This window comes from Streptomyces sp. NPDC057694 (genome assembly GCF_042799415.1).
Lineage (GTDB): Bacteria > Actinomycetota > Actinomycetes > Streptomycetales > Streptomycetaceae > Streptomyces.
This window is the reverse complement of record NZ_JBHVIX010000001.1, coordinates 724003-781673: the sequence shown is the minus strand read 5'-3', so window position 1 is coordinate 781673 and position 57671 is coordinate 724003. Positions and strand designations below refer to the sequence as shown.

40 protein-coding genes (1 of these 40 running past the window's edge) are annotated in these 57671 nt (G+C 71.9%); 25 read left to right on the top strand and 15 right to left on the bottom strand.

All coding sequences use genetic code 11. From position 1 onward, the window contains the following. The 4 genes from ACFVDP_RS03660 to ACFVDP_RS03645 form a co-directional block, all read left to right on the top strand. Positions 1 to 997 carry the 3' portion of a FecCD family ABC transporter permease gene (locus ACFVDP_RS03660; protein ID WP_383484308.1) on the top strand. Its footprint begins 41 nt before the window's first position, so the window shows 997 of its 1038 coding nt (coding positions 42-1038); the start codon falls outside the window, past its left edge; its stop codon occupies positions 995 to 997. Continuing rightward, complete coding sequence (locus ACFVDP_RS03655) at positions 991 to 2058, top strand: FecCD family ABC transporter permease (protein WP_383484305.1); 1068 nt, start codon at positions 991 to 993, stop codon at positions 2056 to 2058. The genes ACFVDP_RS03660 and ACFVDP_RS03655 overlap by 7 nt, the downstream gene beginning before the upstream one ends. A gap of 219 nt (positions 2059 to 2277) precedes the next feature. After that, positions 2278 to 3618 (top strand): multicopper oxidase family protein, encoded by a 1341-nt coding sequence (locus ACFVDP_RS03650; protein WP_383482598.1) that lies wholly within the window; start codon positions 2278 to 2280, stop codon positions 3616 to 3618. Positions 3619 to 3645: 27 nt separating this feature from the next. After that, the gene (locus tag ACFVDP_RS03645; protein WP_383482595.1) at positions 3646 to 4461 is read left to right on the top strand and encodes a phosphotransferase; all 816 of its coding nucleotides are present in this window, start codon (positions 3646 to 3648) and stop codon (positions 4459 to 4461) included. Between the two features lie 19 nt (positions 4462 to 4480). On the opposite strand, the gene ACFVDP_RS03640 is transcribed toward ACFVDP_RS03645, so the two are convergent. Continuing rightward, a complete protein-coding gene (locus ACFVDP_RS03640; protein ID WP_383482592.1) occupies positions 4481 to 5680 on the bottom strand; it encodes a PucR family transcriptional regulator in 1200 nt (399 codons plus the stop codon). Between the two features lie 183 nt (positions 5681 to 5863). Here ACFVDP_RS03640 and ACFVDP_RS03635 point away from each other — a divergent pair, with 183 nt between their 5' ends. Both ACFVDP_RS03635 and ACFVDP_RS03630 read left to right on the top strand, forming a co-directional pair. After that, on the top strand, positions 5864 to 7231 hold the full coding sequence (locus ACFVDP_RS03635; protein ID WP_383482589.1) for an MFS transporter: 1368 nt from the start codon (positions 5864 to 5866) through the stop codon (positions 7229 to 7231). A gap of 162 nt (positions 7232 to 7393) precedes the next feature. Further along, positions 7394 to 8515: a DUF1214 domain-containing protein gene (locus ACFVDP_RS03630; RefSeq protein ID WP_383482586.1), complete on the top strand. Its 1122-nt coding sequence runs from the start codon at positions 7394 to 7396 to the stop codon at positions 8513 to 8515. 207 nt (positions 8516 to 8722) lie between these two features. Here ACFVDP_RS03630 and ACFVDP_RS03625 read toward each other — a convergent pair whose 3' ends face one another. Both ACFVDP_RS03625 and ACFVDP_RS03620 read right to left on the bottom strand, forming a co-directional pair. Continuing rightward, complete coding sequence (locus ACFVDP_RS03625) at positions 8723 to 10642, bottom strand: alkyl/aryl-sulfatase (protein ID WP_383482583.1); 1920 nt, start codon at positions 10640 to 10642, stop codon at positions 8723 to 8725. A gap of 150 nt (positions 10643 to 10792) precedes the next feature. Beyond that, on the bottom strand, positions 10793 to 11731 hold the full coding sequence (locus ACFVDP_RS03620; protein ID WP_383482580.1) for an SDR family oxidoreductase: 939 nt from the start codon (positions 11729 to 11731) through the stop codon (positions 10793 to 10795). 172 nt (positions 11732 to 11903) lie between these two features. On the opposite strand from ACFVDP_RS03620, the gene ACFVDP_RS03615 reads away from it, so the two are divergent. Further along, positions 11904 to 12743: a helix-turn-helix transcriptional regulator gene (locus tag ACFVDP_RS03615; RefSeq protein ID WP_383482577.1), complete on the top strand. Its 840-nt coding sequence runs from the start codon at positions 11904 to 11906 to the stop codon at positions 12741 to 12743. Between the two features lie 29 nt (positions 12744 to 12772). On the opposite strand, the gene ACFVDP_RS03610 is transcribed toward ACFVDP_RS03615, so the two are convergent. Further along, a complete protein-coding gene (locus ACFVDP_RS03610; protein ID WP_383482574.1) occupies positions 12773 to 14107 on the bottom strand; it encodes an MFS transporter in 1335 nt (444 codons plus the stop codon). Position 14108: 1 nt separating this feature from the next. Next, a complete protein-coding gene (locus ACFVDP_RS03605; RefSeq protein WP_383482572.1) occupies positions 14109 to 14768 on the bottom strand; it encodes a winged helix-turn-helix domain-containing protein in 660 nt (219 codons plus the stop codon). A gap of 168 nt (positions 14769 to 14936) precedes the next feature. On the opposite strand from ACFVDP_RS03605, the gene ACFVDP_RS03600 reads away from it, so the two are divergent. The 13 genes from ACFVDP_RS03600 (at position 14937) to ACFVDP_RS03540 (ending at position 40149) form a co-directional block, all read left to right on the top strand. Then, positions 14937 to 16871: an amino acid adenylation domain-containing protein gene (locus ACFVDP_RS03600; RefSeq protein WP_383482569.1), complete on the top strand. Its 1935-nt coding sequence runs from the start codon at positions 14937 to 14939 to the stop codon at positions 16869 to 16871. A 44-nt stretch (positions 16872 to 16915) separates the two neighbouring features. Continuing rightward, positions 16916 to 17326 (top strand): nuclear transport factor 2 family protein, encoded by a 411-nt coding sequence (locus ACFVDP_RS03595; RefSeq protein ID WP_383482567.1) that lies wholly within the window; start codon positions 16916 to 16918, stop codon positions 17324 to 17326. Positions 17327 to 17354: 28 nt separating this feature from the next. Next, positions 17355 to 18461 carry a branched-chain amino acid aminotransferase gene (locus ACFVDP_RS03590; protein ID WP_383482564.1) on the top strand — a complete coding sequence of 369 codons (1107 nt, stop codon included), beginning with the start codon at positions 17355 to 17357 and terminating at the stop codon, positions 18459 to 18461. A gap of 29 nt (positions 18462 to 18490) precedes the next feature. Then, positions 18491 to 21700, top strand: a complete 3210-nt coding sequence (locus tag ACFVDP_RS03585; RefSeq protein ID WP_383482561.1) for an amino acid adenylation domain-containing protein — start codon at positions 18491 to 18493, stop codon at positions 21698 to 21700. Between the two features lie 298 nt (positions 21701 to 21998). Further along, positions 21999 to 24869 carry a BTAD domain-containing putative transcriptional regulator gene (locus ACFVDP_RS03580; protein ID WP_383482558.1) on the top strand — a complete coding sequence of 957 codons (2871 nt, stop codon included), beginning with the start codon at positions 21999 to 22001 and terminating at the stop codon, positions 24867 to 24869. 479 nt (positions 24870 to 25348) lie between these two features. After that, positions 25349 to 25942, top strand: a complete 594-nt coding sequence (locus ACFVDP_RS03575) for a TIGR00730 family Rossman fold protein (protein ID WP_383482556.1) — start codon at positions 25349 to 25351, stop codon at positions 25940 to 25942. 58 nt (positions 25943 to 26000) lie between these two features. Further along, complete coding sequence (locus ACFVDP_RS03570; RefSeq protein WP_383482553.1) at positions 26001 to 27281, top strand: Zn-dependent hydrolase; 1281 nt, start codon at positions 26001 to 26003, stop codon at positions 27279 to 27281. Then, positions 27278 to 28021: a thioesterase II family protein gene (locus ACFVDP_RS03565; protein WP_383482550.1), complete on the top strand. Its 744-nt coding sequence runs from the start codon at positions 27278 to 27280 to the stop codon at positions 28019 to 28021. The genes ACFVDP_RS03570 and ACFVDP_RS03565 overlap by 4 nt, the downstream gene beginning before the upstream one ends. Before the next feature lie 84 nt (positions 28022 to 28105). Further along, positions 28106 to 33112 carry an amino acid adenylation domain-containing protein gene (locus tag ACFVDP_RS03560; RefSeq protein WP_383482547.1) on the top strand — a complete coding sequence of 1669 codons (5007 nt, stop codon included), beginning with the start codon at positions 28106 to 28108 and terminating at the stop codon, positions 33110 to 33112. Between the two features lie 219 nt (positions 33113 to 33331). After that, a complete protein-coding gene (locus ACFVDP_RS03555) occupies positions 33332 to 33535 on the top strand; it encodes an MbtH family protein (protein WP_383482544.1) in 204 nt (67 codons plus the stop codon). A 1-nt stretch (position 33536) separates the two neighbouring features. After that, positions 33537 to 34748, top strand: a complete 1212-nt coding sequence (locus ACFVDP_RS03550) for a cytochrome P450 (RefSeq protein WP_383482541.1) — start codon at positions 33537 to 33539, stop codon at positions 34746 to 34748. Then, positions 34745 to 39400, top strand: a complete 4656-nt coding sequence (locus ACFVDP_RS03545) for an amino acid adenylation domain-containing protein (RefSeq protein ID WP_383482538.1) — start codon at positions 34745 to 34747, stop codon at positions 39398 to 39400. The genes ACFVDP_RS03550 and ACFVDP_RS03545 overlap by 4 nt, the downstream gene beginning before the upstream one ends. Further along, positions 39397 to 40149: a hypothetical protein gene (locus tag ACFVDP_RS03540; RefSeq protein WP_383482535.1), complete on the top strand. Its 753-nt coding sequence runs from the start codon at positions 39397 to 39399 to the stop codon at positions 40147 to 40149. The genes ACFVDP_RS03545 and ACFVDP_RS03540 overlap by 4 nt, the downstream gene beginning before the upstream one ends. 63 nt (positions 40150 to 40212) lie before the next feature. Here the strand turns inward: ACFVDP_RS03540 and ACFVDP_RS03535 are convergent, their stop codons facing one another. The 5 genes from ACFVDP_RS03535 to ACFVDP_RS03515 form a co-directional block, all read right to left on the bottom strand. After that, positions 40213 to 42114 carry an amino acid adenylation domain-containing protein gene (locus ACFVDP_RS03535; protein ID WP_383482532.1) on the bottom strand — a complete coding sequence of 634 codons (1902 nt, stop codon included), beginning with the start codon at positions 42112 to 42114 and terminating at the stop codon, positions 40213 to 40215. Beyond that, complete coding sequence (gene vioD, locus ACFVDP_RS03530) at positions 42111 to 43277, bottom strand: capreomycidine synthase (RefSeq protein ID WP_383482529.1); 1167 nt, start codon at positions 43275 to 43277, stop codon at positions 42111 to 42113. The genes ACFVDP_RS03535 and vioD overlap by 4 nt, the downstream gene beginning before the upstream one ends. Before the next feature lie 3 nt (positions 43278 to 43280). Further along, the gene (locus tag ACFVDP_RS03525) at positions 43281 to 44330 is read right to left on the bottom strand and encodes a TauD/TfdA family dioxygenase (protein WP_383482526.1); all 1050 of its coding nucleotides are present in this window, start codon (positions 44328 to 44330) and stop codon (positions 43281 to 43283) included. Between the two features lie 282 nt (positions 44331 to 44612). After that, positions 44613 to 45119 carry a DUF6069 family protein gene (locus ACFVDP_RS03520; RefSeq protein ID WP_383482523.1) on the bottom strand — a complete coding sequence of 169 codons (507 nt, stop codon included), beginning with the start codon at positions 45117 to 45119 and terminating at the stop codon, positions 44613 to 44615. 54 nt (positions 45120 to 45173) lie between these two features. Then, positions 45174 to 45572, bottom strand: a complete 399-nt coding sequence (locus tag ACFVDP_RS03515) for an SHOCT domain-containing protein (RefSeq protein WP_383482520.1) — start codon at positions 45570 to 45572, stop codon at positions 45174 to 45176. 225 nt (positions 45573 to 45797) lie between these two features. Here ACFVDP_RS03515 and ACFVDP_RS03510 point away from each other — a divergent pair, with 225 nt between their 5' ends. From ACFVDP_RS03510 to ACFVDP_RS03495, 4 genes are all read left to right on the top strand, one after another. Continuing rightward, on the top strand, positions 45798 to 46400 hold the full coding sequence (locus tag ACFVDP_RS03510; RefSeq protein ID WP_383482518.1) for a TetR/AcrR family transcriptional regulator: 603 nt from the start codon (positions 45798 to 45800) through the stop codon (positions 46398 to 46400). Between the two features lie 188 nt (positions 46401 to 46588). Next, positions 46589 to 47524, top strand: coding sequence for a TauD/TfdA dioxygenase family protein (locus ACFVDP_RS03505; protein ID WP_383482515.1), 936 nt, complete (start codon positions 46589 to 46591; stop codon positions 47522 to 47524). After that, a complete protein-coding gene (locus ACFVDP_RS03500; protein ID WP_383482512.1) occupies positions 47521 to 48801 on the top strand; it encodes an MFS transporter in 1281 nt (426 codons plus the stop codon). Before ACFVDP_RS03505 ends, ACFVDP_RS03500 begins: the two co-directional genes overlap by 4 nt. Before the next feature lie 29 nt (positions 48802 to 48830). Continuing rightward, positions 48831 to 50546: an aldehyde dehydrogenase family protein gene (locus ACFVDP_RS03495; protein ID WP_383482509.1), complete on the top strand. Its 1716-nt coding sequence runs from the start codon at positions 48831 to 48833 to the stop codon at positions 50544 to 50546. Between the two features lie 129 nt (positions 50547 to 50675). Here the strand turns inward: ACFVDP_RS03495 and ACFVDP_RS03490 are convergent, their stop codons facing one another. The 5 genes from ACFVDP_RS03490 to ACFVDP_RS03470 all read right to left on the bottom strand — a co-directional run bounded on the left by ACFVDP_RS03490 (position 50676) and on the right by ACFVDP_RS03470 (position 56158). Then, positions 50676 to 51641: an ABC transporter substrate-binding protein gene (locus ACFVDP_RS03490; RefSeq protein WP_383482506.1), complete on the bottom strand. Its 966-nt coding sequence runs from the start codon at positions 51639 to 51641 to the stop codon at positions 50676 to 50678. Between the two features lie 46 nt (positions 51642 to 51687). Then, positions 51688 to 52452: an amino acid ABC transporter ATP-binding protein gene (locus ACFVDP_RS03485; protein WP_383482503.1), complete on the bottom strand. Its 765-nt coding sequence runs from the start codon at positions 52450 to 52452 to the stop codon at positions 51688 to 51690. Continuing rightward, positions 52449 to 53510 carry an amino acid ABC transporter permease gene (locus ACFVDP_RS03480; protein WP_383482500.1) on the bottom strand — a complete coding sequence of 354 codons (1062 nt, stop codon included), beginning with the start codon at positions 53508 to 53510 and terminating at the stop codon, positions 52449 to 52451. Before ACFVDP_RS03480 ends, ACFVDP_RS03485 begins: the two co-directional genes overlap by 4 nt. A 139-nt stretch (positions 53511 to 53649) precedes the next feature. Further along, positions 53650 to 54873: an MFS transporter gene (locus tag ACFVDP_RS03475; RefSeq protein WP_383482497.1), complete on the bottom strand. Its 1224-nt coding sequence runs from the start codon at positions 54871 to 54873 to the stop codon at positions 53650 to 53652. A 4-nt stretch (positions 54874 to 54877) separates the two neighbouring features. Continuing rightward, a complete protein-coding gene (locus tag ACFVDP_RS03470) occupies positions 54878 to 56158 on the bottom strand; it encodes an ATP-grasp domain-containing protein (protein ID WP_383482494.1) in 1281 nt (426 codons plus the stop codon). Between the two features lie 768 nt (positions 56159 to 56926). Between ACFVDP_RS03470 and ACFVDP_RS03465 the strand changes: the two genes are divergently transcribed. Continuing rightward, the gene (locus tag ACFVDP_RS03465) at positions 56927 to 57475 is read left to right on the top strand and encodes a LuxR C-terminal-related transcriptional regulator (RefSeq protein ID WP_383482491.1); all 549 of its coding nucleotides are present in this window, start codon (positions 56927 to 56929) and stop codon (positions 57473 to 57475) included. The last annotated feature ends 196 nt before the right edge of the window (positions 57476 to 57671 follow it).

The following is a 57671-nucleotide window of genomic DNA, read 5'->3' as shown; positions in this document are numbered from 1 at the left end:
CCGCGGAACGGGGCCGGTTCCCCTCACGGTGATGGTGATCGTCCTCGCGGCCGTCCTGGTCGTGGCCGCTTTCGCGAGTGTCGCGATCGGGAGCAAGACCCTGCCGGTCGGCGCGGTCTGGAACGCCCTGACGGGCAGCGGGGACGGCTACGCGACCACCGTCGTGGAGAGCCGCTACCCCCGCACGGTCCTCGGGATCCTGGTCGGCTGCGGTCTCGCGGTGTCGGGCACCCTCATGCAGGCCGTGACCCGCAATCCGCTGGCCGAGCCCGGCCTGCTCGGCATCAACACCGGCGCCGCGGCGGGCGTCGTCGCCGCCACCGCCTACTTCGGCGCGAGCGGACAGCTGCAGATCCTGCTGTGGTCGCTGCCGGGCGCCCTGCTCGCCGGAGTCTTCGTGTACCTCGCGGGGATCGTCGGCGGACGGGTCAGCCCGGTACGGCTCGTCCTCGGCGGGGCCGTCCTGACCGCGGTGCTCAGCGCGTTCATCCAGGCCGTCACCCTCAGCAAGCCGGCGACCTTCGACAACTACCGCTACTGGGTCGTCGGCGCGCTGACGGGCCGCACCTGGACCGCCGTGTGGACCGTGGTGCCGCTGGTCGTCATCGGTCTCGTCGTCGCCGTCGTCCTCGCCCGCGGCCTGAACGTCGTGGCGCTCGGCGAGGACACGGCAGCGGCTCTCGGCGCCCAGCCGATGCGGGTGAAGGCGACGGGACTGCTCACCGCGACGCTGCTGGCCGCGGCGGCGACCGCGGCGGCCGGGCCGATCGCCTTCGTGGGCCTGGCCGTTCCGCACCTGACGCGCGCCCTGGTCGGCGTCGACATGCGGCGCCAACTCCTGTGCGGCGCCCTCATCGGCCCCGTCCTGCTGCTGTTCGCGGACGTGGTGGGCCGGGTCGTGGTCAGGCCCCAGGAACTCATGGTGGGAGTCGTGACCGCGTTCGCCGGGGCCCCGGCCCTCCTCGTCGCCGTCCGCCGAATGAGGTCCGCATCGTGACAACCCACCTTTCCGCGCGGCCCGGTTCGGGACCCCGCCGCTACCGGATGAGGATCGGCCCCACGGTCCACATCCGCGTACAGGCACGTGCTCTGTGGGCCGGGCTCGCTCTCCTCGCCCTGGTCGCGGTGGCCTGCGTCGCCTCCCTGACCGTCGGCCGCCTCGGCATCCCCCTCGCCAACCTCCCCTCGACGCTGGGCGGGCAGGGCGCGAGCATCGACGCCTTCGTCCTGGAACGGCTGCGGGGACCGCGCCTCGTCGTCGCCCTCGCCGCCGGAGCCTCGTTCGGACTCTCCGGCGCGCTGTTCCAGGCGGTGACGCGCAACCCGCTCGGCAGCCCCGACGTGATCGGCATCGCCCCCGGCGCGGGCGCGGGCGCCGCACTGGTCGCGCTGCTCCTGCCGTCGTTCCCCGTCGCCGCGGGCGCCGCGGGCGGAGCCGTCCTGGCCATGGCCGTCGTCCACGTCTCCACAGGCACCGGATTCCGCAACCCCACCCGGCTCGTGGTCGCCGGAGTCGCGGTCACCGCCATGGCCACGGCGTTCATCCAGTACATCGTCTACGCGATCGAACGCGACCAGGCCACCGTCCTCAGCTCCTACCTCAACGGCAGCCTCACCGCCCGCTCCTGGAGCGACGCGGGCACCGCCGGAGCCGTCCTGCTGGTGTGCGTCCCCCTCGCCGCGGCCCTGTCCCGCCCCCTGACGGCGAGCGAGATGGGCCAGGACACGGCGGCCTCCCTCGGCGCCGATCCACGCCGCACCTTCACCTGGAGCGTCGTCCTCGCCGTCGCCCTGTCCGCCGGAGCGGTCGCCGCGGCAGGGCCCATCTCCTTCATCGCCCTCACCGCACCCCAGATCGCCCGACGCGTCACCCGGGGCACTGGCCCCCACCTGGCCCTGTCCGCCCTCACCGGCGCACTTCTTCTCGTGGCGGCGGACATCGCGGCCCAGAACTCCCCGGTCTTCGAGAAGCTGCCGGTCGGCGTGTGGACCATGGCTCTGGGAGGCCTGTACCTGGGGCATCTGCTGTTCCGCGAGTGGCGCAAGGGACTGTTGTAGCGGCCGTGGCGCGGCTGCCCAGCAGCGTGCTCCCGCCAAACGCCGTGCGCGGGCAATGCCTTCGGAATCCCAAGGGCTGATGGTTATGGTCCGGTCATGAAGAGGCGTCAACTGCTGGGTGCAGCAGGCACGTTCGCGATATCGGCGCTCGCCACCGCCTGCGGAGGCAACTCAGGAGGGGACTCCGTGCCCCGGCCCAGGCTGAAGTTCGCCAACCCGGTGCGCATTCCGCCCCTCCTGCACCCCGCCCCCGGCAAGGACGGCAGCCGCCGGTTCGCGCTGTCTCTGCAGGCCGGGCGGACGGCGATCCTGCCCGGGAAGACCACCCCCACCTGGGGATTCAACGGCACCTTCCTGGGCCCGACGCTGCGCGCCACGCGCGGCGACAAGGTGCGGATGACCGTGCGCAACCGGCTGCCGGAGACCAGCACCGTGCACTGGCACGGCGTCCGGCTGCCCGCCGTGATGGACGGCGGTCCCCACCAGCCCGTCGCGTCGGGCGCCACCTGGACCCCGCACTGGACGCTGGACCAGCCGGCCGCCACCGCCTGGTACCACCCGCACCCGCACGGCGAGACCGCCCAGCACGTCTACAACGGCCTCGCCGGGATGTTCATCCTCGACGACGACACCCGGCCCGAACTGCCCGCCGACTACGGCGTCGACGACATCCCGCTGATCCTCCAGGACAAGAAGTTCGACGAGGACAACGCCTTCACCGGCCGCGTCCTCAAGGGCACGTTCGGCATCCTGGGCGACCACGTCCTCGTCAACGGAACCTTCGATCCGCACCTGAAGGTGACCACCGACCACGTCCGGCTGCGGATCCTCAACGGCTCCAACGCCCGCATGTACAACCTGTCCTTCGCCGACAGGCGCACCTTCCATGCCGTCGCCACCGACGGCGGCCTGCTGCCCGCGCCCGTCCCGGTCGAGGAACTGGCACTGACCCCGGGCGAGCGCGCCGAGGTGGTCGTCGCCTTCGAGCCTGGCGAGCGGGTGGTGCTGCGCACCGTCGACAACGGCGTGGACATCGCCGAGGGCGATCTCGACATCATCCGGTTCGTCGCCGCGCCGAAGCTGAAGCCGTCCCCGGCGCCGCCCGCCACCCTGTCCGGGCCCGACCCGATCACCCCCGCAGCCGACGCCCGGGTGCGCCACTTCGTCCTCAACGGCCACGACGCGATCAACGGCGAGCCGATGGACATGACTCGCATCGACGAGGTCGTCCCCGCCGGCGCCGTCGAGATCTGGGAGGTCGAGAACCACGTCTACTCCCACAACTTCCACATCCACGAGGTGGCGTTCCGCGTGCTCTCCGTCGGGGACGGAAAACCGGCGGCGTACGCGCAAGGCCGCAAGGACACCGTTTTCGTCCCCGGCAAGAGCAAGGTCAGACTGGCCGTCAGATTCGGTACCGCCACCGACCCCAAGTGGCCGTACATGTACCACTGCCACATCCTCCGCCACGAGGACTCGGGGATGATGGGCCAGTTCGTGCTCGTCGAACCGGGCACCGAACGCACGGTCAGCCGCACGCTGAAAGCGCCCCATCACTAGGGCAGACCTGACGGGAGCGCGATCGACATGACGGCCGATGACGGGACGGCAGCAGACGAGGCCCTGGTCGGCGGCATGGCGAACGCGGGCGCGGTCATCCGCCGCGGTGACGTGGTGGAACGCCCGGCGCCGCGCACCGCGCGCGCCCTTCACGCCCATCTCCTCGCGCTCGAGGAGCACGGGTTCGACGCGGCTCCCCGGCCGGTCCGTCTCACTGCCGACGGCCGCGAGCAGCTGACCTTCATGCCCGGCGACGTCGCCCTGCCGCCCTTTCCCCACTGGGCGATGAGCGAATCCGCGTTGAGGTCCGTGGGCAGCCTGCTGCGGCGTCTGCACGACGCCAGCGCGGCCGTCGCGGTCGACGCACGCGCCGAGTGGCCCCGGGCGCTGGCCGACCCGGCGGGAGGAACGATGCTGTGCCACAACGATGTGTGCCCGGAAAACGTCGTCTTCCGTGACGGCCGTGCCGCCGCCCTGATCGATTTCGATCTGGCCGCCCCCGGCCGAGCGGTGTGGGACGTCGCCATGACCGCCCGCTACTGGATCCCCATGCTCGATCCCGCATCCGCGACAGCTCTCTTTCCCGCGGGCCTCGACGCCCCCGCGCGACTGCGGATCCTCGCCGACAGCTACGGCCTCTCCGCACAGGAGCGCGCCGAACTGCCCGACGTCATCGAACAGGCCACCGCATCCTGCCGGGCCTTCGTCGCCGACCGAGTGGCCGCGGGCGACCCCGTCCACGTCCGGGCCCTGTCCGAACGCGGTGGTTGGCGACGCTGGGACCGCTGCGAGGCGTGGCTGCTGGCTCGCCGCGACGCGTTCAGGGCGGCCCTGTTGCACTGACGGCGGCTCGCTCCGCGATCTAGGCGGGGTCGCGGAACACCTGTGCGCTGGATGGTTGCGCGTCGGTGCGCCGATGGTGGGCGAGCGCGACGGCGAGTGCCAGGAGGCCGGCGGAGGTCGTGAGGTCGGCGCCGCAGAGGCGGGCGGCACGGTGGAGGCGGTTGTCCACGGTATTGGGGTGGACGGCCTGGGCCTGAGCGGTGCGGCGACGGTCGAAGTCGTTCTGTACGAAGGCGGTGAGGGTCGCGGCGAGATCCTGGTTCCGGAGCACCGGTGCGAACCGTTCGGTCAGCAAGCGGGCGGCGGGGGTGTCTCGACTGAGTTGCCACGGCACCGCCACGTCGGCGAGTTCGAGGACCTGGTCGGGCAGGTCGAAGGCGGCCGCGGTCCTGACGATTTCGACGGCCGTCCGTGCGGCGGCGGGAACGGCCCCGTGGTCTTCGGCCCGGGCGGCGCCGAGCCGGACCGGGGCCAGTGCCGCGCGGCTGATCCGGCCCTGGATGCGGTGTAGTTGCTGTCGGTCGACGGTGCCGGGAGCGAGTACGAGCACGTACGCCCCTTGGTCGGTGGCAAGGAGAGGGTGCGGGAGCTCCGCGGCCAGAGCGGCGCGGACCCGCCGGTTCTTGCGGTTCGACGCGGCCGTCCGGTAGCCGGGGGTGGCAGCCCGTTCGTCCGTGTCCTGGTCGACGAACAGGGCCAGGGCGGTGAAGTCACGGGGCAGGCGGATGCCCTGTACGGCGGCCCGTGCCACAGCGGGGCGGCCAGAGATCAGATCCTCCGCGAGTTCGTCGAGGAGTTCGGGGTCCTCCGTGACGGCTGCTTGAGCCGCCTCCTGGAAGGCGCGCAGCGATACGGCCATGGCCCGGCCCGCCGCCTGCTGCAGGAGTGCCGCGAATGCGCCCAGCTCTGCGGCGTCGCCCCGGAAGCGCTGCTGGAAGTCGGCCAGCAGGACGGCCGCCATGGCCTGGTGCGCGGTCAGCATCTGGTCGAACTGGATCCCCTCGGCGGCCCGCTCCCGCGCCCTTTCGTCGAGCAGGATCAGGTCCTCCGACGCGATTTCCCGGCCTTGGGCCGCGGCGCGCAGGAAGAGCCGCATGAAGTGGCGGACGGTGTGCGGGGCGGTGGTGCGCAGCAGTTCGGGGACGGTCGCGTCGGAGGCTCTGGGCCCGAGGTATTCGACGATGACGGCGCGGGCCAGGCGGGGTACGTCGTGCTCCATGTCACGCAGGATCCGGAGGCTTTCTTCCGGTACGGGCACGGATGCGGCGCTGGGCACGACAGGACCTCCGTTTTGTGAGTTCACACAATCTACTTGTGACAGAGCGCAATTGTTAGGGGCTCGGCGACGGCGGAGGGTGGGGCGATCCGCCGCAGAGCGGCTGTCCATCCCCAGGAGCCCTACGTGTCCACCTCGCCCTTGTCCCCAGAGGCCGCCCAGCCCCGCGGCGCCCTGTCCGAGCGGAGCGTCGCGGAAGTCCCCACGCGGTTGAGGCCGGCGCGGGCCCCGGGGCGGGCGTGGGCGGTAGTGGCGATGGTCGCCGTACTGATGGCGGTCGACTTCGCCGACAAGCAGGTCCTCGGGCTTGCCGCGGACCCCATCCGGCACGAGTTCGGGCTCGACGCCGCCGCTTACGGCATGGTCTCGGGCAGCTTCTATCTGCTGTTCAGCGTTTCGGCGCTGGCGGTGGGCTTCGTTTCCAACCGGGTGCGGACCACCCGTCTGCTGACGGTGATGGCTGTGGCGTGGGCGCTCACCGCGCTTCCGGTGCTGGTGGCCTCGTCGGTTCCGATGCTGTATCTGAGCCGGATCCTGTTGGGTGCGGCGGAAGGGCCGGCGATGCCCGTGGCCGTGCACGCGGTGCACAAGTGGTTTCCCGAACACAACAGGGCGGTGCCCACGGCGCTGGTGCAGTTCGGCGGCGCGCTCGGCGTGGCGGTGGCCGGCCCGGTGCTCGGCCATCTGATAGCCCAGCACGGTTGGCGCTCAGCGTTCGCAACGTTGGCCCTCGTGTCGGTGGTGTGGGTAGTGGTCTGGCCGCTGGTGGGCCGCGAGGGGCCTTTGACCACCTACGCCGCCGCGTCCGGCAACGTGTCGGCCGCCGACTCGGGCCCGGCGACGCCGGAGCCGCGGTTGCCGTACCGCCGACTGCTGCTCAACGGCAGCTGGCTGGGGACGCTGGCCGCCGGTCTGGGGGCTTACTGGACACTCGCGGTCGGCGTGGCCTGGCTGCCGACCTACCTGGAGAAGTCGCTCGGCCGCACCACCGCGGAGACCGGCCGCCTGGTCGCGGCGCCCGCGCTGGTAGCAGCCGTCGCGATCGTCGTGGTGCCATGGCTGTCTGCCACTTTGATGCGGCGCGGCGCGTCCGGCCGGCTCGCGCGCGGACTGGTCGTCGCCTGCACCGCCGCTGCCAGCGGAGTGTGTCTGCTGATACTGCCGATCGCGCACGGTTCCGCTGCCGTGGCGCTGATGGCGCTCGGCTTCGGTCTGCCCAATGCCGTCTTCCCGCTCTTCTACCTGATCAGCGCTCAGATCACACCGGTCGCCCAGCGCGGGGCCGTGCTCGCCCTGGGCACCGCCATCGCCACCCTCGCGGGCGTGGCCGCCCCGGGCGTCACCGGCAGGCTCATCGATCAGGCCGCGTCCACGCCGCACGGGCTGCACACCGGACTCGTGGTGGCCGCCGTGCTCACCCTGGCCGGGGGAGCGCTGTGCGCCTTCGCGGTCGACCCCGAGCGGGACGCGCGCCGCCTCGGGCTGCTCCCGTGATCCGTACGACCTCGCGGCCGAGCCGGGCACCACGGGCCCGATCCGCCGGCCGCCCGCCACCGCACGAGTACCCCGGCGGCGCCGGAGCCGACCTCCCCGCTGCCGATTGAGTTCTGTGACCAGTTACGCGACAACCAGCACCTGCCCGAGGAGACGTTCACTGTGACCCGCACCGACCCGACCACCGTCCCTGAAGCGCCGGCCGCACTGGATCTGCCCTGGGGAAAGTTCTGCGACGGTCTCCGTGAGCTGGGACAGCGCGTTCTGGCCACTCCCGGAACGGAACGAGACCACGCCGAGGGGCTGCGCTTCCTCACCCACCTGCTGCGCAGCAACCTCGAACGCCAACTGGACAGCGCGCCGGAACGCCCGCACTTCATCCAGATCGGCCCGGTGCTCAAATACCTCGCGGACAACCCCGACACCTTGTACGACAGCACCGCCGTCTCCCCCCGTCACACCTACCGGATCACGGGCAATCGCGGCGACGCCCTGTACCTCTCCTTCACCCTCTACAGCGGTGGCCGGGACGTCCGTATCGTCGCCGATCTGAACGACCAGCGGCTCCAATGCGGCCCTGACGGTGAGTTCGAGATCTGGCTCACCCCGCAGCAACAGCCGGGCAACTGGATGGAACTGGCCCCGGACACCCAGATGCTGATCGTCCGCCAGTACTTCCTCGACCGCGCGCAGGAGACGCCGGCCGTCTACAAGATCGAGCCGACGGGCCCGGCGCACCCCCCGGCCGTGCTCACCGCGGGCGGACTGGGCGAGCGTCTGGGCCGGGTCGAGCGGGGCGTGGGCCTGGTGGTGGACACCACCTTGGAGCAGCTGCGCCACCTGCGCACCAGTGAGCCCAACACATTCGGCCAGGTGCTTGCCACGCAGACCGAGGAGAGCGGCAGTGTCGTCCTGCGCGCCTATCCGACCCCCGACAACGATTACCAGATGTGCCGGTTCGAGCTGGCCGAGGACCAGGCTCTGGTCATCCGGTTCCGTCCTCCCGCCTGCCGCTACTGGGGCGTCCACCTCACCAACGTGTGGTGGCAGTCCCCGCAGGAGTGCGGTGCCCCCACCGCCATCAACGCCGGCAACGCCGTCCTGGAGGAGGACGGCTCGGTCCGCGTCGTGGTCGCCCACCGCGATCCGGGAGCGGCCAACTGGCTGGACACGGGGGGCCGCCGGGAGGGGACGGTACTGGTGCGGCGGCTGCTGCCGGAGGACCCGGACGCCGTGGTGCGACCCGAGACGGAACTGGTCCGGACGGTACTTGTGGGCCGGTGAGCCCGCCGTTCCGCCGACGCAGCCGTAACGCGCCGCGCGCCAGAGCCGGCCACGACCGCGACGGCCAGGGGACGGCAGAGCGGCGGCGCACGTCGCACGCGGTGCCGGCTGCTGGGTGACCCGAGTCCTCGGCGATCTGACTCAGGATCCGTCCTGTCCAGAGCCGGTTCGAGGGCTGCTCCCTCAGTGGGATGTCGATCGCTGCTGTCAGGGCGTCACGAGGTTGAAGTTCGGGTCGAACTCGTCGACGACTGCCGCCAGTTGCTCCAGAACGCTCTCGTCGCCGTCGAGCTTGATCTTCCCGGCCCGGGCGAGCTGGAGCCCGCTCGCCGGCTTCAGCAGCGTGGCGACGATGGCGGCCTTGGGGCCGGTCACCGTCAGCTGTGCGTCCGAGGAGGGGCCGGTGCGGGCGTTGAGGACGCCGTGACGCACCCACATGTGCCAGGTCTCGTCCTCGCCGCCCGTGTCGGCGGCGGTGAACGTGAAGTCGATGCGCAGGTTGGTGTCTGCGGCCCGGTCGCCGATGACGTGGACGGCGGCGAAGTCGAAGAGGGTGTCGATCGGCATGGCCAGGATCGTGTCGGAGCTGGCGGTGGCGAAGGCGGCGGGAATGACGCCGTCGCGCAGTTCCTTGGCAGCGGTGAGATAGATGCCGCGCCACTGCGGGCCCTCGGCCTGGTAGCCCAGCTGCTCATAGGCGTCGGCCTGGAGTTGCTTCGCCTCGGTGTTGTCCGGGTCGGCGAAGACGAGGGCGTGCAGGATCTGCGCCGCCCAGCGGTAGTCGTCGGCCTCGATGGCCCGCTTGCCCTCCGCGAGGATGCCCTCGGCGCCGATGAGGTCGACGAGGCGGCGGGCGGTCTCGACGGGCGGGTGCGGGTGCAGGGTGACCGGGTCGCCGTCCCACAGGCCCAGCTCCTTGTGGAAGACGGCGCGTACGTCGTGGTGGAGGGTGCCGTGGTAACCGCGGTTGTACCACTTGCGGCCCAACTCCTCAGGAAGCTCGATGACTTCGGCCGCCTCCAGCGGCGTATAGCCCTTGTTGGCGAGCCGCAGCGCCTGGTCGTGGATGTACTTGTAGGTGTCGCGCTGCGACTCCAGGAACGTCGTCACGTTCTCGTTGCCGAAGACGGGCCAGGTGTGCGGGCCGTAGTGCACCTCGGCCTCGTCGCCCCAGCGTTCCAGGGTCTCGTCCAGGTAGCGGGCGAAGTTACGGGCGTCGCGGGTGCGGGCGCCGCGCAGCGTCTGGATGTTGTGCAGACCGTGGTTCGCGTTCTCCGCGCAGGTCAGAGCCTTCAGCTGCGGGATCCAGATGTGCATCTCCTCGGGTGCCTCGGTGTCCGGGGCGTAGAGGAACTCGAATTCCAGACCGGCGAGTTCGCGCTTGGTGCCGGTCGCGGTGATCGAGTCGGTGGGGGAGAGGTACGAGATGGTGCCGCCGCCGGGCGCCATGATGCCGATGCCGCTGCCCACACAGCCGCACGAGTTGAGCGGCAGAAGGCTGCCGAAGGGGTAGCCGGCGCGGCGCGACATGGCGTTGCCCGCGATCACGTTCTCGCCGATGGCGTGCGCGTCGAACGAGGCGATGGTGCCCGGCGCGATGATCGGGACCTTGCCGGAGGCGACGTCCTCGGCGCTGACGACGCCCCGGATACCGCCGTAGTGGTCGACGTGGGTGTGCGTGAGGACGACGGCGGCTACGGGCTTGTCGCTGACGTGCTCGCGGATCATCCGCATGGACATCGAGGCGGCTTCGACGGAGGCGGTGCAGTCGACGACGACGAGCCCGGTGTCCCCCTCGACCACGGTGAGGTTGCCGATGTCGCAGTTGCGGACCTGGAAGATCCCTTCGTGGATCTTGTACAGGCCGCCCTTCTTCATGATCTGCATCTGCCGCCACAGGCTCGGATGCACCGTGTCGGGCGCCGGGGCGCCGTCCTCGATGAAGTCGAACCAGGCCGGATCGAAGATGACGGTCCCGTCCGGGCGGTACGTCCTGTCCGGGAACGGGGCGATGAACCCGCGGTCGTTGTCCGCGAAGTCCTGGCGGTCGTCCATGTCGTAGCGGGCCACAGCCTCACGATTGGCCGCAGCGGTCGCCGGGGTAGCGGGCTTGGGTGCAGAAGCCATGGAGGGCCGCCTGTCCGTTTTTGGCTGTATGTACCTCCTAGCTTGCCGGAGCCTGTGGGCGCCGCAACCTGGTCCGCGTCGCGACGCGTGGCCGTGGGCCGACCCTGGAGGGCGCAGCCCGAAAGCGTCAGGGGAAGCAGCCCGAAAGCGTCAGGGGAAGCTGACCTTGGTGAGATCTTCGGAGATCTGCCACACGCGCTGCGCTTCTTCTGGGCTGCGCAGGCCGGCGTAGAGCTTCTGCTCGGCGGGAGGCCCGCCGAGGTGGCCGGGGCCGCTGGGGCCGTAGAAGCCGCCGGGCTTGGCGTCCGCCGAGGTGGCGGCGTACAGAGCGGGAAACTTGGCGGACTCCACGGTGCCGAGCAGGATGCCTCGTGCGGAGAGGGCCTTGATGACCTTCCGGCCCAGCTTCTCCTTGTCGCGTCCGACCTCGGGGCGCGCGGCGAGGAGGTTCGTCGGAGCGACTCCGGGATGCGAGAGGTTGCTGGTGATACCCCACCCGGCGGCGTCGCTTCGCCGGTTCAGCTCGAGACCGAAGAGACCGAAGGCGACCTTCGACTGGCCGTAGGCCTTCATCCCGTCGTAGGCGCGTTCCCAGTTGAGGTCGTCCCAGTTGATGGCCCCGCGGTTCGCCGCGACGCTGACCTGCGAGGTCACACGCGCGTGGCCGGCACGCAACAGCGGCAGCAGGTGGGCCGTCAGCGCGAAGTGGCCGAGATGGTTGGTGCCGAATTGCAGCTCGAATCCGTCCGCGGTGGTCTGCCGCTCCGGAGGCGTCATGACGCCCGCGTTGTTGATCAGGAAGTGAATGGGCCGGTCCTCTTCCAGAAGGGTCCTGCCCAGCCCCGCCACGGACGCGAGCGATGACAGATCCAAGCTCCGCAAGGACACCTCCGCGTCGGGAACCTGCTCACGGATCACCGCGAGCGCAGCTTCGCCTTTGCGCGGATTGCGAACAGGCATGAGGACCTCTGCGCCGGCCGCTGCGAGGCGCAGAGCCATACCGAGCCCCATCCCGTCACTGGCCCCGGTGACGACGGCGCGCTTTCCGTGCAGATCGGGCACGGTGATGTCGATGGGTGTGCGGGGCATGGTCTCCTCCAGAAAATGGTGCCAGTGCCAGTTCGGTGCCTGAACTCGAGCTGAACTGTCTCCTTGAGCCTGGAAGAGCGCCGTCGCAGAGGCAACTCGCAAAGGGGGGATTGTCAGGCCGTGGATCCCGGCGTGCGAGGGAGGTAGAAATGCCCTGGAAGGAGGCAGAAGCGTGATCGACCGAGCCGGACTCGCGGAGTTCCTGCGCCGCCGCCGCGCCGCGCTGCAGCCCGAGGACGTCGGCCTCCCGCGTGGGCAGCGCCGCAGGACCAGCGGGCTGCGCCGTGAGGAAGCGGCCGCGCTGTGCCACATGTCGACGGACTACTACGCGCGGCTGGAACGGGAGCGCGGACCACACCCGTCGGAGCAGATGATCGCCTCCATCGCGCAGGGGCTCCACCTCACCCTCGACGAGCGGGACCACCTCTTCCGTCTCGCCGGACACACCCCGCCGACGAGGGGCGCGCACAGCGAGCACATCAGCCCCGGCCTGCTGCGCATCCTCGACCGCCTGCAGGACACCCCCGCGGAGATCGTCACCGAACTCGGCGAGACGCTGCGGCAGACCCCGCTCGCCGTCGCGCTCACCGGCGACCTGACCCGGTACACCGGCCCTGCTCGCAGCCTCGGCTACCGCTGGTTCACCGATCCCGCCACCCGTCAGCTCTACGCCCCGGCCGACCACGCCTTTCTCACCCGCATGTTCGTCTCCGGCTTGCGCTCCGTGGCCACACTGCGCGGTCCAGGATCCCGCGCGGCCCAATACGTCGACCTGCTCACGGCTCAGAGCGAAGAGTTCCGGCACGTGTGGAACCAGCACGAGGTCGGCATCCGCCCCGGCGAGGTCAAGCGGTACGTCCACCCGGACGTCGGAATGCTGGAACTGAACTGCCAGACCCTGCTCGATCCGAGTGGACAACATCTCCTTCTCGTATATACCGCCGTCCCCGGCAGCGAGAGCTACGACCGGCTCGACCTGCTGTCCGTCATCGGCGGGCAGCTCCACCACTGAGGTCCCGGACAGACCACCGGGGGCCCGTGTCAGGCCGGCCGGTCCGCCGGTTCCGGGGAGCCCGGTACTGCTCGCCGGGTGGGGGCGGGGTCCGGTGAGGCGGCGGCCGGTCGAGACGCCCAGCGGGTGCCGGCCAGGGCGAGGCAGCCGCCCGCGATCAGTGCGAAGCCCTGCGCCGTCAGGAGCGGGATGATGCCCAGCGCGCCGGCGCAGGTGGCGCCGACCGCGATGCCGATGAGCATCGAGGCGGCCTCGGCCGCGCCCAGTACGCCGAAGACGCGCCCGCGCACCGCGTCGTCCGTCGCGTCCTGGGTGGCGGTCATGAGGCCGGTGAACATGAGCGAGGCGGGCAGTCCGACCAGGACCACGCAGACGATCGCGGGTCCGACACCGGCGCCGTCGAGAACCAGCGGGTAGCAGAAGATCACCAGGTCGATAACGCCCGTCAGGAGCGAGCCGCAGATCCAGAGACGGACGGCGCTGAAGCGTCCGCCGATCACGGCCGTGGCCAGGCCGCCCGCGATGCCGCCGACCGCCTGCGCGGACACGACCGTTCCGTAGGCGGCGCCGCTGCCGTGCAGCACATCGACCACGAACGGCGCGAACAGTGTGCTCATGATGCCCTGTCCGATGCCGGTGATCACGACGAAACCGAGGACGACGCGCAGCGGCCGGTACTGCCAGGTGGGGCCGAGGGCGGCGGAGCCCAGGGCCCGCAGACGGCGTACGGGGCCCGTGACGGTGCGCCGGGGGGCGCCGGTGGTGGCAGGGCGTGCCTGCTTGTCGTGGCGCGCGGCGACCCGGGTCAGGAGGAACGCCGAGAGGGCGAACGTCGACACGTTGAGCAGCGTGATCGCGCCGACTCCGCCCCACGCCGCGGTGACGCCGCCGACCGCGCCGCCGATCAGCCGGGCCACATCCGCGTTCTGGGCGTTGAGGGCGTTGGCCGTGATCAGCCGGCCGGGGTCCACCAGCAGCGGGATCAGGGCCTTCTCCGCGGGCTCGAAGAAGATCTGGACGGTGCCCTCCCAGAACATCACCGCGTACACGATCCAGATGCGGCCCGGCCCGTCCACCAGCAGGAGCGGCAGCAGCCCGGCCGCCAGCAGCACGTTCGCGGTGATCATCGTGCGGAGCCGGTCCCAGCGGTCGACCAGCGCGCCGGCCAGTGAGCCGAGGAGGACCTGCGGCAGGAACGACGCCAGCAGCATGCCGCCGGAGGCGAGTGTGGAACCGGTGAGCGCGAAGACCTGGTAGGCGAGTCCGGTGCGCAGTACCCAGTCCCCGGTGAGGGAGATCAGTCCGGCGGACAGGACGAGGCGGTAGTCGCGGTGCTGGAGCAGGAGTTGCCGTAAGGCACCCATGTCACCCTTCCGGGGGTTCGTCGGCGTCTGCCGAGGGCGGTTCCACCGAGACCAGATACGTCAGGTCGACGAGCCTGCTGCCCTCGGGGCGTGTCGCGGGGTCGTCGATCGGGCGCGCTTCGACGTACGGCTTGATCAGCGCGTCGATCGCGCCGACGAGGCCTTCGAGCTCTTCGGTGGTCAGATACACGCTGTTGAAACCGACGCCTGCCGTGTCGCGCCAGCCCGGCTCCGATCCACCGCGCGCCTGTTGCCAGGCCAGGTAGCGATTGACGGCGGATTCGAGAAAGACCTGCTCCAGGAGGTCCGCCGCCGCCGCGCCCTCCTGGGTCGACCCGGCACCCCGCCAGCTCATGGAATGTGACGCGGCCTGCCAGGGGTGCTCCCGGTTGTTGCGGCCGGGGGCACGCGTGAGGAAGCCGTGGCGGGCCAGCTGCCGGATGTGGTGGGAGGCCAGGGCCTGGCTGATCCCGAGCTCGCGCCCGGCCTCCGCCGAAGTGAGCGGCCCTGTCCGGCCGATGAGCGCGTACAGCTCCACTCGCAGGGGGTGGGCAAGGGCACGGATGGCACTGGGGTCCCTCAGAACCCGCGTCCTCGGATCGGGCGTCTGATCGGGCGTCTGATCGGGCGTCGGATCGGGCGGCGTCGATTCAAAGGACATGCTTTGAACATGACGGGCGGACTCGGCCAATGTCAAGGGTTTGCTTTGGATCCGCGGATCCGCACGACGGGCGGGCCCACCTTCATGGCGCGATAGGGGCGGGAAGCCCGGCCGATAGCAGCCGGGGGGATGGTCACGCCACATCAACTGCGGACCGAGGGAGTCCTGGTGGACGTAGGCCGTGACACGACGGACGGGCCTCGAAGGCACCCCGCCCTGCCCGGGGAACAGGGCGGCGTGGGTGCCCTGTTCGAGGCATGGGCACGACGGACTCCCGACGCCGTGGCGCTCGTACGGGAGCGGCGCTCGCTCACGTACCGCGAACTCAACGCCCTGGCCAACCGGTTGGCGCACTTCCTGATCGACCGGGGCATCGGCGCCGGTGACCGCGTGGGGCTCGCCGTGCCCAGGTCCGTGGAGTTCGTGGTGGCGATGCTCGCCGTCGCGAAGACGGGTGCGGCGTACGTGCCGCTGGACGCCGGGCAGGCACCGGACCGGCTGCGCCTGATGGCCGCCGAGAACCGGATCGCCCTCGTGCTCGCGCCCCCGTCCGGCACCGATCCCCACGGCACCGACGCCTACCGCACCGGCCTGTACGACACCCCCGTACTCGACGCGCGGGCCGCGGAGTCGGGCGCCTGGTCCGGCGAGGATCCCGGCGTCCCCGTCGGCGCCGAGGACGTCCTGTACGTGCCCTACACCTCCGGGTCCACCGGAGCGCCCAAGGGAACCGAGGTCCCGCACCGGGCGGTCACCGGCTTCTTCGGCGGTGAGGACTACGCGTACTGGGGGCCCGGCGCCGTCGCCGTGCACCACTCGGCCCTCTCCTGGGACGGCCACATCCTGGACCTCATGCCCGCCCTGCTGAGCGGCGGAACGGTCGTCGTCTTCGCGGGCGACGCGGGCGATCCGTGGGCCGTGGCCCGCGACGCGGCCGCCCGTGGAGCCACCGTCCTGTGGCTGACGGCCGCGGCCTTCAACACGATCGTCGACATCGGCCCCGAGCCGCTGCGCGGCCTGAAGTACCTGCTGACCGGCGGGGAGGCGCTGTCGCCCGACCATGTGGCCCGCGCTCTGCGGGCCCTGCCCGGGACCCGGATCGTCAACGGCTACGGGCCCTCGGAATGCACGGTCTTCAGCACCGTGCATCCCATCGCCGTCCAGGACACCGAGCGCCCGGACGGGATCCCCATCGGGCGCCCGGTCGGCGACCGTACGGTCCATCTTCTGGACGAGGACGGCGCCCCGGTCCCGGACGGCACGCCGGGGGAGCTGTACGTCGGAGGACCGGGCGTGGCGCACGGCTACCTCGCCCGACCGGCGCTCACCGCCGAGAAGTTCGTACCCGACCCCTTCGGCCCGGTGCCCGGCGCACGGCTGTACCGGACCGGCGACTTGGCCGCCAAGGGGCCGGACGGGCTGCTCGCCTTCGCCGGGCGCATCGACGACCAGGTGAAGATCCGCGGCTTCCGCGTCGAACCGGGCGAGGTGGCCCAGCGGTTGCGCCGCCATCCCGAGGTCCGGGACGCGGTGGTGTTGCCGCGCCGGGACGGGCAGGGCCAGTGCCTCGGCCTCACCGCGTACGCGGTGCCGCTCGCCGCGGACGACCCGCCGTCGCCGGCCGGACTGCGCGCGTCCCTGCGGCGCGAACTGCCGCCCGTCATGGTGCCGGACGCCGTCGTCCTGATGGACCGCCTCCCCCTGACGCCCAACGGCAAAGTGGACAAGAAGGCGTTGCCGGCCCCCGTCGGATCCGGCGGGGACGACCGCGCCTACGTGGCGCCGCAGACCGAGACGGAACGCTTCCTCGCCACCGTCTGGGAGGAACTGCTCGACACCGAGGAAGTGGGCCGCGACCACGGCTTCTTCGACCTGGGAGGTCAGTCCCTCCTCGCCACCAGGATGACCGCCCGCATCCGCGGCCGCTGGGGCGTCGAATTCCCGCTCCCCTTCCTCTACCAGCGCTCGTCCACGCTCGCCGGCGTCGCCGCCGAGGTGGACCGCATCAGAGCCGAAGAACCCGCGGCCGAGCCGGTGAAGGCCATCACCCGGGTGCGCCGCGTGGCCCGCACGCCCCGCACCGGCCCCGCCGCGACGCGCTGACCCCACCGTCCCCAAGGCTGACCCACCGTCCCCAAGGAGGCACCATGCCCACCCAGACGCAGCCCGCCGCGCCCACGGCCCGCACCGCCCTCCCCGACGAGGCCGCTGTGCTGGACCGGGTCCGGGCGTACTACACGAGCGTCGACGCGGGCGACGTCGAAGGCCTGCTCGCCCTGTTCGCGCCGGACGCCCGCTATCGACGGCCCGGCTACGAGCCCCTGGTGGGCCACGGCGACCTGCGGCGCTTCTACCAGGGCGAGCGGATCATCGCCGAGGGCGCCCACACCGTGACCGACACCGTGGTCGACGGTGAACGCGTCGCCGTGCAGGGCGAGTTCAACGGACTGCTGCGCACGGGGGAGCGGGTGGGGCTGCGGTTCGCCGACTTCTTCACGCTGACGCGCGAACTCACCTTCGCCACCCGGGACACGTACTTCTTCACCCCGCTCGTATAACCCCCGCCGCCCGAACCGAGGAGTCGCCATGACCACCGAGTCCGTCGTGGAGCCCGCCGGGAGCCAGACCGCCCCGCCCGCCTCCGCGCCCGCCCGCTTCGCCTTCGGCGAGACCTTCACCGATCACATGGTCACGGCCGAATGGACCGCGGACCGGGGCTGGGCGCCGGGCACTCTCGGGAAGCGCGGCCCGCTGGCGATGGATCCGGCGATGGTGGGACTGCACTACGGACAGGTGGTCTTCGAAGGGCTGAAGGCGTACCGCCAGGCGGACGGCACCGTGGGGGTCTTCCGCCCGGTGGACCACGCGCTGCGGTTCCAGCGCTCCGCACGCCGCCTTGCGATGCCGGAGATGCCGGTGGAGACCTTCCTGCGGGCGGTGGACGACCTCGTGGGCGCGGATGCGGACCTGCTGCCCGACGACCCCGCGCTCAGCCTGTATCTGCGCCCGGTGCTCTACGCGTCGGAACCGGTGCTGGCGCTGCGCCCGGCCCGGGAGTACCGGTTCGTGCTGATCGCCTTTCTGACCGGCGGGTTCTTCGCCGACCGCCCCGACCCCGTCTCCGTGTGGATCAGCCGGGACCGCAGCCGGGCCGCACCCGGCGGCACCGGCGACGTCAAGTGCGCCGGCAACTACGCCCCGGGATACCTGACCCAGCAGCAGGCCACGCGCGCCGGCTGCCACCAGGTCATCTGGCTCGACGCGGCCGAGCGGCGGTGGGTGGAGGAGATGGGCGGAATGAACGTCTTCTTCGTCCGCGGAACGGGCACGGCCGCACGCCTCGTCACCCCGCCGCGCGGCGGCACGATCCTGCCCGGCGTCACCCGGGACAGCGTCTTCGGCCTCGCGGAGCGGCTCGGGCTGCACACCGGTGAGGAGCGGCTGTCCGTCGACGCGTGGCGGGACGCCTGCCGCGGCGGCGACCTCACCGAGGCCTTCGCCTGCGGAACCGCGGCGGGGATCACCCCCATCGGCACGGTGCACGACGGCGACGACCGCTGGCGGGTCGGCACCGGCGAGCCCGGCCCGGTGACCCTCGCCCTGCGCTCCGCGCTCACCGCCGCCCAGCAGGGCAGGAGCCCCCATTTCGCCCCCTGGATCCGGCGCGTGGCCGGTACCGCCCGAGCCCACTGACCTCGCCAACGCCGAACAGGAGACCTCACATGACCACCGTCAACGCCGCCGTGCCGACGTCCGCACCCGCCGAGCCCGCCGGGGCGCCCGCGCCCGCCGGCGGGGAGGAGTTCGTCGCCACGGCATCCTTCGCCCAGCAGCGGCTGTGGGTCATGGAGCAGATGGAGGACGGCGCCGCGACGTACAACATCCAGATGGGCCTGCGCCTCCAGGGCGCCCTGGACACCACGCTGCTGCGCCGCGTCCTCGCCGAGATCCTGCGCCGCCACGAGGTGCTCCGCACCCGGCTGGTCCTGGAGGACGGCGCACTCGTCCAGCTCATCTCCGCCGAGGCGACGCTGCCCCTGCGCGAGGTGGACCTGCGCGCCAGCGCCGACCCGGAGACCGCCTGGCAGGTCGAGGCCGAACGCGACCTGCACGCCCCGTTCGACGTGTCGGTGCAACTGCCCCTGCGCGCCGTCCTCTTCCGGCCCGCCGAGGACGAGCACGTCCTCCTGCTCACCCTGGACCACCTGGTCTGCGACGCCCGGTCCCTCCAGGTCCTGCACACCGAACTGGTCTCGCTGTACCCGGCCCTCGCGTCCGGCTCACCCTCACCGCTGCCGGAGCTGCCGGTGCAGTACGCGGACTACGCCGACTGGCAGCGGGAGTGGCTGGAGGGCGAGGCGCAGCGCCGCCAACTCGCTTACTGGCGTGACCGGCTCGGGGGCGAGACGCCCCGGCTCACCTTCCACCGGCGCCAGGACGCCGAGGGCGCCGCGGCCAACGCCTCCCGTTCGCATCCGCTTCCCGACGGGCTGATCCACGAGTTGGAGGAACTGGCCCGGCGCGAGGGGGCGTCGCTGTTCTCCGTGCTCCTGTCGGCCTTCGGCGTCCTGATCGGCCGGTACGGGCGGCAGGACGACTTCGTGGTCGGATCGCTGCTGTCGGGCCGCACCCGGCCGGAGCTGGAGGACCTGATCGGGTTCTTCGTCAACACGGTGGGCCTGCGCCTCGACCTGACCGGCCGCCCGTCCTTCGGGGAACTGCTCGCCCGCGTCCACGAGGTGACCCTGGAGGCGTACGCGCATCAGGACGTGCCGTTCGAGCAGATCGCCCAGGACATTGCCCCGGAGTACGAACAGGGCCGCAGCCAGCCGTTCTTCGACGTCATGTTCCAGCTCGCCGACCTGAACCGGCGGTCCCTGCGGACGCCGGAGCTGTCGTTCGAGCCGCTGGTCATGGCCAGCGCGCCCGCGCCGGTCGACCTCGTCGTGGCGGTCCTGCGCGAGGAGGACGCGTACACCTGTGTCTGGGACTACCGCACCGACCTCTTCGGGCCCGCCGGGATCGAGCGGATGCAGCGCCAGTACGTCGATCTGCTGCGGGCCGTCGTCGCCGATCCCGACCGCGCCGTCGCCGACCTGGCCAGGACCGCGCCAACCGGGACCGACGGCATCCGCGAAGACGCCCCCGACTCCGCTCCCGCCCAAGAGGGCGCCGAGGGCTGGAACTTCGCCCGGCACTTCGACGCGGTGGCCCGCCGCACCCCGGACGCCCCGGCGCTGGTGGCCGGGGGAGAGACCCTGACGTATCGCGAACTCGCCGAGCGGGCCGACCGGCTGGCGCACGTCCTCACCGGCCGGGGGATCGGGCCGGAGAGCGTCGTCGGCATCCACCTCGAACGCGGTCTCGACCAGATCGTCTCCGTTCTCGCCACGCTCAAGGCGGGCGGGGCCTATCTGCCCCTCGACCCGGCCTACCCCGCCGAGCGGATCGGGTTCATGATCGACGACGCCGCCCCCGGACTGGTCATCACCTCCCGCGCCCTGCCGGGCCCCGCGGCGGACCTGCGGGGAACAGCCGTACCGGTCGAGGACCTGACCGCCGAGGCGGAGCAGACCCCCGGCCACGCGCCGGCCGTCCCCGCGACCGGGGCCGACCACCTCGCCTACGTCATCTACACGTCCGGCTCGACCGGCCGCCCCAAGGGCACGGGCGTGCCCCACCGGGGCCTGCGCGTCGTCCTCGACGCTATGGACTCGGTGCTCGCACTGACCGCCGACGACCGGGTGCTGCACTTCGCCTCCGCGAGCTTCGACGCGTCCGTCTTCGAGATGCTGATGGCCTTCGGCGCCGGAGCCGCCCTGCACCTCGCGCCCATGGACCGGGGCGTGCCCGTGGACCTCACCGCCTTCCTCCAGGAGCAGGCGATCACCGCGCTGGTGCTCCCGCCGTCCGCGCTGGCCGCCCTCGTCGAGGACGCGGACCTGCCCGCCCTGCGGACGGTCTCGGTCGCCGGCGAACCCTGCCCGCCCGCCCTGGCCGCCCGCTGGGCAGCGGGGGACCGGCGCTTCTTCAACCTGTACGGGCCGACCGAGGCGACCATCTGGTCGACCTGGCACCGGGTCACCCCGCAGGACGTGGCAGGTGTACCCATCGGCCGCCCGGTGCCCGGCACGGCGGCGCGCGTCCTGGACGAGGAACTCCGGCCGGTCCCCGACGGGGCGCCCGGTGAACTGTGCGTCGCGGGACCGACGGTCGTCCGTGGCTACCTCGGCCGGCCGGCGCTGACCGCCGAGCGTTTCGTTCCCGACCCCTTCGGCGGGGCGCCGGGCGCACGGCTCTACCGGACCGGTGACCTGGTCCGCCGCAACGAGACGGGCGATCTGGAGTTCCTGGGCCGCCTGGACGGTCAGGTCAAGGTCCGCGGGTTCCGGATCGAGCTCGGCGAGATCGAGCGGACGGTCGCCGCGCACCCCGGGGTCCGGGAAGCGGTGGTCGTCGTCCGCGAGGACATCCCCTCGGCGCCGGCCGTCGTCGCGTACGTGGTCGCCCGGCCCGGCACGGCCCCGGGCACGGAGGAACTGCGCGAGCTGTGCGGGCGCACCCTGCCGCACTACATGGTGCCGTCCCACGTGGTGCTCCTCGACCGGCTGCCGGTGTCCGGAGCGGGGAAGATCGACCGCAAGGCACTGCCGGCGCCCGAGCGGGCCGACACGGGCGACGCGGCGCAGGCCCCGGACGGGCCCCTGGAAGAGGCGATCGCCGAGATCTGGGCCGAGGTGCTCGGCGCCGGAGCCATCGCCAGGAGCGACGACTTCTTCGCGCTCGGCGGCAATTCGCTGAGCGCCACCCAGGTGATCGTCCGCCTCCGGCAGGACTTCGACCTCGCGCTGCCCGTCCGCACGCTCTTCGACAGCACCCGGCTCGGCGACTTCACCGAGGCCGTACGGGCCGCCGCGGACTCCCAGGACTGAGAGCCCGATCGGGCATATTCCGGTTGCGCGGTTGTGGAACCGGGCATCGCATTTTTCCTAAGATGCTGGGTAAGGTCTCGCTAGTTCACTACGACCACAGGGGAACCAGGTCAGTAGGTCCAGGGCTGCGATCCAGCCCGGTCCGAACGCCTGCGGCTGTCCCATCGGCGGGAGAGCGAGTCGCGGTGCGGGGGGAACTTTGTCTGCCTTGGTCAAAGAGGGTGACGGGGATGCGCCGTCGGTCCGGTTCCGCGTTCTGGGACCTGTCGAGATACTGATCGGGGACCGTCCGGTCCCCTTGAGGGCAGGACGTCAGCAGACCGTGCTGTCGATGCTGCTCCTGGAGGCCAACCACGTCGTCGGCACGGACCGCCTGATCGACGCGATCTGGGGGGACGACCCGCCGACGACGGCGGGCAGCCAGATACAGATATGCGTGTCGGCGCTGCGCCGGATCCTGGCCGACGCCGGCGGAATCATCGAGACCCGCGCGCCGGGCTATCTGATCCGGATCGGGGCCGACCAGCTCGACATGCAGGTCTTCGAGGACACGGTGGCCGAGGCCGGCCGGGTCTTCCGCGCCGGATCCCTCGCCGAGGCCGCCGCCCTGCTGCGCGACGCGCTCGCGCTCTGGTCGGGCAACGCGCTGGCCAGCGTCACCAGCCGGCTCGTCCGGGCGAAGGCGGCCCGGCTCGACCAGACCCGGCTGAGCGTCTACGAGGAGTGCGTGGACCGCGAACTCCAGCTGGGCCGGCACCGCGAACTGGTGAGCGAACTGATGACCCTCGTCTCCCAGAACCCCCTGCGCGAGCGGCTGTGCGGCCAGCTCATGCTCGCCCTCTACCGATCCGGCCGGCAGGCCGAGGCGCTGAAGGCGTTCCGCACCGCCCGCGCCGAACTCGTCGATCAGCTGGGCATCGAACCGGGCGAAGAACTGCGGCGACTGGAAAGCGCCATCCTCACCCATGAACCCGGCCTCGACTGGACGGACACCGCCGAGCCCGCCGCGAACACCGGCGGACCCCGCCAACTCATCGCGGCCACCAGCGACTTCACCGGACGTGCGGAACACGTCGGGACCATGGAGCGCGCACTGACGCCTTCCGACCCCGCGGCCGGTCCCTGCGGCGTGGTGCCGATCGTCGTCGTCGCGGGCAAGAACGGCGTGGGCAAGAGCGCCCTGGCCATCCATGTGGCGCACCGGCTCGCCGCCACCCACTTCCCCGACACACAGCTCTACGCGGACCTACGAGGGACCAGGCCCGACCCTGTCTCCAGCGAGGACCTGCTCATGTCCTTCCTGCGGGCCCTGAGCCCGCCCGGCACCAACTTCCCCGACACCGTGGAGGAACGGGCCCGGCTCTACCGCAGCCGCCTCGCCGCCCGGAAGGCGCTGATCGTCCTCGACGACGTCGCCGACGAGGCCCAGGTGCGGATGCTGCTGCCGGGCAGCGCGGGCTGCGCGGTGATCATCACCAGCCGGGTTCGGCTGACCGGTTTCCCCGGCTCCCTGCTGGTCAACGTCGGGCAGTTCGACCAGAGCGAGGCCATCGAACTGCTCGGCAGGGTCGTCGGCGAGGACCGGGTGCGCGCCGAGCCGGCCGCCGCCCGTACCCTCTCCGAGCTGGTGGGAGGCCTTCCGCTGGCGCTGCGCGTCGCCGGGGCCCGGCTCGCCGCCCGCCCGCACTGGACGCTGGCGACCATGGTGCGGCGGCTCGCCGACGAACATCGCCGGCTGGACGAACTGGTCCACGGCGACCTCGCGGTGCGGGCCAGCATCTCGCTGACGTACGGCAGCCTGCCGACCCGCGTGCGGCTGCTCTTCCGGGCTCTGAGCGAGCTGCCGTGGGACACCTTCCCCAGCTGGGTGGCGGCGGCCGTGCTCGACGTCCCGGTACGGGAGGCCGAGGACCTGCTCGACGAACTGGTCGACGCCCACCTCCTCGACTACATCGCGGACGGCGCCTCCGGCAGCGTCTCCTACCGGTTCCACGTGCTGATCCGCATCTTCGCGCGGGAACAGCCGCCCGAGGACCCCTCGGGCGAGACCGACTCCCGGCGGCTCCTTGAACGGGTGTGCGGAGGCTGGCTGTTCCTCACCGAACACGCCCACGGGCTGCTCTACGGAGGCCAGTTCACCCTGCTGCACGGTTCCGCACCGCGCTGGGAGCCCCGCGGCGGATTCCACGAGATCCCCCTGCACGACGCCCTGGGCTGGCTGGAGAGCGAGCGCCTCAACCTGACGGCGGCGGTGCGCCACAGCGCCGCCGCGGGCCTGGACGAGCTGTGCTGGGACCTCGCCAGCACCCTGGTGACCCTCTTCGAGGCCAGGGGCTACTACGAGGACTGGACGGAGACGCACAAGTTCGCGCTCGCCGCGGTCCGGGAGAGCGGCAACCGCCGGGGCACCGCCGCGATCCTGGCCTCCCTCGGTTCCCTGCACGTCACCCGCCGCCAGACCGGCACGGCGCCCGGACTGCTCCAGCAGGCCATGGAACTCTTCGAGGAACTGAACGACCGCCACGGCCGGGCCCTCGTCCTGCGCAGCCAGGCCTCGCTCGACTACCACATGGGCGAGACGCGGCTCTCACTGGCGCGGTACGAGGCCGCCCTCGACGAACTCCGGCAGGTCCGCGACCTGATCGGCGTGGCCCACGTCCTCGTCAACATCGCCCAGCACCAGTTGGACGCCGACGCGCCCGACGAAGCGGTCAAGCAGCTGGACGAGGCGCTCGACATCTGCCGCGCCGTGGGAAGCCGGCGCACCGAGGCCCAGGTCCTGTACCGCCTCGGCCTCGCCCAGCTGGAGCAGGACCGGGTCGACGCGGCCCGCGAGGCGTTCACCACGGTGCTGCTGCTGGTGCGTCGGAACGAGGACCTGGCGGGCGAGAGCTACGCCCGGCTCGGGATGAGCGCGGTGCACCTGAGACTCGGCAACCACCAGACAGCAGAAACGATGCTGCGCCGGACCCTGGAGATCAGCGAGGAGCTGGGCGACACGGTCGCGCAGGGCCGGGCCCTGTTCGAGCTCGGCAGCCTGCTCGCGAAGCGGTCCGACCCGGCCGGGGCCCGCCGGCACCTGGAACGGGCCCTGGCCATCTTCCGGGAGCAGAACCTGCGCCTGTGGGAGGACCGGACGCTGGAGGCCCTGGGCACGACGGCGGGCTGAGCCGGAGAGAGCCCGGGGCCTGGGCCCCGGGCTCCCGCAGAAAGGACCGACCGGACTCAGGTCCAGGGAGTGTCCTCGTCCGGGCGATGGGACGGCGGGGTCACGCCGCTCCCCGGTCCCCCGGCCACGGCCCGCGTCACCGCTGAGGCCGGTGCCGCCGCGGTGGCCATCGCCGGCGCACACACAGCCAGGACGGTCGCGGCCAGCAGAACGGACAGAATGCGCGGGGTACCAGGCATCGTGTGATCCCTTCCAGGTCAGTCAGGTCGATGGTGCGTCGATCGGATGACCGGACGCTAGGCAGCCGTCGTATCGCGGCCGTATTCATGCACTGTCGCCCGCCCATCGTCCAGGCCGCAGGTCGGCGATCGGCCACCGATAGGGGCGTGATAGCCGCCCCTGAAGAATCGGGGTGTCAATCACTGGGATTCATGACAGGGGACACCGTGGACACTGCTCTTTCGGATCCTTCTGCGGCGGTGCGGAAGACGGAACGCCTCTCGGTCTGCGTGTTCTGCGGAGCGCGCCCGGGCACCTCGCCCGAGGCCGCCGGGCTGGCCCGTGAGGCCGGCGCCACGCTGGGACTGAACGGACACGACCTGATCTACGGCTCCGGCGGCGCCGGCCTGATGGGCGAGGTGGCACGCGCCGCGCGGTCCGCCGGATCGCGGGTCACCGGCATCGTGCCGCGCTTCCTCTACGAGCTGGAACGCGCCGACCAGGCCGACGTCGACGAGATGGTCATCACCGAGGACATGTTCGACCGCAAGCGGGAGATGATCCGGCGCTCGGACGCCTTCATCGCCCTCCCCGGCGGCTACGGGACCCTCGACGAGATCCTGGAGGTCGTCTCGCTGAACTACCTCGGCCAGAGCCCCAAGCCGCTCGTGCTCGTCGACCACGACGGCATCTGGGCGCCGCTGAGCGCCCTGTTCGACGCGATCCACGCCGGCGGCTTCACCCGGCCGACCGCCCGGGCGGCCTTCCACCTGGCCGGATCGGCCGCCGAGGCCGTCGCGTTCGTGGAACACCACGCACGGTCCGCCACGGACCCGGTGCGGGTGGGCGCATGACGCCCCCGCGGCAGGCCGCACACCCCGCGTCGGGAGCCGTAGACAGGAAGGCGAACCAGTGACCACCACCGCGCAGATCGGGACCGAGGCGTTGCGCGCCCTGCGGATCGACGGGGCGCGGCTGCTGCGCCGGATCGACGAACTCGCAAGGATCGGGGCCGACCCGCTGGGCGGGGTCACCCGCCCGGCGTTCAGCGCCGAGGACCGCCAGGCCCAGCAGTACGTGCGGGCCGAGGCCGCCGGTGCCGGACTGCGCACCGAGGTCGACCAGGCCGGCAACGTGATCATCCGGCGCGCGCACGACACGGTCCCCGGCCCCGTGGTCCTCATGGGGTCGCACCTGGACACCGTGCTCAACGGCGGGCGGCTGGACGGAGCGTACGGCGTGCTGGCCGCGCTGGAGGTGCTGCAGACCGTCGTCGAAGCGGGTGTCGAGCTCGTCCACGAGCCGGTGGCGGTGGCCTTCGCCAACGAGGAGGGCGCCCTGTTCCCCCAGCCCTTCTGGGGGTCCATGGCGCTGACCGGTCAGACGGACCGGCTCCCGGACGACCCCCGCGACCGGCACGGCGACTCGCTGGCCGGTCCTCTGCACCTGGCCGGCGGCGACCTCGCGCAGCTCGGCAGGGCCGCCTGGCCACCCCGGTCGGTCCGGTCCTACCTCGAACTGCACATCGAACAGGGCCCGGTCCTGGAGGAGTTGAACCTGCCGATCGGGGTGGTCACGGACATCGTCGGACGGGTGGTCTACGACGTTCGGGTGCGCGGTCGCGCGGGGCACGCCGGCACCACGCCGATGGGCCGGCGCCGGGACGCCGCGGTCGCGATGAGCCATGTCGTCATCGCGGCCGAGCGGACCGCGACCACCGCCGGCCGGTGCCGGGTGGCGACCGCGGGATGCGTGACGGTGTCGCCCGGCGCCACCAACGTGATCCCCAGCGAGGCCCGCATCTCCGTGGAGTTCCGCGACGAATCGGCGGCCCGGATCGCCGACGCGGCGACGTCGTTCGTCGCCGAACTCCGGGCGGTCGCCGAGCTCACCGGCTGCGAGATCGTGGCCGAGGAGACCCTGCGCACCGTGCCCGTGCCCACGGACCCCGCACTGCGCGACCTCATCGCCGCCTGCGCGGAGGACCTCGGCCACGGGCACACCAGGCTGCCGAGCGGCGCGGGCCACGACGCGCAGATCGTCGCGGAGGTCGCGCCCACCGGGATGATCTTCGTGCCGAGTCTGAAGGGGCTCAGCCACACCCCGGAGGAGGACACCGCCCCGGCCGACCTCGTGGCCGGCGCGGACGTCCTGCTGCAGGCCGCCCTGGCCCTCGGGGCGGGGGACCGGTGAGAGCGGCGGCCGCCTCCGACCTGCTCCACGTCCCCCGGCCGCTGCCGGACGCCCCCGTACGGCTCATCGCCGTGCCCTACGCCGGGGGAGGGGCGAGCGTCTTCCGGGGATGGGACGGCGGCCTCCCGGACATCGAGATGGCGGCGGTCCGGCTGCCGGGGCGCGAGTCCCGCTTCGCCGACCCTCCCCACACCCGGATGGAGCCGCTCGTGGCCGAACTCGCGGACGGGATCGCGGCGACCGCCGACCGCCCGTACGCCCTGTTCGGCCACAGCATGGGCGCCCGCGTCGCCTTCGAGACCGCGCGCCTGCTCCGCACACTCGGCGGTCCGCAGCCCCGGTACCTCTTCGTCTCCGGCTGCCGGGCGCCCCAACTGCCCCTGCGGCCGCCGACCGGGCATCTGCCGGACCCGGCATTCGTCCGGGAACTGCGGGATCTGGGCGGCGCACCACCGGAGTTCTTCGCCGAACCGGAACTCGTCGAGCTGCTCCTGCCCATGCTGCGCGCCGACTTCGCCGTCCTGGAGTCGTACACGTACACCCCCGCGACGCCCCTGGACCTCCCGGTCCGGGCGTTCTGCGGGGACGCCGATCCGCACATCTCCCCGGCCCAGGCCGACGCCTGGCGCGCGCACACCTCCTCGCGGTTCGCTCTCACCACCGTGGCGGGCGGCCACTTCTATCTCGACGAGCGGCGTGCCGCGCTCCTGGCCACGATCCGGGCCGACCTCCTGCCCTGATAGCCCACCGAAGGAGCGGCGATAGACACCCCCGGCACGCTCCCACCACACACAGGCTCCCGCCCCATCGCTGACTGGAGGGACATGCCCAGCTCCGCGGAAACCGCTGAAGAACGGCGCCGGTCCCTGGACGCGCGGCTGCTGCGCCGCCGGTCCGAACGGGCCACCGGCGCCCGGTCCGGCCGCACCATCCCGCACGCCCCGCGCACCGGACCGCTGCCCGCGTCCTCGGGACAGCGCCGCTTCCTGCTGCTCAACGACCTCGACACGGCCGCCGACGGTGCCGCCGGCACGGGGAACTTCGCCTTCTGGCTGCGGCTGCGCGGCGAGCTGGACCGGGACGCGCTCGAGGGCGCGCTGAACGAGCTGTGCCGCCGCCACGAGGTGCTCCGCACCGTCTTCGCCACGCAGGGCGGCGCTCCCGTACAGATCGTGCGGGACCACGTGCCGACGCCCCTGCCCGTGCACGACCTCGGCGGTGCGGACGACCCGGCCGGCCGGGCGCGGACCGTCGCGGCCGCGTGGGCGCGGGAGGTGTTCCGGCTCGGCACCGACGTGCCCTTCCGCAGGGACCTGATCCGGCTGGGCGAGCGGGACCACGTCCTGCTGCTGAGGATCCATCACATCGCCGCCGACGGCTGGTCCGAGAGCGTGCTCAACCGCGAACTGTCCACGCTCTACAGGGCGTTCCGGCTCGGCGAGCCCTCCCCGCTGCCGCCCCTGCCCGTCCAGTACGCCGACTTCGCGGCCTGGCAGCAGGAGCAGCTCTCCGGCGGGGTGCTCGACCGGGAGACCGACCACTGGGCCCGGGTGCTCGACCGGCCCCCCGCCGCCACCGAACTGCCCTTCGACCGGCCGCCGGCCGCCGACGGCGGTACGGCCGGCGCGGTGCTGCGGATCCCCGTCGGCCGGTCCGCGCACGAGCGTCTGACCGCCCTGTGCACGGCCCACGGCGTCTCGCTGTTCCACGCGCTGCTGGGCGGCTACGCGGCCCTGCTCACCCGCTACTCGGGCCGTACCGACCTCGTGATCGGCGCCCCCGTCGCCAACCGCCAGCACGCCGAGACCGCCGGCCTGATCGGCTTCTTCGTCAACACCGTCGCCCTGCGGATCGACACGTCCGGCAACCCGGCCTTCGGGGAGCTGCTACGCCGCGTCAAGGACGTCGCCCTCGATGCCGCCGACCACCAGACCGCACCGTTCGAGCAGGTCGTCCAGCGGGTCGCGCCGCCCCGGGAGCCGGGCCGCCAGCCGCTGGTGCAGACGATGCTCCAGGTGCACAACACCCCGCAGGAAGCCGTCGAACTCGACGGGCTGCACGTCGAGTACGAGCAGTTGTTCACCGACAGCACCTCCGCGGACCTGGCCGTCAGCTTCGTCGAGACGGACGGGGAACTGGAGGCGCTGTGGGAGTACCGGTCGGAGCTGTTCGACCCCGCGACCGTACGCCGCGTGCACCAGGACCTCTTCGCCCTGATCGACGCGGCCGCGGCGCACCCCGCGCGGGGTGTCGCCGAGCTGGACCTGCTGTCGCGGGCGGAGCGGGAGTGGCTGAGGCGCCGCTCCAGGGGACCGCGCAGGCCCACACCCGACGGCGTACTGGAGCGGTTCGCGGCCCAGGTGCGGCGCACCCCGAAGGACCCGGCCGTGATCTGCGGGCCGGACCGCCTCGACTACGCCGAACTCGCGGACCGGTCCGACGCCCTGGCGCACCACCTGGGCACCCTCGGCGTCGCCGCCGGTGAGGTCGTCGGGATCTGCCTGGAGCGCGGCGCCGACATGGTGGTCGCCGTCCTGGCCGTCCTCAAGGCCGGGGCCGCCTATCTGCCGCTCGACCCCGGGTACCCGGCCGGCCGGCTGCGGCTCATGGCCGACGACGCGGCACCCGCACTGGTCCTCACCCACGCCGCGACGGCGCACGCCCTCGGTCCGCATCCGGTCCGCACCGTACGTCTCGACCTGGCCCGGGAGACTCTCGCGGCCCTGTCCGGCAAGGCCGCGCAGGGCGCGCCTCCCGGACCGCAGGACCTGGCCTACGTCATCTACACCTCCGGCTCGACCGGCCGTCCCAAGGGCGTCGCGGTCCCGCACGGCGGTCTGGCCAACTACCTGGCCTGGGCGGGGGACCTGTACCGCACCACCGGCGGGGGCTCCGTCCTGCACTCCTCGCTGAGCTTCGACCTCACGGTCACCTCGCTCTTCCTGCCGCTGCTGTCCGGCGAGCCCCTCCTCGCGGTCCCCGACGAGCAACCCCTGCCTCTGCTCGCGGCTGTCCTGACCGACCCTCGCCGGGAGCCGGCCATGGTCAAACTGACGCCTTCCCATCTGCGTGCGCTACGCGGCGAGGCCGCCGAGGCCGGTCCGGCCGATGCCGTCGCCGCCTTCGTGATCGGCGGCGAGGTGCTGCCCGCCGACCTCGTCGGGGTGTGGCGCCTGCTCGCCCCACGCGCCCGGTTCTTCAACGAGTACGGGCCGACGGAGGCCGTCGTCGGCTGCTGTGTGCACGAGGCTGCCGAAGGCGCGGACACCGGCGGGGCGGTGCCGATCGGCGTCCCCGTCGACAACACCGAGCTCTACGTCCTCGACCGGGCCGGCAACCAGGTCCGTCCGGGGACCCTGGGCGAGCTGTACATCGGCGGCTCGCAAGTGGTGCGCGGCTACCTCAACCGGCCCGCGCTCACCGCCGAGCGCTTCGTCCCCGACCCCTTCAGCGGCGTACCCGGAAGCCGTCTCTACCGCACCGGCGACCTCGTCCGGTACCTGCCGGACGGCGCCCTGGAACTGATCGGGCGCACCGACGACCAGGTCAAGATCCGCGGTCAGCGGGTGGAGACCGGCGAGGTCGAGTTCGCCCTGCGCAGCTGCGCGGGCGTGGCCGACGCGGTCGTGGTCGCGGGCGGCGCACAAGGCGCGGCCGCCCTCGTCGGCTACTACGTGGCCGAGGCCGAGCCCGGTCCGTCCCCGGAACAACTGCGCGACGCCCTCGCCGAGACCCTGCCCCGGCACATGGTCCCGGCGGTCCTGATGCCGCTCGGCGTCATGCCGCTCACGGAGAACGGGAAGGTCGACCGGGCCGCCCTGCCCGACCCGGACGCCGCCACCGGCCCGGAACCGGAGGCCGAAACCGTCCCCGCCGACCCGGTCGAGGAACGGCTCGCGAAGATCTGGGGGCGGACGCTGGGCCGCCAACGGGTCGGCGTACTCGACGACTTCTTCGACATCGGCGGGCACTCACTGCTCGCCGCCGAGGTGATCGAGGCGATCGGCCGCGCCTGGCCGGGCCTGCCCGTCCGGGGCCTGCTGCGGGAGATCTTCCTGCGCCCGACGGTCCGCGGCTTCGCCCCCGCCGTCAGGACGGCACTCGCCGCCCCGGCCGCCGCGTCCGGCCCCGTACCGTACGAGCGTCCCGAGCGGCCCGGACCGCTGCCGCTGTCACCGGCCCAGGAGAGCCTGCTGGTCCAGGTGGAACTGTCCGGGAGCCCGCACGAGTACCTCGTGCCCCAGGCCCTGCGGCTGCACGGCCCGCTCGACGTACCCGCACTCCGGGCGGCCCTGACCGCCATCACGGACCGGCACGAGGTGCTGCGCTGTCGCTTCCCCCGGGACGCTGACCACTGTCACGCGCTGCCGCCCGGCACGGAACCCGCGCTGGACGAGCACGACCTGCGCCCCCTGCCGCCCGACGCCCGCCCGGCGGCCGTCTCGGCGCTGCTGCACACCGAGGTGACCACCCCGCTGGACCTCGCGGCCGGCCCGCTGCTGAGGGCCCTGCTGATCCGCCAGGCCGACGAGCGCCACCTCCTCTGCCTGACCACCCATCACCTCGTCTTCGACGGGCGGTCCCAGCAGATCCTCTTCACGGCGCTCATGGACGAGTACACCGGAGCACTCCACGGCGGCCGGCCCGCGCCGCGCGGCCCGTCCCCGTCTCCGCAGTACGCCGACCTCGTCGGAGCCCTGCGCCGGCAGGCCGAGAACCCGGCGGACGAGGACCTGGCGTACTGGCGGGAGACCCTGGCCGGGACGCCTGTCCTCGCCCTGCCCACCGACCGGCCGCGCGGGGCCTCCCGCGCGGGCACCGGCCGGGCCACCGAGTTCACGGTGTCCGCCGCCACCGTCACCGCGCTGCGCCGCCTCGCGAAGGACCGCTCCGCCACCCTCTTCATGACCCTGCTCGCCGGACTCCAGTGCATGCTCTCCCGGCACACCGGACAGCGGGACTTCGCAGTCGGCACGTCCGTCGCGGGACGGGGCGTGCCGGAGAGCGGCGACCTCATCGGACTGTTCATCAACCAGGTCGCCCTGCGCGCCGACCTCGCCGGGGACCCCGGCTTCGACGACGTCGTGGGACGCGTCCGGCAGCGCTGCGCGGAGGCGTTCGACCGCGCCGACGTCCCGTTCGACCGGGTGGTCCGCGAAGTGCGCCCCGAACGCGTCGCGGGCGCCAACCCCCTGTTCCAGGTGGCCTTCGAGCTGGCCGACGGCCCGTGGAGCGGGGAGACGGAGACCGGGCTCCGGCTGCGGGAGCACCCCGTGCCCGTGACCGTCTCCAAGTTCGACCTGACGGTGGCGTTCCGCCCCGACGGAGACCGGCTCCTTGGCGAAGTGGAGTACGACATGGCGCTCTTCGACGAACAGCGGGTACGGGGCCTGGCCGACGACCTGGTCCAGGTCCTGGACGCGGCGGCGGCCGATCCGACGGCCCCGGTCAGCACGCTGCCGGCCGTCCGGCCCGACGCGTCGGACGGGCTGACACCGTCCGACGCGGACACCCCGGCAGGAGCCGCTCCCGCCGAGGAGGAACCCACCCACGCCGAACTGCTGGTGGCCGACGCCTACCGCGCCGTGCTGCCGACCGCCGAGTTCGGACCCGACGACGACTTCTTCGCGGTCGGCGGCCACTCGGTGCTCGCCCTGCGCGTGGTCTCACGGCTCCGCAAGGCCCTCGACCTGGACATCCCGCTCGACCTGATGTTCCACCACCCGACCGTACGGACGCTGGCCGAGCAGCTGGAGAACCTGCTGCTCGCCGAGATCGAGGCCCTGCCCGAGCACGAGGCGGCCGCCATCGTCACGGACGGCCGGTCCTAGGGCGCGTGTCGAAAGTCCTGCCTGCCCCGCGGCGCCTGGCACGCACGCTCGCGGCGTTGCCGAAACGCCCTAATAGCTCCGCTATGAGGACGCTCCGGCGCCTTGCGATCGCACGCACCAGGCGCCGCGGGGCCCGCCCTTCGGGCGAACGGCAGGACTTTCGACACACGCCCTAGGGCACGTCCCGCCCGACCCATCCGATCACTCAAGGAGGCGACCATGTCCGAGACCGGCCCCGTCGAGCACTACAAGGTGGTCCTCAACCATGAGGAGCAGTACTCCATCTGGTCCGCGACCCGGCCCAACCCGGCCGGGTGGACCGACGAAGGCACGAGCGGAACCCGCCAGGAGTGCCTGGACCGGATCGAGAAGGTCTGGGTCGACATGCGCCCGTTGAGCATCCGCACCCGCGGCGGGCGATGAGATGACGACACTGCGGGACGCGGAGACCGTACGGGACCTGTCGGACCCGGAGCTGTACCGCACCGGAGACCCCGAGGCGGTCTGGGCGCGGCTGCGCGCCCGCACCCCGGTCTGCTGGACCGAGCGGGCCCACGCGCCCGGCTACTGGTCGGTCACCAGCCACGCACTGGTGTCGCAGGTCCTCAAGAACGCCGCCGTGTACAGCTCGGAGAAGGGCATGCGGCTGGACGCCGACCCGGCGGCGACCGCGGCCAGCGCCGGCAAGATGCTGATCGTCACCGACCCGCCCCGGCACGGGGCGATCCGGCGGATCATCAACTCCAGCTTCACGCCCGCGATGGTGCGCCGGCTGACGGACACCATGCGCCGCACCGCCCGCAGCGTGGTGGCCGAGGCCGTCGCGGCGGGCGAGTGCGACCTCGTCGACGTGGCGTCCCGGCTGCCGCTCTCCGTCATCTGCGACATGCTCGGCGTGCCCGAGGCCGACTGGAACCAGATGCTCGCCCTCACCCGCACCGCCTTCGGCACCAGCGACACCGAGGGCGACGCCCTGCGGCGCAGCGAGGCCCACACCGAGATCCTCGTCTACTACTCCGAGCTGATCCGGCGGCGCCGCAAGGAGCCGGGCGAGGACATCGTCTCCGCCCTGGCGGGCGGCACCCTCGACGGCAGGCCCCTGACCGACACCGAGGTCTACCTCAACTGCGACGGGCTCATCTCCGGCGGCAACGAGACCACCCGGCACGCCACGGTGGGCGGAGTGCTGGCCCTGATGGCCGACCCGGGCGAGTTCGACCGGCTCCGCGCCCGCCCCGAACTCGTCGACACCGCCGTGCAGGAGATCCTGCGTTTCACCAGCCCCGCCCTGCACGTGCTGCGCACCGCCACCCGCGACACCGAACTCGGCGGGCAGCGCATCCGCGAGGGCGACCGGCTGGCCCTGTGGCTCCCGTCGGCCAACCGCGACGAGCAGGTCTTCCCCGACAGCGCCCGCTTCGACGTGGGCCGCACCCCCAACCGGCACCTGGCCTTCGCCGCCGGCACCCACTTCTGCCTCGGCGCGGCCCTGGCCGGACAGGAACTGCGGGTGCTGTTCGAGGAGATCGCCCGAGCCGTCCGCCACGTCGAACCGGCCGGCCCGGTCCGCCGACTGCGCTCCAACCTCGTCTGGGGATACGAGTCCGTACCCGTGCGCATGGAAGGGAAGCAATGAGCGACATAGCCCCACCGGCCGACCGCAGCGGCCGGCTGTCCCCGGCCAAGAGGGCGCTGCTCCAGCGCCGGTTGGCCGGCGGCCGCAGCCGTGCCGACGCGGACCTGAACGCCATCGAGCAGGTGGACCCGGCGCTGCCCGTGCCCGTGTCACCCGCGCAGCGCGGCCTGTGGATCCAGGACCGCTACCTGGAGGGCAACGCCCTCTACAGCGCCAACGAGGCCATGTGGCTGCACGGCCCGCTCCACCTCCCGGCCCTGCGCACCGCCGTGGACCGCCTCGTGGAACGGCACGAGGCCCTGCGGACGATCTTCCCCGGGACATCCGAGCCGCTCCAGATGGTCCGGCCCCCGAGGCCCGGCAGCCTGAAGCTGCTCACCCTGGGCGGCAAGGACAGCGCCGCATGTCGGGAGAGCGCGCTCGAACTGGCCCGGCAGGAGGTGGCGACCCCGTTCGACCTGGCCGCCGGGCCGCTGTTCCGGGTGCTGCTGGTCACCGTCGCCGACGACGAGCACCTGCTGGTGCTCAACATGCACCACATCGTCACCGACGGCTGGTCCTTCGACGTCCTGGCCCGCGACCTCGCCGAGTTCTACACCGCCACCGTCGAGCGGCGCCCGGCCGTCCTGCCCGAGCTGCGGACCGACTACCGCAGCTTCAGCAGCTGGCAGCTCGCCCGGCAGGACCCGGCCCGGCTGGCCGGCCGGCTGGACCACTGGCGCCGCGCGCTCCAGGACATCGCGCCCGTGCTCGACCTGCCCACCGACCGGCCCCGGCCGCCCCGGCAGTCGTACCGGGGCGCCGCGGTCACCGGACGGATCGCGCCGGAGACGGCCGACGGGGTACGCGCTCTCGCGGCGGCCCAGGGAACGACCGTGTTCGCCACCCTGCTGGCCGCCTTCCAGGTCCTGTTGTACCGCTACACCGGCCAGGACAGGTTCGCCGTCGGGACGCTGCTGCACGGGCGGGACCACGCCGATCCGGGGCAACTGGACGACATGGTGGGCCTGTTCGCCTCCACCGCGGCCCTGCCGGCCGACCTCGGCGACCGCCCTCGCTTCGACGCCTTCCTGGCCCGGACGCGCCGCACCGTCATCGAGGCCATCGCCCACCAGGACGTCCCCTTCGACCGGGTCGTCGAGGAACTCGCGCCCCCGCGCGACCTCAGCCGCAACCCCCTCTTCCAGACCTTGTACCAGCACCTGGAACCCGGCGAGAAGCCGTGGACTCTGAGCGGCCTGACCGTGGAGCCGACCCATCTCGGGACCGCCACCTCCAAGGTCGACCTGGGCCTGTTCACCACCGACCGGGGCGCGGACGGCATGCGCGTCGACCTGGTCTTCGCGACGGACCTCTTCGACGCCGCGACGGCCGAGCGGATGCTCGGCCACTTCCTCCACCTGGTGACCGGCATCGTCGCCGACCCGCACGCCCCGGTGGACACCCTGGCCCTCCTGCCCGCCGACGAGTCCGGCACGATCCTGCGGGACTGGAACGCCACCGACGCCGACTACCCCACCGACCGCTGCCTGCACGAACTCTTCGAGGAGCAGGTCGCCCGCACCCCGGACGCGACCGCCGTCGTCACCCCGGACGGGAACGTCAGCTACGCCCAACTGAACGCGCGGGCCAACCAGGTCGCGCACCTGCTGCGCGACCTGGGCGTACGCCCCGACGTGTTCGTCGGCCTGTGCGTCCGGCACAGCGTGGAGATGTTCGTCGGCATCCTCGGCATCCTCAAGGCGGGCGGCGCCTACGTACCGCTGGACCCCGACCACCCGGCCGACCGTCTCGCGTACGTCCTCCAGGACTCCGCGGCACCGATCGTCCTGACCCAGCGCGCCGTCCGCGACCGGCTGCCCGGGACGGCCGCGCAGGTCGTCCTCCTCGACGGCGACCGGCCCTCGGAACAGCCGGAGCACAACCCGGGACGGACCGCACTGCCCGGCGATCTCGTCTACGCCATCTACACCTCCGGCTCCACCGGGCGCCCCAAGGGCGTCCTCATCACCCACCGAGGACTGAACAACTACCTGGTCTGGGCGGTGCGCGGCTACGGCCTCGACGGCAGCTCCGGTGCGCCGATGCTGGGCTCGATCGCCTTCGACCTGTCCGTGCCCAACTTCCTCCTGCCGTTCATCGGCGGCCGCGACGTCACCCTGCTGCCGGAGGACCGCAGCCTCGAAGGACTCGCCGAACTGCTGCGCCGGCCCGGCGACTTCAGCCTGCTGAAGATCACCCCCGCCCATCTCGACGTGCTGCGCGCCCACCTCGACGGCCCGCACCGCGCCGAGGACCCCCTCACCTCCGTACGGACCTTCGTGGTCGGCGCCGACGAGGTGAAACCGGAGACGGCCGCGGCCTGGCAGCGGATCGCTCCGGGCGCGCGGACGATCAACGAGTACGGGCCCACCGAGACGGTCGTCGGCTGCTCCGTCTACGAGATCCCGGCCGACGGCGCCCCGCGCTCCGTCGTACCGATCGGAAAGCCGATCGCCAACACCCAGATGTACGTCCTGGACGACCACCTCAACCCCGTGCCGCCCGGCGTGACCGGCGAGTTGTACATCGGCGGCGACGGCGTGGCCAGGGGATACCTGAACCGCCCGGCGCTCACCGCCGAGAAGTTCCTGCCGGACCCGCACAGCACCACCCCCGGCGCCCGCTTCTACCGGACCGGCGACCGGGCCCGCTTCCGCCCCGACGGGAACCTGGAGTTCCTCGGCCGCTTCGACCACCAGGTCAAGATCCGCGGCTACCGGATCGAACCGGGCGAGGTCGAGACCGTACTGCTGTCGCACCCCTCGATCACCGAAGCCGTCGTGGCCGTCCGCGAGGACAACCCTGGCGAAAGGCGGCTCGTGGGCTACGTCGTGCCGGCCGGAGCCGACCGGCCCAACCCCGCCGAGCTGCGGGACTTCCTGCGACAGTCGCTCCCCGAGTACCTGGTGCCCGCGGTCATCGTGATCCTCGACGAACTCCCGCTGAGCAACGGCGGAAAGGTCGACCGGCGGCTCCTGCCGCCGCCCTCCGGCCTCCGCGCCGAGACGGCCGCACCCGCCGTGGAGCCGAGCGAGGGACCGGAACGGATCCTCGCCGGCATCTGGGCCGACGTCCTCGGCCTGGACCACGTCGGCGCGCACGACAACTTCTTCGACGCCGGCGGCGACTCGCTGCTTGCCCTGCGTGTGGTCGCCCGCGCCAGGGAGGCCGGCCTCGCCCTGCGGCCCAGGACCGTCTTCGAGTGCCAGACCCTCGCCCGGCTGGCCGAGGCCGCCACCCCCTGCGACCCCGCGGCCCTCCCGTCCGGGACGGGCGACGCCGCCTCCGCGGAGACCGGCGAGGCGGGCTTCACCCCGCTGCAACGCTGGTTCCTCGAAGCACCGCTCGACCACGCGAACCACGTGGCCACCGAACTCGTCGAGCTCGACTGGACCCCGCCGGCGGCCGACCTGGAATCCCTGCTGCACCGGATCACCGCCCACCACGAAGCCCTGCGCCTGCGGCTGGACCACGGACCGGACGGAACGCCGCGCCTGCGCACGGCGGCCCGCGAGGACGCGGTCCTGCTGCGGGAGACCGACCTGACCGGCACCACCCCCGAGCAGCGGACCGCCGCGACCCGCCGGACCGCCGAGGAACTGGCCGCTGCCATCGACCCGGCCCACGGCCCCCTGCTCCAGGCCGCGCTGCTGCGCACCGGCACGGGCACCGACCGGCTGCTCCTCGCCCTCCACCACCTGGGCACCGACGGGGTGTCGTGGCGGATCCTCATGGACGACCTGTCGGACGGCTGGCAGCGGCTGCGCGACGGGACACCGGCCGAACCACCGGCGCCCGCCGTACCCGTCTCCGTATGGACCCGCGCCCTCGCCGGACTCGCGGCCTCGGACGCCGTCGCCGCCGAGGCGGAGTTCTGGGAGCGGCAGGACGCCGGACCCGTCCTGCCGCCCGACGTGCCCCACGGCCCGACCGGACCGAACCGCACCTCCTCGTGCCGGACCGTCACCCACCGCGTCTCCCGCGAGCGGACCGAGACGCTGATCGCCCGCACCGCGCGGGGCGAGGGCACCGTGGCCCAGCAACTGCTCGCCGCGCTGGCCCTGTCGGTCGCCGACGAAGGCACCGGCGACGACGTTCTCGTCGAGGTCGACGGGCACGGCAGGGACGCCGGCCACACGGGCCTCGACCTGTCCCGCACGGTGGGCTGGCTCGCCGTCCGCCACCCGCTGCGCCTGACCGTCCCGCAAGGACCGGACAGTCCCGACGCACGGCGCGCGGCCCTGGTCGCGCAGGCGGCCCGGGTGCCCGGCGACGGGCTCGGCCACGGACTCCTGCGGTACCTCGGCCCCGACACGGCCGTCCGGGAACGGCTGGCCCGCGCGCGGCGGCCGGACATCGCCTTCAACTACCTGGGGCGGTACCGCTCGCAGAGCGCGGCCGCGCCCGGCTGGCGCTGGCTGACGGACACCCCGGAGCTGACGGCCCCCGACGAGGAGCGCGGACACCTGCTGGAACTCGTCGCCGCCGTGGTGGACGGGGAACTGCGGCTGAACTGGACGTACTCGGCCCACCACCACCAGGAGTCCACCGTCCGGCGGATCGCCGACGCCCACCTGCGCCACCTTTTCGACGCGAAGGCGGCGTCATGAGGAGCGCCCCGGGCGGCCGACGGCACCAGGTGCTCGCGCTGGAGTTCACCGGACTGCCCGAGGACCAGAAGCTCGACCGCCTCACCAAGGAGACGGACTGCGTACGCGTCGACCCCCTCACCGTGGACCGCACCGGCTCTCTCGGCCTCCCCGCGCTGGCGGCCCGCGTCCGGGACGGCCTCACGGACGGCCCGCCCGGATTCGTGCTGGCGTACTGCACGGCCGCCCCGCTGGCGCTGCATGTGGCCGAGGCGTGCCGGCAGCGGTTCGGGACGGCGGCCCCGCACGCCGTGCTGTTCGACCCGGACCCCGGGTCGTCGGCGTACCTCCTCCAGGAGTTCGCCGTGCTGTGCGGGAACCTCGGGGTCGACGCGGGCGCCGCGTCGGCCCGGGCGGCCGGTCTGCGCGGCGACGCCCTGCTGACGGCGCTGCGGGCCGAACTCCTGGCGCTGAAGGACGACCTGACGGCGGCCTACGGCGGGGACGAGGACGCCGAGGAGCTCGTCGAGCACCTCCTCACCCGCTACTGCGTCTGGCTGGCCTTCCTCGCCGCGGGGCCCGCGGCCGGCCCGGTCCCCGTCACCGGCCCCGTCACGGTGATCACCGGCAGGGATGCCGTCGACCTCACCGGCCTGGTGACCGACCCGTCCGGTGTGACGGTCCACCACTGCGCGACGAACGGCGGTCCGCTGCTGCTGAGCGAGGCCGCGGACACCACGCTGCGAGCCGTCGTGGCGGGAGCGCGATAGCTCGGGAGCGACGAGAAGGGGGCTGCCGGCCGGCAGCCCCCTTCTCGTGTCGCGCCGTACGGATCAGAGCACGGGCGCCGCACAGCGGGCCGCGAGACCGGCCACCGTCGGGGACTCGAAGACGGTCGCCGGATCCAGCCGGATCCCCTGGCTCCGCAGCTGCTTGACCATCGTCATGGCCAGCAGCGAGGTGCCGCCGATGGTGAAGAAGTCCTCCTCCGCGCCGACCTGCGTCAGCCCCAGCACCGACGCCCACACCTCCGCGAACTGTTTCTCCGCCGGCGACTCGGGCAGCCGTCCGGCGGGCACCCGCTCACCGAGTCGTTCCTCGGCGAGGGCGGTGAGCCCGGCGCGGTCGAGCTTGCCGTTGCGGGTCAGCGGGAAGCCGTCCAGACGCAGATAGATGTTGGGGACCTGGTACGCGGCGAGCAGCCGGGCCACATGGGCCCTGACCTCAGCCGGATCGGGGTCGCCGTCCGCGACGTAGCAGCACAGGAGCTGGTCGGGCGGTGTGCCGCGCACGAGCACGGCGGCGTCGCGCACCTGCGGACAGCTCTTCGCGGCGCCCTCCACCTCCTCCAGCTCGATGCGGAAACCGCGTATCTTCACCTGGCTGTCGACCCGCCCCTGGAACTCCAGCATCCAGCCGTGCGACGGTACGTCGATCAGCCGGGCCAGATCCCCGGACCGGTACACCCGCTCCACCGTGCCGTCGGGCAGCGCCAGTTCACCGAAGGCCCGCTCGGTGGCAGCCGCAGACTGGTAGCGCTGGGCCAGTCCGTCCCCGGCGATCAGGAGTTCACCGGTGCCGCCCGGTGCGCACAGCGCGCCCTCGCCGTCGACGACGTACATCCGGTAGTTGGGCAGCGGCACACCGATCGGGATCTGGCCGGAGTCCGCCGCCGGGTCGACCACGACCTCCGTGGCGTTGACGGTGGCCTCCGTCGGTCCGTAGATGTTGTTGAGCAGTGCGGGGGAGCGCACGATCCGGTGCCAGTGGCGGGTGTGGTGGTAGTGCAGCGTCTCACCGCCGATGATGATCCACCGCAGGGCGGGCAGCTCGCGCAGGGCGGGCTCCTGGTCGGCGGCCTCGCGCAGGTGGTGCCAGTGGGCGGTGACCACGTCCAGGTGCGTGATCCGTTCCCGGCGCAGCCACGCGAGCATCGCGAACGGGTCCTGCAACTCGGCCGCGGGCACGGGCAGCAGGCAGGCCCCCGTCACCCAGGCGGGGAAGATCTGCTGGACCGACGGGTCGAAGGTCAGCGGCGCGTTCTGGCAGAGCCGGTCCGAGGCCAGCACCTCGTGCCGGGAGACGAACCAGTGCACGAAGTTCAGCAGACTGTGCTCGCTGATGCGTACGCCCTTGGGACGGCCGGTGGTGCCGGAGGTGTAGATGATGTAGCAGGTGCGCTCGGGGTCGTACGGGACGGCCTCGTACGTGGGCGCGGGTTCACCGGAGCTGTCGCCGCCGGTGTCGCCGTCGCTGTCGAGGACACCGCGTACGGTGATGTCCTCCGGCAGCCAGTCCAGCGCGTCGAGTTCGTCCGAGGAGGCGAGCACCGCGGCGATCCCGGCGTCCTGGACGATGAACTCCAGCCGGGACACCGGGTCGGTGACGTCGACCGGGACATAGCCGCAGCCGGCCTTGAGGGCGGCGAGCATTCCTACGTAGGGGTGGACGGTCCGGTTGGCGGTGACCGCCACGATGCTGCCGGGCGCCACCCCGGACCGCCGCAGGAAGCCGCTGAACCGGTCCGACCGCTCGTCGAGTTCGCGGTAGGTCAGTTCCACGCCCGCGGCGGACACGGCGGGCCGGTCCGGGTGGGCCGCGACGGCAGCCCCGATCCAGGCCAGCAGCCCCCCTTCGAAGGGAACGCGGCGCTCTGTGCGGTTGAACTCCGACCAGGCGGTCCAGGACGCAACGGGGGGAGTGGGGGAAGGGGGAACGGACGGTGGGGCGTTCATCGTGCGGAACCTCCTTGGACCGGCACGGCGGGGGACGCCTCGCCGAGCACCTGGGCGACCCGTTCGAGACCGGTGGTGAACTCCTCGGCGTCGCCGCCGAATCCGATCCGCATCCGGTCCGGACGGCCGAAGCACCGGCCGGGCACGACCAGGACGCCGTGCCGCTGGAGCAGTGATTCGCAGGCGTCCGTCACATCGGGGACTCCGGGGAACCGGGGGAAGGCGGAGACGCCGCCCACCGGCGTCGGGCAGGTGACCAGACCGTCGTGGACGGCCGCCCACTCCAGCAGTGCCGCGCGGTTCTTCCGGGCGAGATCGAGCCGGGGAAGCAGCACCCGGTCGGCGTCCCGCAGCACTCGCAGGGCGAGCAGTTCGTTCAGCGGCGAGGTGGAGATCGTGGTGTAGTCGCGGATCCGGACCATCTCGGTGAGCAGCCGCGTCTCGGCGACGCACCAGCCGACCCGTATGCCCGGCAGGCCGTAGGCCTTGGAGAGTGTGCCCGTCAGCACGACCCGGTCCTGCGCAAGCCCTTCGGCCTCGGTCGGCGCCGTGACGGGGGGACCGTCGTGGACCAGCTCGCCGAAGGCCGCGTCCCAGAAGAGATGGCAGTCGTGACGGGCCAGCATCCCGGCGAGCCGGCGCCGCCCGGCCGCGTCCAGGCACGCGCCGGTGGGGTTGTGCGGGAAGTTGACCACGACGGCCCGGGTACGGGGCGTCAACTGCCGCTCCAGCAGGTCGAGGTCGGGCCGGAAGTCGTCCTCCTCCCGCAGCTCCCACACCCGCAGCCGCGCACCGGCGGCCTCCGCCACGGCGGACAGGGCGTGGTAGACGGGATCCAGTACGACGACCTCGTCGCCCGGACGCAGCAGCGCCGACAGGGCGAGGAAGATCCCCTCCGTCGAGCCGTGCGTCATCATCACCGCGTCGGCCCGGCCCGGAGCGAAACGCGCGGCGACGGTCTCGCGCAGCTCCTCGCAGCCGGTCGACGGGCTGTCCCGGAAGATGACGTCGTCCAGCTCCGACGTCTCCAGGCCGAGCAGTTCACGCAGTTCGCCGAGCGTGTAGTTGAGAACACCCGAGCTGGAGATGTCGAGGGACGCGTCGAAGTACCGCTCACGCAGCCAGTCCTCCAGGGGGGCCGCGGAAATATCGCCCAGGCTCATGGCTCAGCCGACCACCCTGCTCGTCGCCGTCGGCCTCTCGGCCCGGGTGCGCCGCAGGTCGGTGACGACGTTGACCCGCTTCAGCCAGCGGTCCTTCCCGTCGAAGCTGGCGCGGAAGGGGCGGCGGCCGTGGACGACGTTGCGGTTGTCGATGAAGCACACGTCACCGGCTCCGAGAACCACCTCGTACGTGTTGTCGTCCAGGTGCTCGATCAGGGCGTCCATGGCACGGACCGCCTCGGGATCGTCCTCGTCGGCCACGGTGAAGTCGCGGTCTATGCGCAGCACCGGAGCGTCCCCGGGCCCGCTCAGCAGCGCGACCTTCTCCCGGCCGTGCGCGGAGTCCGCGGGGGTGCTGTGCGACGGGTCGGGATGGATGGTGAACCGCTTCTGCGCCAGGACGCGCACGACGTCCTGCGGCAGCGACGCGGGATCGGCGCACGACAGTGTGGTGGGTATGTCACCGCGGTCGCGCAGGCAGAACAGCCCGACATGGTCGGCCCTGTTCTCCGAGAACGCGTCCTCGGTGTGCCACCCCAGCTCCCGTTCGCTGCTGGCACTGACCAGGCTGTGTTCCAGTCCGCGCACCGGCAGTACATCGGTGACGATCCTGCCGTCCTGCTGCGTCCCCCACCCGATCGGGTCGCCGAGCAGAGCCGCGTACAGCACGAGCAGGAAGCCGTAGGGGCCGCTGGCCACGGTGTCCGCGTCCCGCCAGACCGCCGGCGTGGGCTCCAGCCACGGTTCGACGGTGTTGCCGGACACGACGAACGCGTGCTTGCGGTCGTCGAGCCGTGCGGCGTTCGCCGCCCGGCGGACGGAGGACGGCAGGTCGTGCGCCAGCACCGGCGCGTCGGCGAGAAACCCTTCGTCGTGCGCGTTCGGGTAGGCCTCGGCACAGGTCTTCGCCAGCGTGAACGCCCCGGCCGCCTCGTCCGGGGTGAGAAGGTGCCGCACGACACGGCCCCGGTCGGCGGACGGTCCGGACCGTCCGGACGATGACGTCGAGTCCTCCGTGTCCCGGTCCTCAAAGACATCGACATGACTCACCATCTGGCAACTCCTCGACTCGGCTGTCACGGGCGCAGCCAGCGTGGCGACGGCGACTATCGATGTCCCTTCCGGCGCATATCGAACCGCCACCACCCCACGGACCGGGCCGCATCCGCCGTACGCGCGGCAGCCGAAAGCACGCCCTGGGCATGCTTGCCCTGGGCGTGCTTCTTCCGCGCGGGACGAGCGCCGAGTCGGCGCAGCCGCCTGGCTCGCCGCGGGAGGGCGTGGTCACGCAGCGGCAAGCGAAGCCCGGCCGGCGGACGGAACGACTCGCAGGGGTCAGTTCCGTCGCGTGGCGCCGCGGGCGACCGACGACAGCAGGGAACCGATCGCAATCCCGATGGCCAGGTAGACGGCCGCGGTGCCGAGCTTCGCGTCCAGGGGGAGGCCCGTGGTGAAGGGCAGCAGCACCAGGACGGCCGTGACCAGCGCGATGATCCAGGTGAAGAAGCGTCCCGGGCGCGGCGTCGCCGTGATGAGCAGTTGCAGGAGGGCCGTGGCGGCCAGGGCTCCCAAGGCGGCGCCGATGGCGAGGGAACCGGTCGACGCGTCGCCCATGGCCCCGTCGCCCTCGGGAGCGAAGACGGCGATCCCCAGGACACCGCGGACCAGCATGAGGACGACCACCGCCGTGAGCGCGGCCACCACGGCCGTCATCGCGCCGCCCGCCCACAACTTGGCGGCGTCCAGGCGGGGTTCGGGTGGAGGAGCGGGATTCTGCGCAGGGACCGGTGATCTGCCGTACGGGGTTTCCTGCTGTCCGTAAGGCCTGTTCGAGGGATCCACGTGGGTCCCGCTCCTCTCGGCGTCGAATTGCGGTGCCGGACGATGCCTCGGCGGTCAGGTGAGCAGCTTGGTCTTTGCCTGCTTGAATTCCTCGTCCGTGAGTGAACCGGATTTGTGGAGTTCCGCGAGCTTGGCCAGTTCGTCGGTTCCGCTGGTCTTCGTGTCGGCTTCGCCGGCGGTCTTTCGGATGTAGTCCTGGAAGGCCGACTCCCTCTCCTTCGCCTGCTTCACATCGCGTTGTCCCATACTGCGGCCTCGCACGATCACGTAGACGAGGACTCCGAGGAACGGAAGCACGATGCAGAAGATGAGCCAGCCCGCTTTGCCCCAGCCGCTCAGCTCGTCGTCGCGAAAGATGTCCATCACGATACGGAAGAGCAGGAAGAGCCACATGACCCATAGGAAGAAGTAGAGCATCGTGAGGAAGACGTCGAGGAGCGGATAATTTTCCATGTCTGCCTCTTTCTTCCGGGAGTGGAGGTGCTGAGAAGTATCCCCCGAGTTTCATGATTCTGCATTCCGGCAGGGCTGTGCCGGATTCGTGCATATACCTGCGAAGGCCGGGGTGTTGTGGGTCCGCTTTCTCGGCCCGAGGCGGCCGGGGATTCGGGAGTCTGCCGCCGTCCTCCGGGGGAGGCGCGACTACCTGGTGGGCCGTGGCCCGCGTAGGGTCGCGGCATGGCCGATGATCAGGTGGAGCCCGGGCGGCGAGGACGGGGGCGCCCGCGCGAGGAGCGGGTCACCCGCGCCGTGCTGGACGCCGTCGTCGAGCTGGTCGCCGAGCAGGGGATGGGCGCGCTGACCATGGACGCCGTCGCGTCCCGCGCCGGGGTGAGCAAGCCTGCCATGTACCGGCGCTGGCCCACCAAACAGGACCTCGTCATCGCAGCCGCCGAGTCACGGATCGGGCCGCTCGACGTGCCCGACATGGATGACTTCCGGGCTGAACTGCGCGCGGTCCTCACCGCCCGGATGGAGGCGTACAGGCAGCCCGGGATCGACCGGTTGCTCGCCGGGGTGATCGGCGCGTCGGCCGAACAGGGCTTTGTGCGCGAGGCGTTCGTCGCCTACGCGGCACGGGTGACGAGCGAGACCCGGCACGTGCTGGAGCGGGGCATCGCGCGCGGTGACGTACGGGCGGACGCCGATCTTTCCGCCGCGACGACCCTGGTCGCCTCCTCGCTGCTGTTCCGCCTGGTCGTGGAGCAGCAGCGGCCGGACGAGTCGCTGGTCGAGTCGATGGTGGACCTGGTGGGCCGGGCGGTCGCCGTCCCGGCGTGACATGACGGCATGAATCCTCTACGTGTCCGGCGCGTCGTCGCCGGACACGGCACCGGCATGCCCGCAGGTACCCGAAGGGGTCCTCACGAAATCACCTCCCCCCGACCCCTTGCCCCGTCAGGACGCAATATCGATACTGCCGGTTACGTAATAAGTGTCTCCGAGCTCGCTGTCGGGAGGACTCCCTCATGCACGACGTCGCCTCTGCCACCGTGGCCGATCCCAAGCCCGTACTGGACAAGCCCCTGATGCACTACGGCCGCCGCACCCTGGAACGCCTCGCGCCGGGTGCCGAGCAGGCCGCCTACCGGCACTTCGAGGTCAGCCCGCTCACCCCGCACTTCGGCGCCGTGCTCAGCGGCATCGACCTGACCGAGAAGATCTCCGGCGCACTCGCCGAGGAGCTGCGCCAGGCACTGCTGGAGTGGAAGGTGATCTTCTTCCGGGGGCAGACGGGCTTCACCGCGGAACACCAGCTCGCACTGTCCGGTGTCTGGGGCCCGCCGGAGCCCAATCCGTTCTTCGCGCGGACCGGCACCCCGGGCATCTCCCGGCTCGCCAAGGACGCCAAAGCGGCAGGAAACAAGAACATCTGGCACAGCGACCACTCGTTCATGGCCAACCCGTCGCTCGGCGCGGTGCTGCGCGCCGTGGAGGTGCCCGCAGCCGGCGGCGACACCATGTGGGCCGACATGGGCGCCGCCTACGACAACCTGCCCGCAGACCTCAAGCAGCGCATCGAGGGCCTGACCGCCGTCCACGACTGGGAAGCCAGCTGGGGCGCCCTGATGAACGACGAGCAGAAGGCCGCCTTCCGCGCGGACTGGCCGCAGGTCGAACACCCCGTCGTTGTGCGCCACCCGCGCAGCGGCCGCAGGACGCTGTACGTGAACGAGCCCTTCACCCGGTACATCAAGGGCTTGTCCGAGGCGGAGAACCGGGAGCTGCTCGACATCCTCGTCCTGCAGGCCCGCATCCCCGAGTTCCAGATCCGCTTCCACTGGGAGCCGGACTCCATCGCCGTCTGGGACAACATCGCCGTCCAGCACTACGCGGTCAACGACTACTTCCCGCAGCGCCGGGTGATGGAGCGCATCGCCATCGCCGGGGTCCCGCTCGCATGACCGCCGCACCCACCCTGCCGGACACGATGGCCGGGGCCGTCGGCGGCGGCGAGCGGCGCGCCTGGACGGTGACCGCGCTGCTCGTCGTCTTCATGATGGTCAACTTCGCGGACAAGTCCGTCCTCGGCCTCGCCGCCGACGAGATCCGGGCCGATCTGCATCTGAGCGCGACTCAGTTCGGACTCGCCAACAGCGCGTTCTTCCTGCTGTTCTCCGTCGCCGCGATCGTCGTGGGAATCGCCGCCGACCGCGTCTCGCCCAAGCTGCTGCTCCTGGTCATGGCCGTGCTGTGGTCCGTGGCGCAGGTCCCGGCCGCGATCGGCGGCGGGCTCGCGGTCCTCGTGGGCTCGCGGGTGTTCCTGGGCGCGGCGGAGGGACCGGCCTTCCCGGTCGCGCAGCAGGCAACGCTGTCGTGGTTCCCCGACCGCCGGCGCAATCTGCCGGGGGCGCTCATCACCGTCGGCATCACGCTCGGCGTGATCGTCTCGGCGCCCACCCTGACCTGGCTGATCCAGCGGCACGGCTGGCGTTCGGCGCTGTGGGTCCTCGCTGCGGCTGGAGCGTTGTGGGCGCTCGCATGGCTGGCGCTGGGGGCGGACAGCCCCCGGTCGCGGGAGACCCGGGCCGGTGACACCCCCGGGCCGCACATCCCGTACCGGCGGATCTTCGCGAGCCACACCTGGATCGGCACCACCGTCGCCTACTTCACCAGCTACTGGACCGTCGCCCTGATGCTGGTCTGGCTGCCGTCCTATCTGCGCAACGCCCTGGACTACTCGGCGGACACTGCCGGCGTCGTCATCGTCGCGCCCTGGGCGGTCGGCGCCGTCGTCCTGTTCGGACAGGCGTGGCTGACCGGGCGGCTCATGCGGCGTGGCGCGGGCAGTCGTACCGCCCGCGGCCGGGTGGGCGCGGGGATGCTCGCGATCGGGGCGGTCTGCATGCTGCTCACACCGCTGGCCGACGCGCGAGGGCCGCAGACCGCGCTGATCGCCCTGGGCTTCGGCTTCGGCGGCGCGTACGCCACCGTCGCCGCGACCACGGTCGCCGAACTCGCCCCGCCGTCCCGCAGCGGCGGCGCCCTCGGCCTGATGAACGCCCTCGTGACCGTGGCCGGGCTGCTCGCCCCGGCGGCTGTCGGGGCGCTGGTCGACGCCCAGGGGGACGCGGGCTACCGGCACGCGGTGCTGCTGTCCGGCGTACTGATCGCGATCGGCGCAGTCGTCGCGTACGTCCTGATCGACCCGGAACGAGACCGGGCCCGTCTCGCCACCTGAACATCCGTCCCCCCACTAGGAGTTGCTCAGTGAGTACCGCATCCGCACTCGACACCACCCCCTTGGACCAGGCGGTCCGCGATCTGCGCGAGCACGCCGGAAGCTGGACGGCGACCGCCCTGCCCGAGCGGATCGCGCTCCTGGAGCGGATGCTGCCGCGGATCGCCGCCGAGGCCCCCGGCATGGTCGCCGACGCGGCCGCCGCGAAGGGCTACGCCGCCGACTCGGCGTGGGCCGCCGAGGACTGGGCCTCCGCGCCGTGGGCCCTCGCCCAGAGCGTCGGCGCCCAACTGCACGTGCTGCGCCGCATCGCCGCGGGCCGAACTCCCGTACCGGAGAAGGCGGTACGCGACCACGACGGCCGTACCGTCGTCGACGTTTTCCCGGCCACAGGCTCCGACCGGCTGCTCCTGAACGGCTTCACCGCCCAGGTGTGGACACGGCCCGGCACCACGCGCGAGCAGGTCCTCGCCCGCGCCGCCGGGGAGTACCGGGTCCGTCCCGGCGAACCCGCCGTCGCCCTGGTGCTCGGCGCGGGGAACATCGCCGCGATCACCCCGCTCGACATCCTGCACAAGCTGTACGCCGAGGGGCAGGTGGTCCTCGCCAAGATGAACCCGGTCAACGCCTATCTGCGGCCTCGTTTCGAGGCGGTGTTCAGCGAGTTCATGGAGAGGGGCTGGCTCCGCTTCATCGACGGCGGCGCCGCGGAAGGTGCGTACCTCACCACTCACGACGGCATCGACACCATCCACGTCACGGGCAGCGAACGCACCCACGACGCCATCGTGTGGGGTACGGACGAAAACGCCGAGGAGCGCAGGAGGACCGACACCCCGCTCAACGACAAGCCGTTCACCAGCGAGCTGGGCGGCGTCAGCCCGTGCATCGTGACGCCTGGGCCGTGGAGCGCGGCCGACTTCCGCTTCCAGGCAGAGCACATCGTCACCAGCAAGCTCAACAACTCCGGCCACAACTGCGTCGCCAGCCAGCTCCTGCTCGTGCCCCGACACTGGGACGGCACCGAGCGCCTCCTCGCCGAGATCCGCCACGTCCTGCGCGAACTTCCGCAGCGCGGCGACTACTACCCCGGCGCCGCCGACCGCGTCACCGCCGCCACCCACGATCACCCCGAGGCCGAGAGCTACGGCGACGAGCCCGGCTGCCGCGTCCTCGTGCCGGACATCAGCGACCCCGACGACCCCATGCTCACCGTCGAGGTGTTCGCCAGCGCGCTCGGCGTGGTGCGCCTCCCCGGCGAGGACGCTCCCCAGTTCCTGCGCGCCGCAACGGAGTTCGCCAACGACAAGCTGCCCGGCACCCTCGGCGCGACGCTGCTCGTGCACCCGCGCACCGAACGCGCCCACCGCGCCGCCGTCGACGAAGCGATCTCCTCGCTGCGCTACGGCACGCTCGGCGTCAACTGCTGGTCGGCGTTCGGCTTCCTGCTCGGGTACACGCCCTGGGGCGCGCACCCCGGCCACACCCGCCAGGACATCGGCAGCGGTATCGGCTTCGTACACAACGCCTTCCTGCTGGAGGACGTCGAGAAGACGGTGCTGCGCGCGCCGTTCGCGCCCGCACCGCGCGGCCTGTTCACCGGCTCGCCCTCGCTGTCACCCCGCCCGCCGTACTACGTCACCAACCGCACGGGACGTACGACGATGGAGCGCCTGACGGCATACGCCGCCGACGGGAAGGCGCGGCGGCTGCCCGGCATCTTCGCGTCCGCCCTGCGCGGCTAGGAGTCATCGCGACTGGCGTGATCACTGGGCCGTCGAGCGGGACGGCGATCGTGGAGCGTCGGGGGCCGGACGGGATTCCTGCACTTCCCCGGTTCCGGTGCGGCCCTTGGTGAGGACCGAGGTGTCGCGCTACGGGAGTCCCGGGGGATTGACCTGGGATGCGGTGACCGCCTCGCCTGCCAAGTGCCAGCGTTTGACGGCCTTGCCGTAGGTACCGTTGTCGATCAGTTCGCTGATCGCCCGGCTCAGGGGGGTGGCGAGCCCGTTGCCCTTCTTGGTCGTGGCGGCTATCCAGCCTTCGCGGCCGGGCCCCGCCCCGGAGTAGGTGCCGACGATCTCGGTCTGGCCGGCATCGGCGACGTGGTAGGCCACCGACGGATTGGAGCCGAGGTAGGCGTCGATCCGGCCCGAGCGCAGGGCCAGATAGACATCGCTCTGCGTCTGGTAGTACTTGACGGTCACCGGCTTCCTGCCCGCGCGGGTGTTGTCCTGGCTCCACCGCGTGATCAGCTTCTCCTGGTTGGTCCCCGGATGCACCGCGACGGTGCGGCCTGCCACGTCTTTCGGGCCCCGTACAGTCAAGTCGCTTCCCTTCAGCGCCTCGAAGGCCACCTTGTCCTGGCGGTAGGAGGCGAAGTCGTACTTGCGCTTGCGTTCTTCGGTATCGGTGATGTTGGCGATGGCCACGTCGTACTTGCCGCTGTCCAGGCCGACGAACATGTTCTCCCAGGACACCGTGTGCAGCCGCAGCTCGAGCCCCAGGACGTCGGCGACGAGGCGGGCGAGATCCGGCTCCATGCCGATGACGGTCTTGTTGTCGGTCGCGTAGAAGCTCAGGGGAGGCGCGAGACCGGCGAAGGTCACGACCTCCAGAGTCCCCCGGTCCCGGACGGCCTTCGGAACCGTCGAGGCGATCGATTCGGTCCGGTGCGTGCGTATGGGGCGGAGGCCGGCTTCCTTGCTGATGTCGCCGACGCCGTCGGACGCCCTGCCGGTGGGGGAGTCGGCGTCCGGAGGGTTGGCACAGGAGGAGAGGGCGAGAGCCGTGAGGCAGAGCGACACGGCCAGAGCCCGTACGGAGCGGAGACGAGACACACGTGTTCCTTGAGGGTTCGAGAGCGGGACCGCAGGACGAGAGGTGCTACAGGACTTTGGAGAGGAAGGCGCGAGCCCGCGGGTGCCGCGGGTCGTCCAGGACCGCGGAGGGGGGACCCTGTTCGACGATGACGCCGTCGTGCATGAAGACGACGGTGTCGGCCACCCGCCGGGCGAACTCGATCTCGTGCGTGACCACGATCATCGTGGTGCCGGCGCGGGCCAAGTCCTCGATGACGTCGAGTACTTCGTCGACCAGTTCGGGGTCGAGTGCCGAGGTGGGCTCGTCGAAGAGCAGCACTTTCGGCTTCAGGACGAGCGCCCGAGCGATCGCCACCCGTTGCTGCTGACCGCCGGACAGCCGGCGCGGATACGTGTGAGCCTTGTCCGCGAGGCCGACCCGCGCCAGGAGCGCGTGCGCCTGGCGCAGCAATTCCGCGCGACGTGCTCGCCCGGCTGCGAGCGGCGCCTCCATGAGGTTTTCCAGGACGGTCAGATGAGGGAAGAGGTTGAAGTTCTGGAAGACGAAACCGACCTTCGCGCGCTGCCGCAGGATCTCCTTCTCCGCGAGTTCGTGAAGACGTGTGCCGGATCTGCGGTAGCCGATCAGCTCGCCGTCGATGGTGACCCACCCTCGATCGGCCCGCTCCAGATGGTTCACCACCCGCAACAGCGTCGACTTGCCCGAGCCCGACGGCCCCAGAAGGGCGGCCACTTCCCCGGTGCGCACCTGAAGGTCCACGCCGCGCAGGACCTGGAGGGGGCCGAAGCTCTTGTGGACGCCTCGCACGTCCACGGTCAGGTCGCTCATCGGGGGCTGCCGATCGCCAGGGCGTCGCGGTGACGCGAGCCAGAGGTGAGGTCGCGCAGAACACGCCGTGCGCGCTGGAGGGGAGTGGGCGGCGGAGTGCGGTCGAGGCCGCGGGCGAGCCGCCGCTCCACGTAGTACTGGGCCACCGACAGGACGGACGTCAGGGCCACGTACCACGTGGTGGCGACGAGCAGGAGCGGGATCACCCGGCTGTTGCGGCTGTAGATGACCTGCACCTGGTAGAACAGCTCGCCGATGGCCATGACGTAGACCACCGATGTGCCCTTGAGGAGGCTGATGATCTCGCTGACGGCCGTGGGCAGGAGGGAGCGCAGGGCCTGCGGCAGGATGATCCGGCGTATCTGGCGCAGGCGGGGAATACCCAGGGCGGCCGCGGCCTCCCACTGCCCGTGGTCCACGGCGATGACACCGCCTCGTACGATCTCGGCACAGTAGGCGGCCTGGTGCAGTGACAGCCCGATGACGGCCGCTCCCATCGTGCCGATGAGCGTGTTGCTGTCCACCGAGACGAGAACGGGGCCGAAGGGGATGCCGGCCCCCAACTCCCGGTACAGAGCGCCCAGGTTGAACCAGAAGACGAGCTGCACGATCATCGGGATGGAGCGGAAGACCCAGATGTACGTCCAGGCGACCGTCCGCAGCACGGGGCTGTGCGAGAGCCGCATGAACGCGAGCACCGTGCCGAGCGTGAAGCCCAACAGCGTTGCGTACAGGGTGAGTTGGAGGGTCACGGCGACCGCGTTCACGATCGCCTCGGACAGCAGATACGACGCGAAGACCCGCCACTCCCAGACCGGGTTCGTGAGCAGGCCGTGGGTGAACTGTGCCGTGAGCACCAGGACAGCGAGGGACGCGACCCAGCGGGTGTAGTGACGCGCGGGTACCACGTGCAGCGTCTCGGTCTCGTCGAGAGTCTTGCTCTCGGCGACGCGGTCGGCGACGCGGTCCGCGACGGTGTCGGGCTTACGTGGGACGGCGTCGGCGTCGCTCCGGCGAGGCGCCCCCTCCGTGGGCGGGGGATCGGTTCGGCGTGCCATGGCGTACTCCTTGTCGGTTGCCGGCGGTGCGGGAGCGACCGGCGTTCGTGCCGGTCCGTGGTCTGTGGTGTGCGGCCTTCGCGCGGCGGTGCTCCCGGCGGCTGCGGGGAGGGGAGCGCACGTCCGTCCGCGGGTCGCCTCAGGTTCGGGTCCGGGCCGTCGCGGACCATGTCGCCAGCGACGCGGCCACGGCGGCGGCGACGGGGGAGCAGAGCAGGAGGGCCGGTGTGCCGAGCGCATCGGCCAGTGCGGCCCCACCGAAGGAGCCCGCGGCGAATCCGACGGTGGTCATGCTGTTGGCCCAGCCCTGTACCTCGTGGTCGGCGCCGGGCGGTGTCGCCGCTCCGAGGTCGGTGAAGAAGCGGGCGAAGACCGAACCGGTGGCGAGGCCGGCCGGGACACTGACCGCGGCCACCGCCAGGGGGCCCAGGAACATGGCCGCGCCGATCGCGCTCGTACCGGTGGCCAGCAGCAGGAGCAGTACCGGAAGCCGGGTGATGCCGGAGCCGGGCAGTCTGCCCAGAACCAGAGCGCCGATGATGCTGCCCACGGAGAGGCCCGCCAGGAGCAGTCCGCTGAAGGCGGCCGCGTTCTGCTGCTGTGCGTAGACGGGCAGCGACACCTCCGTGGCCGCCAGGGCCGTGCAGAAGAAGAACTGTGCGCCGAACAGGCTCACCAGCGGAGCGCCCCCGAGGCGGCGGGCGCGCCGGGGCAGCGGCGAGGACGGCGGCGCGTGGTGCGGCAGGCCCGACAGCAGGACGACCGCGAGCGTCATCAGTAGGCCGGTGAGGACCAGGGGGAGTACAGGGGTGAGGGAAGTACTGAGCCAACTGGCCATGAGGGGACCGGTGATCAGGGTCAGGTCCATCAGGGCGGATTCCAGGGCGTTGGCGGAGGAGCGGCCGCGGCCGCGGTCCACCGCGGTCCAGTGGGAGCGCAGCAGAATGCTGGCCGGCGGGAAGAAGGTGCCCATGAGCGCCGCCGCGGCGAGGACGATCGCGAAAGGCGCGGAGACGGCCGCGGCCACCGCGATCCCCGTGAGCCCGGCCAGGTAGCCGGCCAGACAGGTCCGTAGCACCGCGGGTGCTCCGTGCCGGGCGATACGACGACCGCGAGCCGGGCTGCCGGCCGCGTTCGTGGCGAGCATCACCGCGACGACGGCGCCGGCCTGGGCGTAGGAGTAGACCGGCGAGACGAGCAGCAGCGTGCTGACGGGAAACATGCTGATCGGCCACTTGGACACCAGGCTGGCAACGGCGAGCCGGGTGGCCCCCGGGGCGGCCAGGACCTCCCGGTAGGTGGCCACGAGGCCCCCGGGCGGGTGTGCGGGCGTGGAGGTGTGGGCCGATGAGTCCGGGGACATCGGTTCAGGCATGTGAGGAGGCCGCGGTCGCGGCGTCGGTGCCGTCCACGGCTGCGGCGGGCCGCGTCTCCACCCGCACCAGGGACCTGATGCGGGCCAGTGTGGCAAGGACGGTGTCGGAGTCGGGACCGTGGACCGCGGCGCTGAAGGGGATGCTGACGTTGTCGTGTGTGGCGGGTACGTGCTCGCCCGGCGCGTAACCGAGTTCCACGCTGTCGACTCCGGGCAGGCGGGCCGCCTCCTCGGCCCCGTGCACCGCGACGAGGGGGCCGGGGCCCTGCTCGTTGTGCACGACGGCCGAACCGAACCGGACGGGAAAGACGACGGGCTTCTCGACAAGCGCCGGGCGCTGCCCGAGGTAGCAGGCGATCGTGTCGTGGAAGGGCCGCAGTCCGCCGTGCGCGATCCACAGGTCGACGGCGGGGCCCCCGGACAGCCGCGCGCCCACCTCGATGAGGAACTCGCCGTCGTCGGCGCACTTGACCTCGGTGTGGCTGGGACCGCGCCGGATGCCGAAGGCGCTCAGCACGCCGCGCGTGTAGGTCTCGACACGGGCGAAGTCGGGGTGCTCCGGGCCGATCTGGACGATGTCCCACAGCGGGAAGTCGTAGTCGGCGTCGTCGGGCCGCAGGTACTCCCAGATGTCCACCAGGCGGTGCTCGCCGTGCGCGCTGAAGAAGTTGACGGCGAACTCGCGTCCTCGCACGTAGCGTTCGACGAGCCATTCGCGCACGGGCTCGCGGTACACGTCGTGGGTGACGGGTGGGCCCTGGGCGTCGAGGTCGGCGGCGGTGGAGAAGACACGTACGCCCTGTGAGCCTGCCCCCAGCGTGGGTTTGACGATCACGGGGAAGCCCACCTCGTGCGCAGCGGCCGCGATGTCGCTCCGCGAACGGACGAGCCGGAACTCCGGGATCCGGACGCCTGCCTGCGCGGCGTGCTCACGCATGGCTGCCTTGTTCCGGCGGGCCCAGGCGAGGGTGTGGTCGTTGCCCGGCAGGCCGAGCCGGTCGGCCAGCACATCGGTGAGGTGGACCCCGGCCTCCAGGCAGGGCACCACGGCCCGGGCATCGACGCCGGCGGCGGTGATGAGGCGATGCGCCTCGTGCGGGTCGGCCGGGTACAGACTGAGATCGTCACCTTCCGCGTGCCCGGGCAGGGAGGCCAGATAGTCGTGTGTGTAGAGGGATACGACGGAGAAGCCGAGGTCACGGGCAGCCGCCTTGAAGGGGCGTCCCTGCCGCACCGGGTCTACCAGGATGATCGCGGGTGCGCTGATGGTCATGGGCGCCTCTCCTCGATGCTCGGACGGCCGCCGCTCTCGCGAACGGCCTTGCGCTGTCCGGGAATTCTGTCGGTTGGGCGGAGCCCGGGGGCACGTACCCGCAGACGGTCTGAAAGGGCGGTACGACTGCCCGCTCGTGCAGAAACCCTCGCCCTTAAGGCCGCATCCGGATTTCTGCCACCGGCCGGAATACAGCCGGCCGTATCGGCGGCGCACGCACAGGTTCGACGGCCGGTCGTCCGGGCAAGATGACAACGCTGTCGAGCAGGCGTGCCGGCAGTGGCCCCGATGTCCGGAAGTCGCGCCGCTCCGAATTCGGGGCGGCGCAAAACGTGTGCTGAAGGAACCCGAAACCAACGGAAAACAAACTCCGCGGCACCGTGCGGCTGTGCATATGACCAAGACTGATAGGGCTAACGGGTTTTTGCGGCACGGCAGTTGTGGTGAGGTCATCCGACACTTCCAGCCACGATCCGACGTTTCACGTCAACTTGAAAGGTAACCATCAGTCGCCAGTCCACTACGGGGCTGTCGGCGCCTAGCATCTGCGGGCAGTACGGGGGATTCACCGGATCCACTTGAAAGCAAAGGACGTACATGTCTCGGCGCTACCCCACCCTGTGCAGCGACGCACCTCTTCGCCTGCTGCAGGAGCAGCCGACCGACCACATGGCACAAACACCGGCGTCTGTCATCTCCGTCGTTCTGCACGGGGGCGACCCGCTCACCCGTGCCGGAGTCGTCGCCCACATAGGGCACCGGCCTTCCATGACGCTGATATCCGATGCGAGCCGAACCCTCGACGATCCCACCCAGGCCGTGGCGCTGGTGCTGGACCACGAGCTGGACGCGGAGTCCGTCGCCAAACTCCGCAAGCTGGCCACGGACTACGGCAAACGCGTCGTGCTGGTGGCGGGCGAACTGGACGAGGAGCGGCTGAACTTGGTGATCGAAGCCAGGATCTCCTCCGTCGTCTGGCGCCACCAGGCCACCCCCGCGCGGCTGGTGAAGGCGATCGAGGCGACGGCCAGGAACGAGGGAGACATGCCCGGAGACCTCCTGCACCGACTCCTCGCCCACCTCGAACGCCAAGCGCAGGGGACGGTGTTGAGCACCGTGGCGACCGGCCGCCCCACGGGGCGCGAACTGAACGTCCTGGAGCTGGTCTCGCACGGCCTGGGCACCAAGGAGATCGCCGAGAAGCTCAGCTACTCCGAGCGCACCATCAAAGGGATCCTGCACGATGCCATGACACGCCTGCACCTGCGCAATCGGGCCCATGCCGTGGCCTACGCGATCCGCGAGGGCTACCTGTGACGGACCGCCCCGGCCTTCCGCACAAGCGCCGCCCCGCGTGAGAGCCCACACGTGTGACCCCGACATGTGCGCCGGCAGGTCGGCGACAACGGACTGCGGCGGGCCGCCGCAAAACAAAAGGGCCGTCACCGGACGACACCAAACCGGGGAGCGGAGAAGCGTTCGGGACACAAGAGGGCCAACAAACCACCCACCC

Bases quoted from the DNA above. Each gene is read 5' to 3' on its own strand.
- ACFVDP_RS03535 (WP_383482532.1), bottom strand. From the start codon at position 42,114: ATGAACGCCCCACCGTCCGTTCCCCCTTCCCCCACTCCCCCCGTTGCG.
- ACFVDP_RS03485 (WP_383482503.1), bottom strand. From the start codon at position 52,452: ATGAGCGACCTGACCGTGGACGTGCGAGGCGTCCACAAGAGCTTCGGC.
- ACFVDP_RS03595 (WP_383482567.1), top strand. From the start codon at position 16,916: ATGCCCACCCAGACGCAGCCCGCCGCGCCCACGGCCCGCACCGCCCTC.
- ACFVDP_RS03505 (WP_383482515.1), top strand. From the start codon at position 46,589: ATGCACGACGTCGCCTCTGCCACCGTGGCCGATCCCAAGCCCGTACTG.
- ACFVDP_RS03500 (WP_383482512.1), top strand. From the start codon at position 47,521: ATGACCGCCGCACCCACCCTGCCGGACACGATGGCCGGGGCCGTCGGC.
- ACFVDP_RS03605 (WP_383482572.1), bottom strand. From the start codon at position 14,768: ATGTCCTTTGAATCGACGCCGCCCGATCCGACGCCCGATCAGACGCCC.
- ACFVDP_RS03610 (WP_383482574.1), bottom strand. From the start codon at position 14,107: ATGGGTGCCTTACGGCAACTCCTGCTCCAGCACCGCGACTACCGCCTC.
- vioD (WP_383482529.1), bottom strand. From the start codon at position 43,277: ATGAGCCTGGGCGATATTTCCGCGGCCCCCCTGGAGGACTGGCTGCGT.
- ACFVDP_RS03590 (WP_383482564.1), top strand. From the start codon at position 17,355: ATGACCACCGAGTCCGTCGTGGAGCCCGCCGGGAGCCAGACCGCCCCG.
- ACFVDP_RS03555 (WP_383482544.1), top strand. From the start codon at position 33,332: ATGTCCGAGACCGGCCCCGTCGAGCACTACAAGGTGGTCCTCAACCAT.
- ACFVDP_RS03465 (WP_383482491.1), top strand. From the start codon at position 56,927: ATGACGCTGATATCCGATGCGAGCCGAACCCTCGACGATCCCACCCAG.
- ACFVDP_RS03545 (WP_383482538.1), top strand. From the start codon at position 34,745: ATGAGCGACATAGCCCCACCGGCCGACCGCAGCGGCCGGCTGTCCCCG.
- ACFVDP_RS03625 (WP_383482583.1), bottom strand. From the start codon at position 10,642: ATGGCTTCTGCACCCAAGCCCGCTACCCCGGCGACCGCTGCGGCCAAT.
- ACFVDP_RS03540 (WP_383482535.1), top strand. From the start codon at position 39,397: ATGAGGAGCGCCCCGGGCGGCCGACGGCACCAGGTGCTCGCGCTGGAG.
- ACFVDP_RS03515 (WP_383482520.1), bottom strand. From the start codon at position 45,572: ATGGAAAATTATCCGCTCCTCGACGTCTTCCTCACGATGCTCTACTTC.
- ACFVDP_RS03585 (WP_383482561.1), top strand. From the start codon at position 18,491: ATGACCACCGTCAACGCCGCCGTGCCGACGTCCGCACCCGCCGAGCCC.
- ACFVDP_RS03510 (WP_383482518.1), top strand. From the start codon at position 45,798: ATGGCCGATGATCAGGTGGAGCCCGGGCGGCGAGGACGGGGGCGCCCG.
- ACFVDP_RS03620 (WP_383482580.1), bottom strand. From the start codon at position 11,731: ATGCCCCGCACACCCATCGACATCACCGTGCCCGATCTGCACGGAAAG.
- ACFVDP_RS03470 (WP_383482494.1), bottom strand. From the start codon at position 56,158: ATGACCATCAGCGCACCCGCGATCATCCTGGTAGACCCGGTGCGGCAG.
- ACFVDP_RS03475 (WP_383482497.1), bottom strand. From the start codon at position 54,873: ATGTCCCCGGACTCATCGGCCCACACCTCCACGCCCGCACACCCGCCC.
- ACFVDP_RS03560 (WP_383482547.1), top strand. From the start codon at position 28,106: ATGCCCAGCTCCGCGGAAACCGCTGAAGAACGGCGCCGGTCCCTGGAC.
- ACFVDP_RS03525 (WP_383482526.1), bottom strand. From the start codon at position 44,330: ATGGTGAGTCATGTCGATGTCTTTGAGGACCGGGACACGGAGGACTCG.
- ACFVDP_RS03480 (WP_383482500.1), bottom strand. From the start codon at position 53,510: ATGGCACGCCGAACCGATCCCCCGCCCACGGAGGGGGCGCCTCGCCGG.
- ACFVDP_RS03640 (WP_383482592.1), bottom strand. From the start codon at position 5,680: ATGGAGCACGACGTACCCCGCCTGGCCCGCGCCGTCATCGTCGAATAC.
- ACFVDP_RS03550 (WP_383482541.1), top strand. From the start codon at position 33,537: ATGACGACACTGCGGGACGCGGAGACCGTACGGGACCTGTCGGACCCG.
- ACFVDP_RS03645 (WP_383482595.1), top strand. From the start codon at position 3,646: ATGACGGCCGATGACGGGACGGCAGCAGACGAGGCCCTGGTCGGCGGC.